The 57,671-nt window shown below is 42.7% G+C and carries 48 protein-coding genes and 5 tRNA genes (2 of these 53 only partly in view); 37 read left to right on the forward strand and 16 right to left on the reverse strand.

Annotated elements, in window-relative coordinates:
• From IEW93_RS13580 to IEW93_RS13605, 6 genes are all read left to right on the forward strand, one after another.
• Window positions 1-35: transfer RNA gene (locus tag IEW93_RS13580), tRNA-Lys, on the forward strand (it extends 141 nt beyond the left edge of the window).
• A gap of 123 nt (window positions 36-158) precedes the next feature.
• Window positions 159-234: transfer RNA gene (locus IEW93_RS13585), tRNA-Lys, on the forward strand.
• 203 nt (window positions 235-437) lie between these two features.
• Window positions 438-513, forward strand: a tRNA-Lys gene (locus IEW93_RS13590).
• A 91-nt stretch (window positions 514-604) separates the two neighbouring features.
• Window positions 605-696 (forward strand) — tRNA-Lys (locus IEW93_RS13595).
• 170 nt (window positions 697-866) lie between these two features.
• Window positions 867-958: transfer RNA gene (locus IEW93_RS13600), tRNA-Lys, on the forward strand.
• A gap of 130 nt (window positions 959-1,088) precedes the next feature.
• Window positions 1,089-2,240 carry a DcaP family trimeric outer membrane transporter gene (locus tag IEW93_RS13605; protein WP_188739851.1) on the forward strand — a complete coding sequence of 384 codons (1,152 nt, stop codon included), beginning with the start codon at window positions 1,089-1,091 and terminating at the stop codon, window positions 2,238-2,240.
• Window positions 2,241-2,298: 58 nt separating this feature from the next.
• On the opposite strand, the gene IEW93_RS13610 is transcribed toward IEW93_RS13605, so the two are convergent.
• Together IEW93_RS13610 and radD are read right to left on the reverse strand one after the other, a co-directional pair.
• Window positions 2,299-2,559 carry a GrxA family glutaredoxin gene (locus tag IEW93_RS13610; protein WP_188739852.1) on the reverse strand — a complete coding sequence of 87 codons (261 nt, stop codon included), beginning with the start codon at window positions 2,557-2,559 and terminating at the stop codon, window positions 2,299-2,301.
• A gap of 79 nt (window positions 2,560-2,638) precedes the next feature.
• Window positions 2,639-4,366, reverse strand: a complete 1,728-nt coding sequence (radD, locus tag IEW93_RS13615; RefSeq protein WP_188739853.1) for a DNA repair helicase RadD — start codon at window positions 4,364-4,366, stop codon at window positions 2,639-2,641.
• Between the two features lie 219 nt (window positions 4,367-4,585).
• Between radD and IEW93_RS13620 the strand changes: the two genes are divergently transcribed.
• Window positions 4,586-4,993: a hypothetical protein gene (locus IEW93_RS13620; protein WP_188739854.1), complete on the forward strand. Its 408-nt coding sequence runs from the start codon at window positions 4,586-4,588 to the stop codon at window positions 4,991-4,993.
• 168 nt (window positions 4,994-5,161) lie between these two features.
• Here IEW93_RS13620 and acs read toward each other — a convergent pair whose 3' ends face one another.
• On the reverse strand, window positions 5,162-7,114 hold the full coding sequence (gene acs, locus IEW93_RS13625) for an acetate--CoA ligase (protein ID WP_188739855.1): 1,953 nt from the start codon (window positions 7,112-7,114) through the stop codon (window positions 5,162-5,164).
• A 286-nt stretch (window positions 7,115-7,400) separates the two neighbouring features.
• Between acs and IEW93_RS13630 the strand changes: the two genes are divergently transcribed.
• Window positions 7,401-10,820, forward strand: coding sequence for a hybrid sensor histidine kinase/response regulator (locus IEW93_RS13630; protein ID WP_188739856.1), 3,420 nt, complete (start codon window positions 7,401-7,403; stop codon window positions 10,818-10,820).
• Between the two features lie 27 nt (window positions 10,821-10,847).
• The gene (locus tag IEW93_RS13635; RefSeq protein WP_229706693.1) at window positions 10,848-11,447 is read left to right on the forward strand and encodes a glutathione S-transferase family protein; all 600 of its coding nucleotides are present in this window, start codon (window positions 10,848-10,850) and stop codon (window positions 11,445-11,447) included.
• Between the two features lie 17 nt (window positions 11,448-11,464).
• Here the strand turns inward: IEW93_RS13635 and IEW93_RS13640 are convergent, their stop codons facing one another.
• Genes IEW93_RS13640 through IEW93_RS13650 form a run of 3 tightly spaced genes read right to left on the reverse strand, consistent with a single transcriptional unit; the run spans window position 11,465 to window position 16,186 of the window.
• Entirely contained in the window at window positions 11,465-12,598 is a 1,134-nt protein-coding gene (locus IEW93_RS13640; RefSeq protein ID WP_188739858.1) for an S-methyl thiohydantoin desulfurase family protein, read from the reverse strand.
• Between the two features lie 56 nt (window positions 12,599-12,654).
• Window positions 12,655-13,971, reverse strand: coding sequence for a cytosine permease (locus IEW93_RS13645; protein WP_188739859.1), 1,317 nt, complete (start codon window positions 13,969-13,971; stop codon window positions 12,655-12,657).
• A 55-nt stretch (window positions 13,972-14,026) separates the two neighbouring features.
• Entirely contained in the window at window positions 14,027-16,186 is a 2,160-nt protein-coding gene (locus IEW93_RS13650) for a TonB-dependent receptor (protein ID WP_188739860.1), read from the reverse strand.
• Window positions 16,187-16,404: 218 nt separating this feature from the next.
• Here IEW93_RS13650 and IEW93_RS13655 point away from each other — a divergent pair, with 218 nt between their 5' ends.
• Entirely contained in the window at window positions 16,405-16,944 is a 540-nt protein-coding gene (locus IEW93_RS13655; protein WP_188739861.1) for an Lrp/AsnC family transcriptional regulator, read from the forward strand.
• 121 nt (window positions 16,945-17,065) lie between these two features.
• Here the strand turns inward: IEW93_RS13655 and IEW93_RS13660 are convergent, their stop codons facing one another.
• Complete coding sequence (locus IEW93_RS13660; protein WP_188739862.1) at window positions 17,066-17,680, reverse strand: LysE/ArgO family amino acid transporter; 615 nt, start codon at window positions 17,678-17,680, stop codon at window positions 17,066-17,068.
• Between the two features lie 157 nt (window positions 17,681-17,837).
• Between IEW93_RS13660 and IEW93_RS13665 the strand changes: the two genes are divergently transcribed.
• Entirely contained in the window at window positions 17,838-18,740 is a 903-nt protein-coding gene (locus IEW93_RS13665) for a LysR family transcriptional regulator ArgP (RefSeq protein ID WP_188739863.1), read from the forward strand.
• 4 nt (window positions 18,741-18,744) lie between these two features.
• Here the strand turns inward: IEW93_RS13665 and bioA are convergent, their stop codons facing one another.
• On the reverse strand, window positions 18,745-20,079 hold the full coding sequence (gene bioA, locus IEW93_RS13670) for an adenosylmethionine--8-amino-7-oxononanoate transaminase (protein ID WP_188739864.1): 1,335 nt from the start codon (window positions 20,077-20,079) through the stop codon (window positions 18,745-18,747).
• A gap of 114 nt (window positions 20,080-20,193) precedes the next feature.
• On the opposite strand from bioA, the gene bioB reads away from it, so the two are divergent.
• Genes bioB through bioD form a run of 4 tightly spaced genes read left to right on the forward strand, consistent with a single transcriptional unit; the run spans window position 20,194 to window position 23,968 of the window.
• Complete coding sequence (gene bioB / locus IEW93_RS13675; protein ID WP_188739865.1) at window positions 20,194-21,246, forward strand: biotin synthase BioB; 1,053 nt, start codon at window positions 20,194-20,196, stop codon at window positions 21,244-21,246.
• 6 nt (window positions 21,247-21,252) lie between these two features.
• Window positions 21,253-22,437 (forward strand): aminotransferase class I/II-fold pyridoxal phosphate-dependent enzyme, encoded by a 1,185-nt coding sequence (locus tag IEW93_RS13680; RefSeq protein WP_188739866.1) that lies wholly within the window; start codon window positions 21,253-21,255, stop codon window positions 22,435-22,437.
• Window positions 22,438-22,470: 33 nt separating this feature from the next.
• On the forward strand, window positions 22,471-23,223 hold the full coding sequence (locus tag IEW93_RS13685) for a methyltransferase domain-containing protein (protein WP_229706692.1): 753 nt from the start codon (window positions 22,471-22,473) through the stop codon (window positions 23,221-23,223).
• A gap of 7 nt (window positions 23,224-23,230) precedes the next feature.
• The gene (gene bioD / locus IEW93_RS13690) at window positions 23,231-23,968 is read left to right on the forward strand and encodes a dethiobiotin synthase (protein WP_188739920.1); all 738 of its coding nucleotides are present in this window, start codon (window positions 23,231-23,233) and stop codon (window positions 23,966-23,968) included.
• 77 nt (window positions 23,969-24,045) lie between these two features.
• On the opposite strand, the gene IEW93_RS13695 is transcribed toward bioD, so the two are convergent.
• The 3 genes from IEW93_RS13695 to IEW93_RS13705 form a co-directional block, all read right to left on the reverse strand.
• Window positions 24,046-25,071: a GGDEF domain-containing protein gene (locus IEW93_RS13695; protein WP_188739868.1), complete on the reverse strand. Its 1,026-nt coding sequence runs from the start codon at window positions 25,069-25,071 to the stop codon at window positions 24,046-24,048.
• Between the two features lie 136 nt (window positions 25,072-25,207).
• Entirely contained in the window at window positions 25,208-26,119 is a 912-nt protein-coding gene (locus IEW93_RS13700; RefSeq protein WP_188739869.1) for a hypothetical protein, read from the reverse strand.
• Between the two features lie 702 nt (window positions 26,120-26,821).
• Window positions 26,822-27,250 carry a MaoP family protein gene (locus IEW93_RS13705; protein ID WP_188739870.1) on the reverse strand — a complete coding sequence of 143 codons (429 nt, stop codon included), beginning with the start codon at window positions 27,248-27,250 and terminating at the stop codon, window positions 26,822-26,824.
• Window positions 27,251-27,358: 108 nt separating this feature from the next.
• Between IEW93_RS13705 and hdfR the strand changes: the two genes are divergently transcribed.
• Complete coding sequence (gene hdfR / locus IEW93_RS13710; protein ID WP_188739871.1) at window positions 27,359-28,219, forward strand: HTH-type transcriptional regulator HdfR; 861 nt, start codon at window positions 27,359-27,361, stop codon at window positions 28,217-28,219.
• 346 nt (window positions 28,220-28,565) lie between these two features.
• On the opposite strand, the gene IEW93_RS13715 is transcribed toward hdfR, so the two are convergent.
• Entirely contained in the window at window positions 28,566-28,934 is a 369-nt protein-coding gene (locus tag IEW93_RS13715; RefSeq protein WP_188739872.1) for a diacylglycerol kinase, read from the reverse strand.
• A 144-nt stretch (window positions 28,935-29,078) separates the two neighbouring features.
• Between IEW93_RS13715 and IEW93_RS13720 the strand changes: the two genes are divergently transcribed.
• Window positions 29,079-29,927, forward strand: coding sequence for a DNA ligase (locus tag IEW93_RS13720; protein WP_223418002.1), 849 nt, complete (start codon window positions 29,079-29,081; stop codon window positions 29,925-29,927).
• Window positions 29,928-30,020: 93 nt separating this feature from the next.
• Window positions 30,021-30,515: a low molecular weight protein-tyrosine-phosphatase gene (locus IEW93_RS13725; RefSeq protein WP_188739873.1), complete on the forward strand. Its 495-nt coding sequence runs from the start codon at window positions 30,021-30,023 to the stop codon at window positions 30,513-30,515.
• A gap of 40 nt (window positions 30,516-30,555) precedes the next feature.
• Here the strand turns inward: IEW93_RS13725 and ylqF are convergent, their stop codons facing one another.
• Window positions 30,556-31,497, reverse strand: coding sequence for a ribosome biogenesis GTPase YlqF (gene ylqF / locus IEW93_RS13730; RefSeq protein ID WP_188739874.1), 942 nt, complete (start codon window positions 31,495-31,497; stop codon window positions 30,556-30,558).
• A gap of 152 nt (window positions 31,498-31,649) precedes the next feature.
• Window positions 31,650-32,489, reverse strand: coding sequence for an isopenicillin N synthase family dioxygenase (locus IEW93_RS13735; protein ID WP_188739875.1), 840 nt, complete (start codon window positions 32,487-32,489; stop codon window positions 31,650-31,652).
• A gap of 152 nt (window positions 32,490-32,641) precedes the next feature.
• Here IEW93_RS13735 and IEW93_RS13740 point away from each other — a divergent pair, with 152 nt between their 5' ends.
• Window positions 32,642-33,553, forward strand: coding sequence for a bifunctional methionine sulfoxide reductase B/A protein (locus IEW93_RS13740; RefSeq protein WP_188739876.1), 912 nt, complete (start codon window positions 32,642-32,644; stop codon window positions 33,551-33,553).
• Between the two features lie 110 nt (window positions 33,554-33,663).
• Here the strand turns inward: IEW93_RS13740 and rne are convergent, their stop codons facing one another.
• Complete coding sequence (gene rne / locus IEW93_RS13745; RefSeq protein ID WP_188739877.1) at window positions 33,664-37,221, reverse strand: ribonuclease E; 3,558 nt, start codon at window positions 37,219-37,221, stop codon at window positions 33,664-33,666.
• Between the two features lie 633 nt (window positions 37,222-37,854).
• On the opposite strand from rne, the gene rluC reads away from it, so the two are divergent.
• Both rluC and IEW93_RS13755 read left to right on the forward strand, forming a co-directional pair.
• Window positions 37,855-38,811, forward strand: coding sequence for a 23S rRNA pseudouridine(955/2504/2580) synthase RluC (gene rluC / locus IEW93_RS13750; protein ID WP_188739878.1), 957 nt, complete (start codon window positions 37,855-37,857; stop codon window positions 38,809-38,811).
• Window positions 38,812-38,872: 61 nt separating this feature from the next.
• The gene (locus tag IEW93_RS13755) at window positions 38,873-39,523 is read left to right on the forward strand and encodes an HAD-IA family hydrolase (RefSeq protein WP_188739879.1); all 651 of its coding nucleotides are present in this window, start codon (window positions 38,873-38,875) and stop codon (window positions 39,521-39,523) included.
• A gap of 53 nt (window positions 39,524-39,576) precedes the next feature.
• On the opposite strand, the gene IEW93_RS13760 is transcribed toward IEW93_RS13755, so the two are convergent.
• On the reverse strand, window positions 39,577-40,173 hold the full coding sequence (locus IEW93_RS13760) for a Maf family protein (protein WP_188739880.1): 597 nt from the start codon (window positions 40,171-40,173) through the stop codon (window positions 39,577-39,579).
• Between the two features lie 249 nt (window positions 40,174-40,422).
• Between IEW93_RS13760 and yceD the strand changes: the two genes are divergently transcribed.
• From yceD to nirB, 16 genes are all read left to right on the forward strand, one after another.
• Entirely contained in the window at window positions 40,423-40,947 is a 525-nt protein-coding gene (gene yceD, locus IEW93_RS13765) for a 23S rRNA accumulation protein YceD (protein WP_188739881.1), read from the forward strand.
• Window positions 40,948-40,964: 17 nt separating this feature from the next.
• Window positions 40,965-41,135, forward strand: coding sequence for a 50S ribosomal protein L32 (gene rpmF, locus IEW93_RS13770; RefSeq protein WP_011636967.1), 171 nt, complete (start codon window positions 40,965-40,967; stop codon window positions 41,133-41,135).
• Window positions 41,136-41,150: 15 nt separating this feature from the next.
• Window positions 41,151-42,179: a phosphate acyltransferase PlsX gene (plsX, locus tag IEW93_RS13775; RefSeq protein WP_188739882.1), complete on the forward strand. Its 1,029-nt coding sequence runs from the start codon at window positions 41,151-41,153 to the stop codon at window positions 42,177-42,179.
• An 8-nt stretch (window positions 42,180-42,187) separates the two neighbouring features.
• A complete protein-coding gene (locus IEW93_RS13780; protein WP_188739883.1) occupies window positions 42,188-43,147 on the forward strand; it encodes a beta-ketoacyl-ACP synthase III in 960 nt (319 codons plus the stop codon).
• Between the two features lie 29 nt (window positions 43,148-43,176).
• On the forward strand, window positions 43,177-44,103 hold the full coding sequence (gene fabD / locus IEW93_RS13785; RefSeq protein ID WP_188739884.1) for an ACP S-malonyltransferase: 927 nt from the start codon (window positions 43,177-43,179) through the stop codon (window positions 44,101-44,103).
• 10 nt (window positions 44,104-44,113) lie between these two features.
• Window positions 44,114-44,860, forward strand: coding sequence for a 3-oxoacyl-ACP reductase FabG (gene fabG, locus IEW93_RS13790; RefSeq protein WP_188739885.1), 747 nt, complete (start codon window positions 44,114-44,116; stop codon window positions 44,858-44,860).
• A 163-nt stretch (window positions 44,861-45,023) separates the two neighbouring features.
• Complete coding sequence (acpP, locus tag IEW93_RS13795; RefSeq protein ID WP_011496723.1) at window positions 45,024-45,257, forward strand: acyl carrier protein; 234 nt, start codon at window positions 45,024-45,026, stop codon at window positions 45,255-45,257.
• Between the two features lie 162 nt (window positions 45,258-45,419).
• The gene (gene fabF, locus IEW93_RS13800) at window positions 45,420-46,661 is read left to right on the forward strand and encodes a beta-ketoacyl-ACP synthase II (protein ID WP_188739886.1); all 1,242 of its coding nucleotides are present in this window, start codon (window positions 45,420-45,422) and stop codon (window positions 46,659-46,661) included.
• An 89-nt stretch (window positions 46,662-46,750) separates the two neighbouring features.
• Window positions 46,751-47,239, forward strand: coding sequence for an acyl-CoA thioesterase (locus IEW93_RS13805; RefSeq protein WP_188739887.1), 489 nt, complete (start codon window positions 46,751-46,753; stop codon window positions 47,237-47,239).
• Between the two features lie 13 nt (window positions 47,240-47,252).
• A complete protein-coding gene (locus tag IEW93_RS13810; RefSeq protein ID WP_188739888.1) occupies window positions 47,253-48,128 on the forward strand; it encodes an NAD(P)-dependent oxidoreductase in 876 nt (291 codons plus the stop codon).
• A gap of 648 nt (window positions 48,129-48,776) precedes the next feature.
• Window positions 48,777-49,112 (forward strand): tetraheme c-type cytochrome CctA, encoded by a 336-nt coding sequence (gene cctA / locus IEW93_RS13815; RefSeq protein WP_188739889.1) that lies wholly within the window; start codon window positions 48,777-48,779, stop codon window positions 49,110-49,112.
• Window positions 49,113-49,403: 291 nt separating this feature from the next.
• Window positions 49,404-52,160, forward strand: a complete 2,757-nt coding sequence (locus IEW93_RS13820; RefSeq protein WP_188739890.1) for a nitrate reductase — start codon at window positions 49,404-49,406, stop codon at window positions 52,158-52,160.
• Complete coding sequence (gene cobA, locus IEW93_RS13825) at window positions 52,160-53,032, forward strand: uroporphyrinogen-III C-methyltransferase (protein ID WP_188739891.1); 873 nt, start codon at window positions 52,160-52,162, stop codon at window positions 53,030-53,032. The genes IEW93_RS13820 and cobA overlap by 1 nt, the downstream gene beginning before the upstream one ends.
• Window positions 53,025-54,185: a glycosyl transferase gene (locus tag IEW93_RS13830; protein WP_188739892.1), complete on the forward strand. Its 1,161-nt coding sequence runs from the start codon at window positions 53,025-53,027 to the stop codon at window positions 54,183-54,185. Before cobA ends, IEW93_RS13830 begins: the two co-directional genes overlap by 8 nt.
• Window positions 54,186-54,187: 2 nt before the next feature.
• Window positions 54,188-54,868 (forward strand): ANTAR domain-containing response regulator, encoded by a 681-nt coding sequence (locus IEW93_RS13835; RefSeq protein ID WP_188739893.1) that lies wholly within the window; start codon window positions 54,188-54,190, stop codon window positions 54,866-54,868.
• Between the two features lie 219 nt (window positions 54,869-55,087).
• On the forward strand, window positions 55,088-57,671 hold the 5' portion of the coding sequence (gene nirB, locus IEW93_RS13840; RefSeq protein ID WP_188739894.1) for a nitrite reductase large subunit NirB. It continues 17 nt past the right edge of the window; 2,584 of the gene's 2,601 nt are visible here — the first part of the coding sequence; its start codon is at window positions 55,088-55,090; its stop codon lies beyond the right edge, outside the window.

A 57,671-nucleotide genomic window follows, 5' to 3' on the forward strand; every position in this document is an offset into this window, starting at 1 on the left:
ATTGGTCGAAGGTTCGAATCCTTCACGACCCACCACTTTTTAAATCGTGGCTAAAGAATTTAAATGTTTTATCCAGATGGGTCGTTAGCTCAGTCGGTCTTGAAACATAGACAGTTGGCTTTTGCTCCAGTAAGTGTTGAAACTTACAAAACCAAAATGGGTCGTTAGCTCAGTCGGTAGAGCAGTTGGCTTTTAACCAATTGGTCGAAGGTTCGAATCCTTCACGACCCACCACTTTTTAAATCGTGGCTAAAGAATTTAAGTGTTTTATCCAGATGGGTCGTTAGCTCAGCGGGTCTTGAAACATAGACAGTTGGCTTTTGCTCCAGTAAGCAATAAAACTTATAAAACCAAGATAGGTCGTTAGCTCAGTCGGTCTTAAAACATAGACAGTTGGCTTTTGTTCCAGTAAGCAATAAAGCTTACAAAACCAAGATGGGTCGTTAGCTCAGTCGGTAGAGCAGTTGGCTTTTAACCAATTGGTCGAAGGTTCGAATCCTTCACGACCCACCACTTCTTGATTTCTCTTCATATTTATTTTTCGTTAGTTTAATTTTCTGTTAGTTTTATTATTCAGCTTTGCATTGATGCTAAAAACCAAGATGGGTCGTTAGTTCAGTCACTTTGGTTTAAATCAACAACGGCAGTTGGCTTTTAACCAATTGGTCGATGGTTCGAATCCTTCACGACCCACCACTTCTTGATTTATCTTCATATTTATTTTTCGTTAGTTTAAATTCCTCTCAGATTTACAATCACTTTTTTCGTTTATACCTAAACCAAAATGGGTCGTTAGTTAAGTCGGTCTTGAAACATAGACAGTTGTCTTTTGCTCCGGTAAGCAATAAAGCTTATAAAACCAAGATGGGTCGTTAGCTCAGTCACTTTGGTTTAAATCAACAACGGCAGTTGGCTTTTAACCCATTGCTCGAAGGTTCGAATCCTTCACGACCCACCACTTCTTGATTTCTCTTCATATTCATTTCCGCTTATCTACTTTTGTCTCATAGACTTATTGCCAATGTTACTTGGATGTTAATTGTTCGATATTGCAGAGGATTAAAATAAAATCAATAAGGGAGTTGGTTATGAAACAAGCGACATTAAATTTATCTATTGTAAGTGCATTATTGGTGATGAGTGGGGGTGCTCATGCAGCAACAGATATGACATTTGGTGGGTATATTAAAGCCGATGTTATGTTTAGTGATTATGGCAATGGTGCACCGGATTCAGGTGCGCTTTCAAGGCAGTTTTATGTGCCAGGGACGATTTACGGTACAGAAGGAAATGGCAAAGAAGTTGTTGATTTCCAAGCGAGAGAGTCTCGTTTTAATTTTAAGACAGTTACTGATTTAGATGGTCATACATTGACGGGGTTTATCGAATTAGATTTTATGACACACACGGATGGCAATGAGCGAGTATCAAACAGTTATTCACCCAGAATACGGCATGCATTTGTGAGTTACGATGAATGGACTGTAGGTCAAACATGGACGACGTTTCAAAACCCTGGTGCATTACCTGAAAATTTAGATTTTGTGGGCGCCGCAGAGGGGACTCCTTTTGTTAGGCAGTCGCTCATTCGCTATAGCAGCGGTAATTGGCAATTTGCGATAGAAAACCCTGAAACCACAATTACTCCTTTTGGTGGTGGTTCGCGTATAACGAGTGGCAGTGGTGTCGTTCCGGATTTTGTTGGTCGATATAATTTTAATACCTCGGATGGTTCGTCTTTTTCGGTAGCGGCTATTGTTCGACAACTTAATGTTGAGCAGGTGGTTGGTACTACGTCTTATGACTCGTCAGAGATGGGGTATGGTGCAAGTGTTGCTGGGGTGATACCCGTAGGTAAAGATGATTTTAGATTTACAGCAACTTACGGTGAAGGGCTTGGCCGTTATATGGCATTAAATTATGCTAATGCAGGTGTGGTTGATGCTGATGGTGATATTCAAGCAATTAAGTCATTTGGTGGGTTTGTTTCATATCGTCACTGGTGGACGGAGCAATGGCGTACTAGTGTGACATTTTCTGGATTTACGGCTGATAATGACATTGCTCTTACTGGAGAGGCTGTGAATAAATCGGCCTATTCAGCTTATGTCAATTTATTGTATTCACCATCAAAACCATTAACCTTTGGTGTGGAGTTTATGCATGCTCTAAACGAGCTTGAAAATGGCTATGAAGGCGATTTAAATCGAATTATTTTTTCTGCTAAATACGTGTTGTAATCTCGTAAAAAAGAAAAAGGCAACAGTTACGTTGCCTTTTTTAAGTCTTAAGTTTGACTTACTTGAGCAAGTTGTTTTGACGAACATAAGCTTCAAAATCAGTGCATCCACCAATTGGCTGCTCATCAATAAAGATTTGTGGCACAGTTTCTACCGTTTTACCTACACTTTTAGATAAATCGGCTTTTGTAATACCTTCTGCGTGAATGTCGACGTATTTAAATTTAAAATCTTCATTTTGAGCGGCTAACTTTTCAGACAGCTCAACAGCGCGAACACAATATGGGCAACCTGGACGGCCAAAAATAACTACAAACATGGTAACTCCTGTTTAATGGTATGGGCAATTTATACCATATGAGCTTTTTAATTCATAATGCTTAGCGATTAATTATGTTTTAACTCATATCGATTTTATATTTGCCTTGATAATCAAAAAATGACTCAATTAAATCCCAACGATGTTTATTTTTTTTTAACAATAATAAATCCGGTTTTCTGAAACGCGCTTGATCAATCAGTACGTCATCAACACAACGGTATTGTGGGTGTAATAAACCAGGTGTGCGAGTGTGCCTTATGACAAATACGGCATAAAAAGCGCGTTGTTGTGCTTTGGTTGTTAATTGAAAGGTTTGCGTAAAGTCATTACCCTCAATATCGAAATAGCGAATAAATAACTTACCTTCTTTGTCACTTAGCAGCATTTCCTGACATTTAAATAAATGGTGATGTTGCGCATTGAGTACTTGTTTTAGGCGTTTGTCTGGATCAATCAAGGTTGACTGGCAAGTTTGACAAATACGCGCGGCGATATCATTTTCTGCACCGCAATCAGGGCATGATTTTGAGCGGAAACGAAAATCACATTGTTTAGTGTCATCTATCAATCCCTGACAGCGACGACCAAAGTGTTCAATGATGTCGCCATCAGCGTCAACTAATCCCCAAAAGGTATTGGCAAACTGACAAACAGGGCAGTGTACTTGCACTGGTACTGACTTACTGTTTGGCTTAGTTTGGCCAACTTCTGGATAAAATAAATCGTAACCATTGGCGGCGTAATCAATGACCAGACAATCGGATTTATTGTCAGCTAAACGTAGCCCTCTACCAATCATTTGTTGAAATAAACTTATTGAGGCTGTGGGGCGTAAAATAGCGATAAGATCAACATGAGGCGCATCAAACCCAGTGGTAAGCACGGCAACATTGACAATAAATTTAAGGTGTTTGTTTTTAAATTTTTCAATGATGTCATCTCGTTCATTATTCGGTGTGTTTGCCGTTATTAATGCGGCATCATCTTCCATTAATGCCATTATCTCTTCTGCATGGCGAACTGTGGCGGCAAATATAAGTGCACCTTGACGCTGTTGAGCTAATTGTTTCACTTGCTTAATAATGGCGGTAGTCGCTCGCCCTTGATGACTGAGTAAATTATCCACTTCTGCTTGTGGGTATTCATTGGCTTCAGGCGGCGCTAAACGGCTAAAGTCATACTGAGCACTGAGGCCATCAAAGATTGTCGGTTTAGTTAAATAACCTTTCTTAATGAGCGGACGCATCGGCAATTCAAAAATACATTTTTCAAAAACTGGGGTGTCAGTATTGCCGACTTTACCGTGATAATGGTGTCGATATATCCAGCCTAAACCTAATCTATATGGCGTGGCCGTGAGCCCGAGTAATTTAAGTTGTGGGTTTTTAGTGCGTAAGTGCGAGAGTATTTGCTGATATTGACTGTTTTGCTCAGTGCTCACCCTATGACATTCATCAATGATAACAAGTGAAAATGCTTGGTTGAATTGATTAAGCGATCGAGACGCGGATTGCACACTGGCAACAACGGTTTTGCCATTGGCTTTTTTTTGTTTAAGCCCAGCCGAATAAATATTAGCCTCTTGAGTCAATAATCCTACTTTTTCAGCGTTTTGTGCGACCAACTCCTTTACATGAGTCAGTATTAATACGTTGCCATTGGCAATTCTTGCCAGTTCTGCAATCACAATGCTTTTGCCTGCCCCTGTAGGTAGCACTAATACTGCCGATTTTTTGCTTTGTTTAAAATGTGTCACAGCAGCGTCTACGGCTTGCTGTTGGTAGTCTCGCAGGGTAATTTTCATGTTTGGGCTAGGCTTTATTAATGAACAGTAGACTTAAAATTATTTTGCAATAGAGTAACATAGAGATTAACGGGATAAATACGATTTAGTGTTATTTAACGCTGATTAGGCATGTTGCTTTGATGAGTTAATCACATTTTTTTTGTTGAATTAGTGTAGATTTATTAAAAGTACGCAATCGATATACTGATAATAAAAATAACAGTTTCAGGAGGATATATGCGATACATATTAGCGTTTATATTGTTAATAATGAGTCAGCTTGTTATGGCGCAACAAGGGCTTGTCGTTGAGATATCAATTGAAGAAAACGTGCAAAACTCGCAGGATGTGACCATGTCAATGTCAAAAATTGTAATGGGGTTAAATGAAACGGCATCTGTAGATGTTGAAGGTGATTATGGTGTAACAATTGTGTCAAAACAACTGCAAGGTAAAAGAGTTAACCTGCTTGTGAGTTTGCATGATCAATCAAATGGTGCTCCAAAATTAATTGGGGACAAAGTGCTAAAATTAACTGTGGGGCGCTCAGCTGATTATAAATTAAGAGCAAATGATCATTTATACAAAATAAATATCGATACCCGGTATGGTGAATTAGATGACGATGATGCTCAGAGAGACTAAATCAACCTCGAGTTTTATTGTAAACCCTTATTAAATAAAATTTTACGCAGTAGTGATTCGCTTCACAGTCAAGGCGTGCTATTGGAAACTACAATTTACATGAAAAAAAGGCCCCTCACAGGAGGGGCCAAGCGAGAAATTGGTCAGGATTTCTCATGGGTGGATAAATTATTCGGTTTTGTTTAAACGGGTTTCAATTAAGCTGTCAATCACGGCAGGATCTGCCAATGTTGAAGCGTCACCTAAATTAGTCACTTCATTGGCGGCAATTTTACGTAAGAAGCGGCGCATAATTTTGCCAGAGCGTGTTTTAGGTAGTCCGCTTGCCCATTGGATTAAATCTGGGGTTGCTAATGCACCTATCTCTTTTCGTACCCATTGACGCAACTCTTGGCGTAGCTCTTCAGTTGGCTCTATGTCTCTTGTCAGAGTGACATATGCATATATGCCTTGGCCTTTAATGTCGTGCGGGTAGCCAACAACAGCGGCTTCTGCGACTAACTCGTGGGCAACCAGTGCGCTTTCGACTTCTGCGGTGCCTAAGCGGTGTCCAGATACGTTAATGACGTCATCTACACGACCTGTTATCCAGTAGTAGCCATCTTCATCTCGACGAGCACCGTCACCTGTAAAGTACATGCCACGGAATGTTTTAAAGTAGGTCAGGGCAAATCTGTCATGATCGCCAAATACTGTTCGCATTTGTCCTGGCCACGAATCAAGGATCACTAGATTGCCTTCAGTGGCGCCTTCAACAATATTACCCATGTTGTCGACTAATGCGGGCTGTACGCCAAAAAATGGTCGAGTGGCAGAGCCGGGTTTAGTGTCTGTTGCGCCCGGTAATGGACTAATGAGAATACCGCCGGTTTCAGTTTGCCACCAGGTGTCTACAATCGGGCAGTTTTCATGGCCGATCACCTCATGGTACCAACGCCAAGCTTCAGGGTTAATGGGTTCTCCGACAGAGCCCATAATCCTCAGTGAATCACCTTTGTAACTGCTAAATTGCTCTTTACCCTCAGCCATTAACGCACGGATTAACGTTGGGGCAGTGTAGAGAATATTTACTTTATGGCGGTCGATCATTTCACCTAATCGTGCCGGTGTTGGATGATTTGGTACCCCTTCATGAATTAATACCGTCGCTGCATTGGCAAGCGGGCCATACACCATATATGAGTGGCCAGTAATCCAACCCACATCGGCAGTACACCAGTAAACTTCATCTGCTTTATAGTCAAACACATATTCGTGTGTCATTGAGGCGTAAACCATGTATCCGCCAGTGGTATGCAACACACCTTTAGGGTTACCGGTTGAGCCAGAGGTATAAAGTAAAAACAGTGGATCTTCTGCGTTCATTTCTGTTGGCGCACAATATTCAGAAGCCACTTCCATTAATGAATGCCACCATACATCGCGACCAGCGACCCAATCTACATCACCACCGGTACGTTGTAATACAATGACTTTTTCAACGCAGTCTACATCGGGATTTGATAATGCTTCGTCGATACTACGTTTTAATGGAATTTTACGACCGCCGCGTACACCTTCATCTGCAGTAATTAATACTTTTGATTTCCCATCAATGACACGCGAAGCAATTGAATCGGGGGAAAATCCGCCAAATACTACAGAGTGGATTGCACCAATACGAGCACAAGCTAGCATAGCAACCGCAGCCTCAGGCACCATTGGCATGTAAATAGTCACAACGTCACCTTTGCCTACACCTTGGCTGCGAAGTGCATTGGCAAATTTACATACGTCAGCGTGTAATTCTGCATAGGTGATTTTACGCTGTTCATTTGCGTCATCACCTTCCCAAATGATGGCCAGTTTATCGCCGTGCTGTTCTAAATGACGGTCTAAACAGTTTGCTGAGGCATTTAGTGTGCCATCATAAAACCAGTTGATGGATAAGTTGTGGTCATCAAAAGAGGTTTTTTTAATTTTGGTATACGGTTTAATCCAATCAATACGTTTGCCATGTTCTCTCCAAAAACCTTCTGGATTTACGATGGACTCCTGGTACATTTTCTTATATTGATCGTTATTAACCAGTGCGTTATCTGCGATGTCACTAGGAACTTTGTAAAGAGACTGCGAGCTCATAGGGGCTTCCCTTTCTAAAAATGGCGTGAGTAAAGTATCATCTGCAACTGACCGTTAACACTATTAGACCTTGGTCTAGTTTTAAAATATCCTTAATATTTAGTCTGTTGCACGTGTTACAGTGAGTCAATTAACTATGTAGGTAGCCGTTGATGCCGAGGTTTGGCCTTGCTTAGTTTGTTTTATGCTCAATGCATTAGATTATGATAGAAGTAAAATCGATTGTGAGTCACCTTATCTGTAAAACTGAGGTAAGGATAAATATTAAAATGATAGCGGACGTTTAATGAATTTAACTCTTATTGTTGCCACTATAGCGGTGTGTTATGTGTCGTTGTTATTTATTTTGGCATGGGGTGCTGAGCGTTGGTTCAGTAAAATAAGTCAAAAATTGCAGGTATGGATTTATGGATTAAGTCTTGCTGTTTATTGTTCATCATGGAGCTTTTTAGGCACGGTAGGGCAATCGGCTACTGATTTATGGTCTTTTTTACCCATTTTTGTTGGCCCTATTTTAGTGTTTACGCTTGGGTTTGGCATGCTACGAAAAATGGTGGTGGTGTCAAAAGCGCAAAATATCACCTCAGTGGCTGACTTTATCGCTGCCCGTTATGGTAAGTCTCAATTACTTGCCGCAATCGTCACCCTTATTGCATTATTTGGCATTATGCCGTACATCGCGTTGCAACTTAAAGCAATGGTATTCAGTCTTAATCTGTTTCAACCCGACGACAACCCGTTAAGCCCCGTTGCGGTACCATTGTTAATCACCATCATCCTTGCTGTTTTTGCGATTTTATTTGGTACTCGAAAATTAGATGCAACAGAGCACAACCCTGGAATGATGGTGGCTATTGCATTTGAATCGTTAGTGAAATTAGCGGCGTTTATTATTGTTGGCGTTGTGATTAGTTTTGGTTTTTTTGATGGTTTTGGCGATATTTGGCAGCAGGCCTCAGCGAAAGGATTACTAGAAAATAGCCATTTACGCCTTGAGTCATTTTTACCCGAGTTATTTGTTGGTATGGCGGCTTTTTTGTGTATGCCAAGACAGTTTCATGTCATGGTTGTGGAGTGTGGCGGCGAGCATATTTTAAAGAAATCTCGCTGGATATTTCCTATTTATTTAGTGCTATTTGGTATGTTTGTCGCCCCGTTAGCGTTAGCTGGCCGAGTTTATTTAGGTGACTCAGTTGCCGCAGATACCTATGTTATCAATCTGCCATTAGCACTCGATCAACCTTTTTTAGCTGTAATCGCACTTTTAGGCACTTTGTCAGCAGCAACTGGCATGGTCATTGTAGCCGTGGTAACTATCAGTGTGATGGTGAGTAACGAATGGCTGGTGCCGTTTTTGTTGCGTACAGGTCAAATCAGAGAAAAGAATTTTAGTCAGTTTTCGCATTTGTTACTCAATGTACGCCGTTTAGCAATAGCGGTGATTTTAGGCTTTGGTTATTTAAGTTACTTAACCCTAGCAGAAAGCGACTCATTATCGCATCTAGGTATGTTGTCATTTGGCGCATTTTCTCAATTGGCGCCAGCGTTGGTGGGAGGATTGTACTGGAAGCACGGTAATCGAACCGGGGTTTATTTGGGGCTTGCTGTAGGTTTTAGCTTGTGGTGTTTTATTTTATTACAAAGTGCAGGCGCCAGGTTTATTGGCGGCGAGTTTGACTTACTGAGATCCATTAACCCAAATGTGAGTGATACGTTAGTCGCGTTACTGGCTAATGTGGTGTGTTACGTTTTAGGGTCTATTTGGTTCAGAGCCGGCGTCGCTGAACGTATTCAGGCGAGTAATTTTGTTAAGCCCTGGGCGCTAAAACAAGATGCAAATAAACGTCAGGGGCCGATATCTCAGCAAGATTTACTTATTTTGGCAAGTCGATTTGTCAGTCCGACTCGTGCCTATGAAAGCTTTAGCCGTTTTTCTCCCGACGCGGTAAAAAGTGACGGTTGGTATAAGGCGGCTCCAGAGGAGTTAATTGCCCACACTGAGCATATGTTGTCTGGTGTTCTTGGGGCGTCTAGCGCTTCGCTGGTGATGGACTCTGTGCTGCAAGGGCGGGATTTAGCGCTTGACGAAGTGTTTAGCCTGGTCGATGAAGCATCATCCAAAATCATTTTAAGCCAAGATATGCTTCGTGGTGCTATTGAACATGCCTATGAAGGGATGAGCGTGGTAGATAAAGACCTGAATTTAGTGGCTTGGAACTATCGATACGCCGATTTATATCAATACCCAGAAGGCTTTTTGCAGCAAGGTATGCCAATAGCAGATGTGGTTAGATTTAATGCCTCACGGGGGTTTTGTGGTAAAGGTGATATAGAAGAGCAAGTTGCTGTTAGGGTGCAGCATATGCGCAACGGCACACCTCACACTTCAGAGCGTGAGCGTAAAGATGGCAAAGTGATAAAAATTCAAGGTAATCCAATGCCTGATGGCGGCTTTGTGATGACATTTACCGACATTACTCAATACCGGTTGCAAGAAAAAGCCTTACTTGAAGCCAATGAAACATTAGAGAGTCGAGTAAAAGAACGCACCTATGAACTGGCGATGCTCAACAGTGAGTTACTTGAGGCAAAAGCGCAAGAGGAACTGGCCAATGCTTCTAAAACTCGATTTCTGGCTGCCGTTGGCCATGACTTAATGCAGCCTCTTAATGCCGCGAGACTTTTTACAGCATCATTATCACAATATCCTAATTTAGATTTAGAAGCGCAAACAACCTTAACCCACGTTAATAGCTCATTAAAAACTGCTGGAGAGTTGCTAACAGATTTACTCGACATTTCTAAGCTTGATTCCGGCATGGTTGACGTTAATCGGCGCGACTTTGCCGTATCTGAAATCATTAACGGTTTGTCTGTTGAGTTTGACGCGATGGCGGCAGATAACCAAATTTCATTTTCGATGGTGCCATGCTCGGCAACGGTAAATTCAGATCCATCGTTACTGAGGCGTATTTTGCAAAACTTTTTAACCAATGCGTATCGCTATGCTCGAGGAGGCAAGGTGTTATTGGGTTGTCGTCATCGTGGTGATTATATCGAAATCCAGGTGCTTGATACCGGATGTGGTATTGATGAGCATGAAACCCAAGAAATCTTTAAAGAGTTTAAGCGCTTAAATCATCCTAGCAGCCGTAATGTGAGTGGTTTAGGTCTTGGGTTGGCGATTGCCGACAGAATAAGTAAAGTGCTTGATCATCCTATCCAAGTTCGATCGTCGCTTGGAGAAGGTTCAATGTTTTCTATCATGGTGCCGTTAGGGCAAACAATTAGCCAGGTGGCGGCTAAACCAACCCCTTCACTTATGCAACCTCTGGCAGGCGTTAAGGTGTTATGTATTGACAATGAAGAAGCCATTTTAGCAGGGCTGGATTCCCTTTTAAGCCGTTGGCAATGTGAAGTTATTTGTGCAACAGATATTGCAGATGCTCGCATTAAGTTAGGCCTTAAAGGTGTGGCGCCAGACATTATTTTGGCTGATTATCATTTAGATGATGATAAAAATGGCGTTGATGCCATGGATGATATTCGCTCACGCTATGGTGCACACGTGCCCGGGATTTTAATCACCGCTAACACCAATAAAGATCTTGTTGATGACATTGAACGACGTGGGTATCACTATATGGCAAAAATGGTAAAACCAGCGGCTTTACGCGCCCTGATCTCGAGTTTAGTTAAAAAATAGTGGCTACATTGGAGTTGAAATAACATGATAAAAGCTTACGGCGACAGTGTGTCTGGCAATTGCTACAAGGCGCAACTGGTGTTACATATGCTCAATATTGAGCACCAATGGCAAGAGATGAGTATTGCTAATGGTGACACACAGACCGCAGCCTATTTAGCTAAAAACCCGACAGGAAAAATACCGTTAATTGAACTTGATGATGGCAGAGTATTATCTGAGTCAAACGCGATTATGGGGTATTTGGCGGCTAATTCTTCGCTCATTCCTGACGATCAGTTTAGCAAAGCGAAGATGTATCAGTGGTTGTTCTTTGAGCAATACAGTCATGAGCCTTATATTGCCGTGGCCCGTTATATTCAACTGTATTTAGGCTTACCGGATGATCGTTTAGCCGAGTACCATGCTTTACATGCTAAAGGCTATAAAGCGCTCAGCGTCATGGAATTTACACTTTCACAGCAGCCTTTTTTGTGTGGCGAGCAATTTACCTTAGCCGATATTGCGCTTTATGCTTATACCCATGTGGCGCATGAAGGTGGTTTTGATTTAGTTGATTACCCACAGATAAGAGCTTGGTTAACCCGCATTACACAAATACCAGGCTTTGTTGCAATGCGGGCTTAGCACTTACATTGTATTGTTTAAGCGGTTTGTTTACCCAGTTTGGCAAAATGTTTTGTTACAGCAGGCTCATAGGGCGTTGATAAGCCAACATAAGCTGGACCAAATGCTTGCAAGCCGCGCTGGGTAACAAATTCTTTTGGCGCCGGTAAAATCACAATAGCGACATTTAAGCCAACATGGTGATTCGGAGTTGTAATTGCTACTTGGTTGTCCATATCAATACAGCAAATCAAGTCTGGGATTGTGACATCAACTTCACCATTGCGGCGTGCTACAAGATGCTCATTTTTGATTTCTAATTGGTATTGCTCTTGCTGGTACTCACCACTTCCATCAATGGTTACTGTGCCAATGGTAAAGCCTTTTTCGGTGCTAAATTGTGATTGTGAAACCTGACCTCTAAATGCAACATAGCCCTCACCGTGAATTGCTATGGCCTGTGCAATATCTTGACCTTGCTCTTTTGCAAGACGGTAAGCTTCACCAATGGCCAGTGCCTTAGAAATTGTGCCTTTAATTACCGCGTCTTTGACTTGTTCAATTGGCATGGCGTGATCGATAGCGGCAATATCATTACGGCTGATCACAGATAATGCGCGTACCACTGTCTCGGCGCGTAAATCATCAATAATATTTTCACAAATAAAACATTCGCCAAACTCATTTGCTGCCACAATTGGTGCTGCGGGGATATCATTAAAATAATAGGTAGAGTGGGTGATTTCTGGCACGGCGCGCCCTGCAACGTCGGCATCAATAATATAGCCATCGGCCATTGCGGCAACATAAAAAGAAATTGCCGTATTTGAGCCGCCGAGTTCACAGCAAATGGTGCCGTAAAATTTATCTTTGGTGTATTGCTCAAGGCGTTTAAATGCGGTCATCATGGATGACATATCACTTTTAGGTAATCTGGCATAAACGGCTTCTTCGGCTTCAGATAGCGCCGATAACGCACCCAGCATATAAGGAGTGCAGATTTTTTTCCCTACAGGGACCTCGTCTACATCCACAAGGGTAAAGGTTTTGCCTGCGGCGAGTGCAGCATCAATGTAGGCAATACCTTCATCCATTTCGCCACCGCCACCTGTGCCTAAAATAACACATCCGTGTAAAATATCTATTAGCTCTAAACGCGTTAATGACTTCATATGACTCTCTGGTATATATAATTAAATCAGTGGTTTAATTTGTTTTGTTGTTGGTTTTATAAGCTGTGTGTTGAGTTTTGTGGCTTACTGCCTGCCGTAAATTTTTTGAGGACAAAGTAAAGTGGGGCTGTGATTAACATGGCGTCGCATACTTCAATACCTGTCAGCGTTAGCCAGTCGTTATTGGCCATCATGGCAAACCCAATCCCGCCAACCCAAGCCACTAATGCGTGAAAATTAAACGTAGCAGTTTGATTTAAATGTTCAATTTGATAAATTTTTTGCTGTTGAATAAGGAAAAAGTCGACAATGTAAATTGCGGCAACAGGGCTAAATAGAATTGATAAACTAAAAATGAACCCGGTAAAGTTATCGAGTAAATTAAATGATGCCATCACTGCACCTAACACTCCGCCAGCAATGATGATTTTCCATTCTGACCAATGAGGTGTAATGGCATTAAAGCCTAAAGCTGCGCTATAAAGGTTGACCACATTGGTCACGGCACTTGATGCAATTAATAACACAAAGGCAAACATCCCTAAGCCAAGGGTTAGCATCACTACAAGAATGTCAGCGTTCACCACTGCTAAACCGGCAATTGCTGCTGCGATATAGACAAAATTGCTGATAAACATAAAAGGTAAAAAAGAGGCGATGACCGTGTCTTTTGGCTTAGCGGCAAAGCGGCTAAAGTCTGGCATTAATACCACACTCACAATAAAACTGCCGACAACGGCTGACACTGCTTCACCAAAGGTAAAATTTATCCCTGTTATACCACTTGTTGTGGGCGTGTCGTTCACCACATAGCCCAAGCTTTGATAAAGCATGTAGGCCACCAGCAAAAACAAAATGGGCACAAAAAAGCTTGAGACGCGCTCAATAAACTTAAAACCCCATAAGGTAGTTAAGGTGATCACTATGCTGGCAGCAATATCGAATGTCCAAATAGGTGGCGCATAATCAAAAAGCTGCATTGAAAACTGAGCCGCAACCTCGCTAAACAAATTGATGTTAACGCCGTACCAACCAAGTAATGACAATACAAAGGCTAAACTGACAATATTGGCACCTTGCAAGCCAAAGACAAATTTCATCGTCATACACGAGCTTAAGCGGTTTTTCATGCCCACATAGCCTGTAATCGTGCCTAACACCGACAAGATAAACCCGCCGATTAAAAAGGCATATATGCTTTGCTCTAAACCTAACGCGGAGCCGATTTCTAGGCCGGTAATGAGTCCTGGTACCGCAAAGGCTAGGCCACCATTGACCATGCCAATACGCCAACCATTATGGGTTTTATTTTGCGGCACCGGTGTGGTTGCGTAGTCTTCTAGCAAGTCATCGATTGTGTGGGGCTCAGCCATATTGATTCCTAGTAAAGGCGCAGGTATTCGCGCCATTAACACCATGTTAAATTGCTTAGAAGTTGTAAATCGCTTCTATACCAAAGCTACGCGGCTTATTGGGTTGACGTGCAAGATCGGTGACTCCGTCAGCCACAATAAACAAGTCTTCTATGCTTCGCTCATCAGTGAGGTTGTCAACATAAGCTTGAATTGTCCATTGCTCAGATTTAACCCCAACACCTAGATTAAATGTGGTTGAAGACGATGAGCGAATGTCTGCAATATCGATTGAAAATGATTGTGGCCCAACAACTTGCACGTCTGCACGTGACAATAACGCCCATTCGCCATTGAGTTGATAGTGGTGATTCATCGACAGTGCATAGTTGTAATCGGCGACATAAAATTGCGTGTAGCCGACCAATTCTGGTTGACGGTCAAACTCTTTGATTTCAGAATCGACAATCCCTGCACTGAAACGCAGATCTAAGTCATCGGTGATTGCAAGGTCGGCTTCAAGTTCAAGCCCTTTTGTTTCAACTTTGTCGATAGACAGGTTTTCTAGGGTATAGGTATCAATATTAAATTGAGTGATTTGTGCATTTGACTGATCTATCCAAAACAATGCGCCATTTAGGGTTAAGCGGTTATCAAATAAGCTCGATTTAAACCCTGTTTCATAACTGTCCGACACTTCTTTGTCAAATGAGCGGCTAATGCCTTCTGCGGGTTCATTAAAACCGCCGCTTCTAAAGCCTTTTGAGTAACCAGCATATAGCAATAAGTCGTTTGTTGCTTGATAGGCTAGCGTGGCTTTTGGTTGCCATTGGCTAAATGTTTTTTGAGCAAAAGTCTCTTCACGTGCACCCGGGTCATAGGATTCACGTTTGTCTTCGTCGTAACGTAATGCGGTGGTTAATTCAAGTTTGTCAGTAATATCGTAGTTTGTTTGCCCTGACAGTGCCCAGGCTTTACTGCTATTTTTATCGGCAATAGTAAAATAGAGGCTGTCGTCATTAAAGTCCGATCGAGATTGCGCCGTATCACCGGCAAAGTCATCAAAAAAGTTAATGGTGTTGTCACGTTGTTTATCTTGGTAAAAAGCAGAAACAGCCCATCTTAATGCTTGATCACCACGCGAGGTAAAGCGTGACTCGAGGGTGAATGATCCAATGTCATAAAGCCCTTCGGTGGCAAATGGCGCTCTAAAAAAGCCGTCTTCATCAATGAAGGTGGCATCTGCTGAGTAATCGCCATCATAAAAATGTTCGTTTTCAGAATCGCTATAGGCAGTGATGAAGTCAAATGTACCTAGGTCATACTCTTGGGTTAATTTAGCGCTTAACTCATAAACATCGCGTTGGTCATTGTTATCAATGTTTTGTGAAGTCTCTAGGTCATAGTCTTCTTTGCTGTCTTCTGTCACATTTTGATAATAGGCAAAACCTGCATCTGAGGTGGTATAACGTCCTTTAAGGTTTAGGCTTGTCTCTTCAAACAAGTCAAATTGAAGCTGTGCAAACGCTGAGTCTTCTGATAGATAGTCAGCCTCATCATTTAAAAAGACGTTATCAATTAATCCGTCGCTATGTTTGGTATAGCCGCCGACACGGAAAAACGCGCTATCTTGTTCATTTAACGAGCCCGATACCACGCCACTGAGATTATAGGTGTTGCCATTGCCATAAGAGCCTTTGACTGAGCCTTCAATATCTTCGGTCGGTTTTTTGGTGGTAACAATTACGGCCCCGCCAATAGCCCCTTTACCGTACAACGCACCTTGAGCCCCCCGCATCACTTCAATACGTTCTATGTCGACCAAATCTTGGTTGATAAATTCTAAATCTGGGGCGGTAACGCCATCAACGACAAAGGCCAGCGGTGCATCACCCACTTGAGGGGTAATTAATCCTCGGATAGTAATGCGTGCCAGTCCTGGGCGAAAGTTATCTAATTGGCTCAGGTTAGGCGTCATATCTGCGACATCACGAAAATTAGTAATGCGCTGGGTTTCAATCATGTCTGCACTAAAAGCGGTAACAGAATCGGGTACATTTTGTAAGGTTTCGACACGACCACGGGCAGTAATAGAAATCCTTTCTACGCCATTAGTATCAATGGCTTCTGCTTGGCTTTGGGTTTCTTCTGCTAATAATGGGGAGCTTATCGCCATCGAAATCGCTGCAGCAACAAAAGATTTTTTTGCAAATAGAGTCTGGGCATATGAGCTCATGGCGTTCCCTCTTGGAGTTATAGTCGTATTTAATCGTAATCAATTTGTTAAATAAATTACCTACAGTCATTTTGGGACTTTGTTTGCAAAATAATATTTTGTAATTAGGGCTAAATTCGAAAATTTTGTAGCGGTTTTGCACAAAATCACCTTGTTTTTGCAAATTAACTAACGATGATTCAATATAGAAAGCTGCATTAAACCAGTGGATAGAGCCAATGAAGAAGAAATTGAAGATTGACAGTTACAATAAAAAAATATTATCCACATTGCACTTAGAAGGGTCGGTTACCAATATTGAATTAGCTGAAAAAGTGAACTTATCGCCCAGTGCCTGCTTTCAACGAGTTAAAGCATTAAAAGAAGCGGGTTACTTTCGTAATTTACATGCCGATATCAATCTGGATCAGCTGTGTGAACATGTGCTGGCTTACATTGAATTTACCTTAGAAGATAATAGCGCACCGGCTCGGCGTCGTTTTGTTAATCGGATTAATGATATTCCAGAGATAATGGACTGCATGCAGTTAAGTGGTGATGTGGATTATATTTCGCTTAGCTGTTTTCCTAATATTAAGGCATTAAATCAAATTTGCTCAGAGTTGAGCGATCAAGCGGATTTAAAAATCAAACGCATTAATACTCGAATTGTACTTGAGCGAGCTAAATGGTTTTTAGGGTATCCATTATCAAAGTTGAAATGGTTAGATGACGATAATTTTGACAAAGAGCGGATGTCCGAAAGAGTGAATCTTTAGATTAACTGCTAACTAACCTGAGTTCGAGGTAACGTTTTGATTTTAATTAATATGAATTAATTAGTTATCCCTAGGAACAGGTTAGCTCAAGGTTGTCATTAGTAGGGCCGCACGTTGTATTCTAAAGTAAGGTGGTCAACAACGAGTAAGCCACAATTAGCATAATCGCGCCAACTAGACTGTCGATTAAACGCTGTACATTAGGCGTTCCAAGCCAAGGCGCCAGCTTAGCAGCACCAAAGGCAATGGTATAAAACCAGAGAATTGATGCCAACATGGTACCCATCGCAAATGCCCATTTTTCGTTGCCTTCAAAAGTGCCACCCACACTGCCTAAAATCATAACCGTATCTAAATAAACATGAGGGTTTAATAGGGTGACAGCAAAGGTGGTACCGATAATTTTTTTACGACTGTTGGCCGCTGCAACGTGCGATGTAATGGTATATTGATTGGTGATGACATTTTTAAACGACATCATGGCGTAGACCACTAAAAATGATACACCGCCCCAACCAATAATAAGCATTAACCAATCGCTACTGGCGATTAATTTTCCTCCGCCAAAAATACCAAGTCCAATCAATAACACATCACACAACATACATATGGTGGCGGCTAAAAAATGATGATTGCGCTTGATGCCTTGGCTCAATATGTATGAGTTTTGTGCACCAATTGGAATAATCATTCCCAATCCGAGAATAAGCCCTTGAAATAATGCAGAAGTAGCCATGAGAGTATAAGTTGCCTGTATTGTTAGAGGTCGCTAAAGTAGCAGGATTTGTTTTATAAGTTAAATTAATATATTTTCTTAAGCATAAGAATAATTAATGTAATACCAATATTTAGCCGTTTCCATAATGGCCAATATTGCTAAAGGGTAGGTTGTTGTGAGTAAACTCGATTACAAATTATTGCTCGCATTGAGCTGTGTTATAAAAGAGCAAAGTTTTGAACGCGCAGCAGAAGTATTGTGTTTATCGCAATCGGCAGTGTCACAGCGTATTAAACAGCTTGAACAGCAGTTTGCTCAGCCTGTGCTGATAAGAAGCCAGCCCATTCACGCGACGGACCTAGGTAAGCAGCTATTAAAACATTATTACCAAGTCGTGCAACTTGAGGCAGATTTACTCCCAAGTGCCATGCCTAATTCACCACAAACCCCGTTAACCTTACATATCGCAAGTAATGCCGATACTTTGGCGACCTGGCTTATCCCTGCCATTGCTCCAGTGATTAAGTCACATCTAGTTGAGGTCAATTTGCTCATTGATGGTGAAGAACACACCATAAATCGTGTTAAAGACGGTCAAGCTTTTGGGGCAATTTCTCTGCAATCAACCGCCATTAAAGGGTGTCAATTAACTCGGCTAGGCTGCGTAGATTACTTGCTTGTTGCATCACCAGAGTTTAGGAGTAATTATTTTCCAAACGGAATTAGCGCAAATAGTCTTAAAAAAGCCCCAGGTATTGCTTTTGATCATAAAGACAATATGCACACAAGATACATTCAACAGCATTTTGGTTTAACACAAGGTGAGTACCCATTACACACAGTGCGCTCATCTGAAGCCTTTGTGACTATGGCGAAACAAGGTGCAGCCTATTGTTTAGTACCAAAAACACAAATTAAATCAGAACTGGCATCAGGTGAATTAGTGCACATCTGCAAAGAGCATATCATTACTGAAACGCTCTACTGGCACCATTGGATTTTACTTAAAGGTGTCTATAAAGATATTTCAGACGCCATTATCGCCCATGCTCAATCAGAATTAGATCAGGGCGTGTAGTGGGTTACCCATGACTGATCAAAGTGTGATTGCTTTTTGAAGGGACAATAGAGCCTGCAACGGCCAACATGGCTGACGTTAACTGGCTTAACTGTGCTGAACTAATGGTGTATGGCGGCATAATATAGATATAGCGGCTAAAAGGTCTTACCCAAACCCCTAAGTCGACAAAGGCTTTTTGTAAATCAGCCGTGTTGACTGGGCTGTGCATTTCTAATACCCCAACGGCGCCCAATACGCGTACATCGTTAACTTGGGCTAAATCAATGGCACTGGCAAGCTCTTGTTTAAGTTGGGCTTCAATGGTGCTGACTTGTTGTTGCCAGTTACCTTTAAGCAATAAATCTAAACTGGCAGTGGCTGCAGCGCAAGCTAATGGATTACCCATAAAGGTTGGGCCATGCATAAATACGCCAGCGGGTGAGTCGCTAATGCCATTGGCGACTTCGTCACTGCACAGGGTGGCGGCTAAACTGATGTAACCGCCAGTCAGTGCCTTACCAACACATAAAATATCCGCTTCAATATTAGCGTGCTCATAAGCAAAACAGGTTCCGGTGCGGCCAAAACCGGTGGCAATTTCATCTAAAATCAGCAGCACTTGGTATTCATCGCATAAGGCTCGCAGCTTAGTTAAATAGGCTGGCGAGTAAAAACGCATTGCGCCAGCACCTTGCATGATAGGCTCAATGATCACCGCGGCAATATCCTGATGATGTTGGTTGAATGCATTTTCCAATGCATCTATATCGGTTTGATTGAGGGGTTCTTCAAACTTCGATGTGGGTGCGGGAATAAACACCTGTTTAGTGACATTATTGCCAAACATAGTGTGCATGCCGCCGTCTGGATCGCACACGCTCATGGCGGCAAAGGTGTCGCCGTGATAACCACTTTTTACCGTCATAATTCGCTGTTTATGTGGCTTATTGCGGCCTTGCCAATACTGCAACGCCATTTTTAGGGCCACCTCAACGGCAATAGAGCCTGAGTCGGCCAAGAATACTTTGGTTAAATTGGCGCTGGTCATTTGCACTAGGCGTTTTGAAACCTCAATAGCGGGCTGGTGGGTGATGCCACCAAACATCACATGGCTTAGGCTTAACAGTTGCTGCTGCATGGCCGCTAAAATGGTCGGATGACTGTAACCATGCACACATGACCACCAAGAACTGGTGCCATCAATTAACACTTCACCACTGTCTAACGTCAGCTCGCAACCTTGAGCAGAAACCACACCATATACAGGCAGCGCCTGGGTCATAGAGGTATAGGGGTGCCAAATATGCTGTGCATCAAAAGCATAATCGATAGTGGTGTTTGTGTCTGAAAGTGCCATAATTATGGGTGCTCTTTTTTTAATCACTTGTAAAGTATGAGGTGTTCGCTGCGTTGACAGTTTACGGGCTCAGGGTATCCTAGCCAACATAAAATCAAAATAAAGGAAAGATCCATGTCGTTAGCTGAAGTTCGTCACGATTGGCAAAAAGCAGAAATCGAAGCATTGTTTGCATTGCCGATGAATGATTTATTGTTTAAAGCCCACAGTATTCATCGTGAAACGTTTGACCCTAACGAAGTGCAGATCAGTCGTCTTTTGTCGATTAAAACCGGTGCATGCCCTGAGGATTGTAAATATTGCCCTCAAAGCGCGCGTTATGACACTGGGCTTGAAAAAGAACGTCTACTTGAAATTGAAAAAGTATTAACAGAGGCTAAAAGTGCAAAAGCTGCTGGCGCATCGCGTTTTTGTATGGGCGCCGCTTGGCGAAACCCACGCGATAAAGACATGCCGTATTTAACTCAAATGGTCAAAGATGTGCGCGCGTTAGGCATGGAAACGTGCATGACCTTAGGCATGTTGTCATCTGAGCAAGCTGAGCAACTTGCTGATGCGGGTTTAGATTATTACAACCATAACCTTGATACTTCGCCTGAATACTATGGCGATGTGATTACTACCCGTACCTATCAAAGCCGCTTAGATACCTTATCGAACGTACGCGCCTCAGGCATGAAAGTATGCTCTGGTGGTATAGTGGGTATGGGCGAGCAAGCCACTGACCGTGCCGGTTTGCTGCAACAGTTAGCCAATTTAGAGCACCATCCAGATTCAGTGCCTATCAACATGTTAGTTAAAGTGGCGGGTACACCATTTGAAAAGTTAGATGATCTCGACCCACTTGAATTTGTGCGCACTATTGCCGTTGCGCGTATTTTGATGCCTAAGTCGCGGGTGCGTTTATCCGCCGGGCGTGAAAACATGAGCGATGAACTGCAATCAATGTGTTTCTTTGCTGGTGCAAACTCTATTTTCTATGGCTGTAAGTTACTGACTACACCAAACCCAGAAGAAAACGATGACATGAGTCTGTTCCGTCGTTTGGGCTTACACCCAGAGCAAGGCCCACAAGCCAATATTGAGTCCGACAGTGCATTACTTGCTAAAGCCAGTGCTAAGCAAGATAAGTCGACAAAGCAGTTTTACGATGCCGCGGCACTGTAATTAGCCATGGCAAAATCAGATCTGTCAGTAACGGATAACCATCCACTCGCTCAGCGGATAAATACTACCCTTGAGCAATTACACACGACGGGTCTTTTGCGTCAAAGGCAGGTTAATGGGCTTGTATCGCAAGCCAAGGTTATTGATTTTAGCCACAATGATTACTTAGGGTTATCGCAAGAACCTGCGTTAGCTAAAGCCCTTTACCAAGGGGCGCAAACATACGGCGTAGGCAGTAGAGCCTCGCCATTAGTCAGTGGTTACAGTGTTGCACATCAACAGCTTGAACAGCGCTTGTGTGAATTAACAGGCCATCAGGCGTGTATGCTATTCAGTTCTGGCTTTAGTGCAAACAGCGCGCTGATGAAAACCCTATTTAATGCCAATGACACAGTGATTGCAGACAAGTTAGTCCATGCGTCTGTGATTGATGGCTTAAAAGACAGCCAATGCAAAATTAGCCGTTTTTTACATAATGATCTTAGCAGTGCAGCGCGTGTTATTGAACACCATCCCAACTGCGCAGTGGTCACAGAAAGCGTATTCAGTATGGACGGTGATATCGCCCCCATTGCTGAACTTTCAAATTTATGTCGCGAGCATCACGGTTGGTTGATTGTTGATGATGCTCATGGCTTTGGTGTGTTACCCAGAGACTTGGTTAACGCAGACAAGGTCGATATTCAAGTGGTGACCTTTGGCAAAGCATTAGGTTGCCAGGGCGCGGCCATTTTAGCCTCTCAAAACGTGATTGATTATTTGGTGGCGACAACGCGGGAATACATTTACTCAACGGCGTTATCTCCTGCTAATGCCCATTTGGCGTTAGCGGCGATTAATTGGCAGCATTCGCACCCGCAATTGTTAACCCAATTGTTAGCCAATATCGCGCTGTTTAGACAGGTCGCTACACAAAATCAATTACCGTTAACTGAATCGTTAACGGCTATCCAGCCCATTATAGTTGGAGACAATCAGCGTGTTGTTACCATTGCCAAACAGTTAATTCAGCAAGGTTTTTTGGTGGGAGCAATACGCTCGCCTACAGTGCCTAAAGGGCAGGCCCGGTTACGGATCACCCTTAATGCTCTGCATCAGCCTGACGACATTCGTGCCTTGGTGGCTGCCGTTGCATTAGCGCTTAATCATTCTGATGTTGATACAAACACATCAGCGACGTTACCCACATAGTAACGACATTTATTTGGATCGATGAGAAACCTCATGACGTTAGATAATCCACTGGCCAATAAGTTTTCAAGCGCTGCACGCCAATATAAACAACATGATGTATTGCAACGTTTAAGTGCACAGCAATTATTAAAACAAGCGAATTTAAACGGCACATTATTGGATATAGGTGCTGGGCCTGGTACAGATTTTTCAGCATTGACTGCGGTTAATCAAGTCGTGGCAGTCGACATCGCCCATGGCATGTTAACTGAGCTAACTCAACAATTTACAGAGTATTTGCCTCTGTGCAGTGATGCTCAGGCTTTAGGGTTACAAGCCGAGTCTGTCGACAGTATTTATTCTAATTTAGCCTTACAGTGGTGCCCAAATTTACCTCAAGCATGTTGTGAGTTGCACAGAGTGTTACGCCCAAATGGCGAGTGTCATGTGAGTATTGTTGCCGATGGCAGTTTAGCCGAGTTGAAAACCTTAGGTTTTCATGTCAATCAATTCAATTCCGTTTCGGCGTTAAAACAAGCATTTATGTCATCGCAAACTCAAAATAATACATGGCAAAGTATTGATATCAAACTTGAATGCATTCAAGTCTATTTTGATGATTTACGTAGCTTGCTGTACTCCATTAAAGGGGTAGGAGCGTCATTTGCTCAGCATAACCCAAACCGGACAGTGCTAAACAAGCAGCAATGGCAACAACGTGTTGAATTAGCCGAGAGGCTGCGCACAGAAAAAGGCATTCCTTTAACATATCAAATCGCGTTTATTCGCGCTAAACGGGGCTAAAAGTATGCTGTATTTTGTCACTGGCACCGACACCGATAGCGGCAAAACCTTAATATCTGCGGCATTGCTGGCCAAAGCACAAGGGCATAAATGCGGTTTTAAACCTATTGCCTCAGGTTGTGAAATGACTGACGATGGGTTGCGCAACCGTGATGCATTGATGTTAATGGCGCAATCAAACATGGGCTTAGCGTATCAAGAGATTAATCCAATTAGTTTTGAACCCGCAATTGCACCGCATATTGCAGCATTGCAGGTCAATGCTGCGTTAAGTGCACAAGGTGTATTTGATGCGATGTTTCACCCGGCAATGGTTAATGCTGACTTTGCCTTAATTGAAGGTGCTGGTGGTTGGCGTTTACCGTTATGTAATGGCGAGTATTTATCTGACACGGTTAAGTTATTGCAGACTCAGCTTCAACAAGAGACATCCACTTATGGCAATAGTGTTCAGTTAAGTCATGCTGTAACGAAAAACACTAAAATTGAAGTCGTTCTGGTTGTGGGTATGAAACTTGGCTGCTTAAATCATGCGTTGTTAACGCAAGAGGCGCTGCTAGCCGATGGTTTGAGTATTGCTGGTTGGGTGGCCAATCAGGTTGATGCCGACATGGCGTTTATTGATGAAAACTTGCAAAGTTTACAACACATGATGCAAGCGCCATTTTTAGGCTATGTGCCACATCTTGCAAATCCGACGGCCGACAATGCGGTGGCTTATGTGCAATTACCAATGTCGGAATAATGAGTTAATAAAAAACTCAACCGGATGAAGGTTTATTCATCTCAAGGTTGAGTTTTATGGTTTTTTGGCCAATTAACTTAACTGGCTATTGGCATCACTCGGTTACGGCCAAGGCGTTTTGCCTCATATAATAATTTGTCAGTTGCTTCAATTAACTGGGCCACATTTTGTTTTGGTTTCCATTCTGCCACACCAAATGAGGCTGTTATTGAGTCAATCACTTTATCGCTACGACGGTCTTTTACGCTGAGTTTTTCTATGGCTCTGCGGATCGCTTCAGCCAGTTGCCTTGCCACTCTTAATTGGCTGCTAGGCACGATTATGGCAAACTCTTCTCCGCCAAAACGATAGAGTTTTATACCATCACGACACGCTTCTTGGATACGTTTAGCTACTGTTTTTAATACCAAATCACCCAATTGATGACCAAAAGTGTCGTTAAAGGATTTAAAGTGGTCAATATCAATTAAAATCAAACATGTACCAGTAGGCGATAAATCAATCTGTGCTTCAATATCATGGTTAAATGCGCGCCTGTTTAATACATTTGTTAAGGCATCAAATAACATGTCTTTTTCAGATGCTGCTAATCGCGTTTTTAGTGTATCAATTTCAGATTGTGCTTTTTGTAATTGTTCGGTAAAGCTCACTGTACTAGATCGTATATTTGATGACTCTTTAACAATACTTCTCACAACCCCAATCACTTGCTCAAGTGAAAACCCTTTGGTTTCCAGGTCGCTTAATTTTTTAAAATCTTTGTCAATTTGAGACTGGAAGGTCTCAGTATCTAAATTAGTATCCCGTAGTGATTGTGATAGCTCGCAAACCATGGCATCAAGATTTTTACGCATTTCGCGTACATCGAGCTCAACAGGATCGCTTACATGTTTTCTATAAAGTAACTCACTGGTAACAGGGGAACAGGTTTGATTTTGCTTTATTGCGGTGTCGAGATCTTGGTTCAACAATGGATTTTGTTCACCAACATAGGCATACCAAAGCGCATAATTGGTGGGTGTTGTTGGGATTTTGTACTTAAGCATTAGTGGCACTGCTTTTTTCAAATTAGCAGCAGCAGTTTGTAATAAGGTGTTAGGCATTAAGTACCTCATGCATAGCGCGATGAAAAGACTGGTAAGGTTATTGAGTATGATAGAGATTATAGCAATACATTATCATTTTACTGATCACAAAAGAGCATATCAATGGGATTATGAAGAGGATATTGTTAGCAAACTAAAAACGATATGACACAGCAAACAGAGGGCCAGTAAAGCTGTAATTGATGTTATGATCGAATGTTTTTAGTACATTGTTGTTCATTTTCCGTTGTTTTTCTATTGTGATATCAACATCATAGTAATTATAAGCCAGTTTTAGTGACCAGTTCTCAGAGCATTGAGTTTCAATTCCTAATCGAACATCGATTAGCGAACCATCAACATCATCATAAGCGACTGAAAAATACTGCGCATACGCTGAAAAAGTCCATCCATGATACAATTCATAAGAACCATAAATACCGATATTAGGCAATGGAGCCGTAAGCGTGTCATCAACAACCTCGGGTGTTGCGACCACATTACTGCACAAGCTAGTTAAAGAAGAGTCTGGGATACAAGTGCCTATTGTGCCTTTAAAAACGGCTTCAATAAACATGGTATGAAAACCGATAGAAATACCAACAGCATAATCAGTGCCTTGCCAAACATCATAACCATATCCCAGTCGTAAAATATCAATATTGAGTTCGGTATCGAGTTTGGTTCCCACCTCGATTAAGTAATCTTTGCCATCAATGTCTTCGAGGATAAAATCCTCGTTTACATGGTTGTTATCTGCTTGGCGATCTAAAGATTTCCAGTCGATGTAAAAATGATGACGTTGATTGAATGTGTAGGTTAGCTCAAAGTACGGAAGGTACTGTTCTTCAGCTAGTAGTAACGTGTCTTCAAAATCTATGGGAAACGTGCCGCCTGTTTTAGGGTTAGTGACGGCCATATTTGAATCTGAGTTAGCGTAAAACACCCCAAAATCCAGGGAGAACGTGTCCATAATGGACATAGGATCACTATTGTCGATATTCGAAGCGTTTGCGCTTTGTGTGCACAACAGCATTATGACAATATAAAAAATGGACTTAATCATTGAAACTCCGCACTTATTATTTTTTCTAAAGCGACTTTGTATGCGACTTCATATGATGCAGTTGCGGTATTTGCGATTGAATTTTTTTGTTACGACAGATAACCAAAGTGGGGTTATTAAAATGTGTCGTGGCTGATATTCAAATAAACAAAGATGAGCACAAACTGTTCAGCACACATACTAACAGGTCACTACAAGATGTGAAGTATTTGTATCTAAATGTTGCATAAAATCATGTTTTCTTCGTTGGTGTGAACTGGTACCAAGCCACAGTAGAATAAAGCAAGGGCAAGTTGACCTTTGTTGGGTGAATGTTGTTCGAGATAAAATGGATTAAGCGGGGCGTGTGAGTGGATGGTAATTGAAGCAGATTGGCTCAACAAAGCATACTGCGTTTTTAACCTAACATTTCGGGCTGTACTTGTTGTTCGTTTTTAAGACGTTATTGGCTTTTTATGAAGAATAACGACACGAAAAATCCTCAGCCATCTCTGAACGAGCAACAATAGACTGCAATATATCTTGAAAGATAAACGCGTCCCCAAAGGGAACGGTTTTAAATTGCGAAAACAAGGCGTGATGAAAAAGTATGTGTATTTAGTGGTGAGAGCAGAGTTGAGCACCTAAGAGTAGAGTCGTGTTAATGGCTCTACTCATGAGTGGTCATTGAATTAATGACATTTTTTGATGACTGAATAAGGGTTATTCCGATTCATCTGTGTCAGATGCGTCATCTTCAACGTCATCAAATTCAATTTCAATTTTAGCACTTGCTGGGGCATGAATTGTGCCTACTACAGCATAAAAGGGTTTTCCTTTTGCTAAACGACAGTATTTAACCCACAATAATTCCATTGTGGTCGAGGCGGGTAAAATACCTTGAGCCACTTTTACAAATTGGTCTTCGTCGACATTGCAGGGTAATTGTTTTCCGTCAGCTAAATCTTTCATTGCTTGACCATGTTGTTCAAGCAAGTCAGCTTCCTTACTGGTAAAATCACCGCAACGCTTAAATCCTTTGGGAAAATTCGCGTCATCATAGAAGCGTTTAGTAGAGCGGAAACTGTCACTTGACCCATTGGTGTGAGCTTCAATACCTTGTTTAGCATTGACAAATGATTGCTGAGACATAGCTAATACCTTCTAGATTATGAGATATAAAGATTTTCAACTGGAGTATTGGCTAGTATTATCATTTTTAAAATCAAAATATTTTGTCCTTAACGGTAAAGAATTTTTATGGATACAGATTTATTAAAAACCTTCTTAGAGGTTTCTCGTACACGTCATTTTGGTAAGGCGGCTGAAAATCTTTACCTAACCCGCAGCGCAGTGAGTTTTAGGATTAAGCAGCTAGAAGGTATTCTCGGGGTCGAGTTATTTGAGCGTTTACGCAATAATATTCAGCCAACACCGGCAGGTGAGCGAATGCTTGGTCATGCAGAGGCTGTATTAAATGCGTGGGAAAGGGCAAAACAAGATATTATTTTAAATCAACAGCATAGTATTCAATTGACGGTATCTGCAGGCCCGAATATTTGGGAAGCTTATTTGCAGCCCTACTTGCAACCATTGCATATGGAGCTAGATGGAGTGTCATTACGAACCGATGTGTTGTCGGCATCGGTTATGACTCGACAATTAATAGAACGTAGCCTTGATATCGCGATAAGTTTTGACCCACCCAAACTCGATAAACTTGAACTGGTTAAATTAGCGCAAGTTAACTTGGTGTTGGTTGCCGATCAGCACAACCTTAACCTCGCGCAAACCTCATCAATACCATATATCAAGGTTGACTGGGGGACGGCATTTAATATTACCCATGCACAAGAATTTACCATGTTGCCGTTACCGGTATTGCATACCAGTTCGGCAAGAATGGCATTGGATTTTATATTAAATAATGGGGGGTGTGCTTTTTTACCTGAAGTGCTCGTGAAGCCATATTTAACCAATAACACCTTGTTTATGGTAAAAGGAGCAAACAACATTACACGTAATGTGTATGCCGCGTATTGGCCAGAAAATGAACGACTAGTTTATATTGAAAAAACGATTGCCATTTTAGCTCAAACCTTAAGTCATGAGACTGTTTAGGGTCTGTTTATCTTTGTTTATATTTTATGTTGAGAGATAAAAATGGTTTTGGTAGGCAGATAATTGCGGCCATAGTTGCCTTAGGTCGAGATTACTTAACGCACCATAGAGTCATGTTAGCCTCAGAGCGATGGGTTGCGGCTGTTTTTTAGCCGCACGGCCATCAATTTACTGATCCTACGGGCTAAACGGCATTCTGTTACGCTTGTCTGACAGATAAATACGCCCTAATGTGGTGAATGATGTTGTGAGTAAGTGCTTTTGCTTCATTAATGTCTGACAACCCGCCATAGGCACTTACACCAAACGTTTAATCATATACCGCTATCCCCTAAACCTATAGGCGTTAAATCAGCGGTATTAATATCATTGCCCAGGTGATTGCACACAGCGCTAAACTGATAAACACAGCCGCTGAGGCAATGTCTTTGGCTTGCCCACTTAATGGATGAATTTCATCGCCAACCCGGTCAACAACGGCTTCAATGGCTGAATTGATCAATTCGACAATTAAGACAATCATCAATGTCATCATCATTAATATACGCTCTGCCATACTCACATCAATGATAAGTGCGATTGGCAGCATCAATAGGGCTAATATTGCTTCTTGCCTAAAGGCTGTTTCGTTTTTCCATGCCGCTAATAAGCCTTTAATTGAAAACCCAGTAGCTCTAAAAACGCGCTTAAGACCATGATTATTTGTTGGTTTCATTATATTTATCTTTTGGTTATCTCTGGCTCAATTGTAACATCGTTGCGCTATGGAAACAGTTAATTTAGCGAAATATGGATATCTATCTGAGTTGTACTAGGCTTTACTTTTTTACAATAGTTTCGCCATTGGCAAGGATTGCTTATGTTACGCAAAGTGTGTTTTATGCTGTTAGCACTATTACAGATGACTAGCCTTTACAGTTATAGTGACGTGTTGCCCAAACCCGATATTCAACTTGCCAGCCATTATGATGCCAATCTTGAGGTGAGCGATTATCTGGTCAGTGAAAAGCTTGATGGCGTGCGCGGTTACTGGACAGGAAAACAAATGTTAACCAGAAGTGGCCGAGATATTGCCTTACCAATATCATTCATAAAAGGGTTTCCTGATTATCCTGTTGAGGGAGAGCTGTGGCTCGGCAGAGGGCAGTTTGAACAAATATCCGCATTAGTCAGACGTGAGCAGACACTCGAGCAAGAATGGCAATCTGTCAGGTTTATGATATTTGATTTGCCAGAGCATCCGGGTACATTTGAGCAAAGATACATTGCGATGCAAAAGTTAGTAAAACACGTTGACTCTAAGCATTTACAAGCCATTAGTCAGTTATCAATTTCAGATAATACGGCACTTTTTAATCAGCTCGATAGGGTTGTTGATGAGGGCGGTGAAGGCTTAATGTTGCATTATCGGCAGGCCTTTTATCAAGTTGGTCGCAGTCAATTTATCGTAAAACTCAAACCTAAATATGACGCCGAAGCGGTTGTGATTGGGTATACCGAAGGTAAAGGTAAGTACCTTGGGCTGTTGGGTGCATTAACCGTTAAAACCCCAGATGGTGTTGTATTTAATATTGGCAGCGGATTAACTGACAAGCAGCGAAAAGTGCCTCCCGCCATTGGGGCGACGATTACGTACCAATATTCAGGGTTTACTCAAAAAGGAACGCCAAGGTTTGCGACATTTTTACGAGAGCGTCCAGCTCAATAAACGTTAGCGAGATGACAGCACATTATGTGTTAGTCGGTTTACTTTATCTTTTGATAGTATGATTATACCAAATACAAATATCTGGTTGAATTTATGAACAATAAACACCGTTTAGCAGATGTGTCGTCTGTTTTATTTGTCTGTATGGGGAATATTTGTCGCTCTCCGACCGCAGAGGCCGTTTTTAAACAGCAAGTAAAATTACATGGTTTATCATTAAAGATTGATTCGGCAGGGACCATAGCATACCACCAGGGCAACGAGCCAGATAGTCGCAGTATGGCTGCTGGGCGCAAACGTGGTTTAGATTTTAGTGGAATGAGAGCAAGGCAAATTACCGAGCGTGATTTTACCGAGTTTGATTTGATACTGGCTGCCGATAATGCCAATTTACACGATTTGTACGCGCGCTGCCCTAAGCAATATCAGCATAAGCTTAATTTAATGCTAGTGTTTGCCGGTGATGAAAATAGTGAAGTGCCCGATCCTTACTATGGTGGCAATGATGGCTTTGAATTAGTGATTGATTTACTTGAAAACAGTTTAGCTAAATTAGCTAAGCAAATTGCAGAGGCTAAAAAGGGGTAAATGATTACCCCTTTTTTAATGTTCTAGCGGTCGTTAAAGGTTAATCGTTATGTCGTTTACCTGAACGCTTTAACTTTTCTTGTTCAATCTTCTGTTGTTTTAATGCTTCTTTTTCTGCTAATAGTCGCGCCACTTCCAGTTTTTCTGCTTCGGCCATTTCAGGTGTTTCTAGGCTTAATAGTCCGATGCGTCCAGAGCGGTAATCGTGTAAAAGCAGTTCTGACACTTTATGATAATCAATACGACCACCAGGGCGAAGTGCACCACGAGAGCCTGCGATGGCTTCAAGTAAACCAATATCTGTCTCTGGCAATGAACTGAGTTTGTACCGCTCTAGCATGGCTTCAGGATAAGCCTTTAAAAAATATTCAGCGGCAAACATGGCGACATCTTCATATTCCATTGCCGTGTCTTTAATAGCACCAGTAACCGCTAGGCGATAACTGCTCGCTTCGTTGTCGACTTTTGGCCATAAAATGCCCGGGGTGTCTGAAAGCACAATACCGTTACGTAAATTAATCCGTTGCTGTGTTTTAGTAACAGCAGGCTCGTTGCCGGTTTTGGCAATGGTGCGCCCTGCAAGGGTGTTGATGATGGTTGATTTACCCACGTTTGGGATCCCCATAATCATGGTACGGATGTCTTTTTCTATCACATCACGATGTGGCACCAGTTTACGGCAAATATCAGGAATATTTTTGACCATGCCCGGCTGTAAAGTCGTAATTGCTGAAGCCTTAACCCCTTGTTCACGTTCAAGGTATTCAATCCATCGCTCTGTCACGGCTGGATCGGCTAAATCAGATTTATTGAGCAGTTTAATACAGGGTTTATCGCCACGAAGTTGTGACACCATTGGGTTTTCACTGCTGTAGGGAATGCGAGCATCGAGCACTTCAATAACAAGATCGACCTGAGGCATTGCCTCTTCGATCTCTTTGCGTGCTTTGTGCATGTGTCCTGGATACCACTGAATTGCCATGATGTTGCCTTATAACCGAATGCCTGCTCAAGTAAATAAAATCAATATTTACCGAGAAATGTAAAAGCCATATTGTACCTTGTTAGCTCAGTAAAAACATAAAAAAAGCGCCCGGAGGCGCTTAGTCTTGGTACTTTTGAAATGCGATACGTTTAAATAACACCTAACTCACGTAGCCTTTCCATCAAGTAGCTGTCTGCGGTATAACGCTCAGACAAGACTACCTCTGGATTTGGGTGTAAAAATAATGGCAAAGAAATACGCGACTTAGTTTTGTCGGTACCCTCTGGATTAATTACCCGATGGGAAGTTGAAGGGAAATAGCCCCCTGAAGCTTCTTGGAGCATGTCACCAATATTAATAATGATGCTGCCAAAATCACTTGGTACATCAATCCATTCACCCGTTTTGGCCTTTACTTGTAATCCAGGTTCATTGGCTGCAGGCAATAAGGTGATTAAATTAATGTCTTCGTGAGCGGCTGCGCGGATTGCGCCTAGCTCTTCGTCGCCCTTCATTGGAGGGTAATGTAAAATACGTAATAATGTTTTTTGACTTGCTGCAATCATATCAGGGAGCGGAATTGAATACTTTGCAGCAACTTCTGGCGGAGTGTGTTTTTCTATCCACCCCAATAGCTCTGATGCTAAGGCGTTGGCATGATCATAGTAAGCGAGGATGTTGGCTCTAAGTGAGTCAGGAATGCGCCCCCAAGGATACACATGATAATATTCTTTGATATCTTTGACTGTGTTGCCTTTAGCGGTTTCTGATATTGAAGCCGGGAAAAATCCATCGTGTGTTTCTGGTTTAAACAAAAAGTCATGTTTTTCATCTGACAAGAAGAACTCGTACCATTCTTTGTAAATGTCTTCGACCAGTTGTTTTTGGATTGGATGGTTTGATAATACCCCAAATCCAGTTTCTCGAAGTGACTCGACAAATCGTGCAGCACTATCTGGTGCTAAATAATCAATTGTATTAAGTTTCATTATATATTTCTTATTAGTGTGTTGACCCACGCTAATGTTAACCTTAGTCACACTTTGTCGCAATTCTTTGCTCGTTTTCACATGTAATTGGTTGAACCGATATTCGTTCATCTGCGTAATGTTTGTGGGGCGGCAATTAATGAGAGCTTTCAATGAATAAATTAACTGAATTTGAAAAATACGTTATTGAGCAAAAAGGCACCGAACGTCCTTTTAGTGGTGAGTATGTCGATCATAATGCTCAAGGTATTTATTGTTGTAAAAAATGTGAAGCTCCCTTATATAAAAGTGAGCACAAGTTTAATGCGCATTGTGGTTGGCCCGCCTTTGACGATGAGATAGCGGGGGCGGTTGATCGCACAATGGATGCAGATGGCCGCCGAGTTGAAATCACCTGCCATCAATGTGGTGGCCACCTTGGGCATGTATTTGAAGGTGAGAGGCTAACGGACAAAAATATCCGTCACTGTGTTAACTCTGTATCTATGGTGTTTAAACCCGTGAATGAGTTAAATCAAGTTGCTACCTCTACCACCGAAAAAGCCACTTTCGGGGCTGGGTGTTTCTGGTGTGTAGAAGCTATTTTTGCTCAACTAAACGGTGTATTGAGTGTTCAGTCTGGGTATTGTGGTGGTGATGCCAGAGATGCTAATTACGATGCGGTATGTTCTGGTAAAACGGCTCATGCTGAGGTGGTGCATATCACATTTGACCCAAATATCATCAGTTACGAGACATTATTAACGGTACTGTTTGAAAGTCACGATCCGACCACATTAAACCAGCAAGGTAACGACAAAGGTCCACAATATCGTTCTGTGATTTTTGCTCATAATAGCCAGCAAGTCGATGCAGCAAATGCGTTTATTGAACACTTAACAGCACAGCAAATCTGGCCAAATCCCATCGTGACACAAATAAGTGCTTTTGATACGTTTTATGCCGCTGAAAGCTATCATGATGATTACTTTGCTAAACACGGTGAGCAACCTTATTGTCAGTTAGTGGTAAAACCTAAGTTTAACAAAGTGATGGCAAAGTTTGCCGAAATACGTAAGCGTTAATCTGTTGGTATAAGGAAAATATTAGCGATATCAGCCTCGTTAATGAGCAATAAAAAAGCCATGCTAAATTAGCATGGCTTTTATGTTTGCGTCATTAGACGTCTTTTTGACTACTTACCTGGACGCGCCATACCTGATGATGCGCTGTTAGCTATCACTGATTTTGGTGCGCTGTTTTCAGTTTGTGTGTCATAAGCTTTGCCTTGTGGCACTGCTTTTTGTTCACGAACACCAACAGTAGGTTTGGTCATATCAGATGACACCATCGAACCAAAACGACTGGCTTTTGCTGGCGCTTTAGGTGCAGTTTCAACAACTGCTATGGTGTCTGCTTGAACTTCAACCTGAGTTTCAGCGGCCGTTTCTACTTTCGCTTGACGTACAACTGGTGCAGGCTTTGCCATTGGCGCAGAAGCATTTAACGTTGACTTGTCATTAGTGACAGGTGCAACTGGCTCAACTGCTTTAGGCGCTTGAGGGGCAGCTTCTACAACTGGCTCAACTGCTTTAGGCGCTTGAGGGGCAGCTTCTGCAACTGGCTCAACTGCTTTAGTAGGCGCTTGAGGAGCAGCTTCTGCAACTGGCTCAACTGCTTTAGGCGCTTGAGGGGTAGCTTCTACAACTGGCTCAGCTGCTTTAGGCGCTTGAGGGGCTGCTTCTACAACTGGCTCAGCTGCTTTAGGCGCTTGAGGGGCAGCTTCTGCAACTGGCTCAGCTGCTTTAGGTGCTTGAGGGGCAGCTTCTGCAACTGGCTCAGCTGCTTTAGGCGCTTGAGGGGCAGCTTCTGCAACTGGCTCAACTGCTTTAGGCGCTTGAGGGGCCGCTTCTACAACCGGCTCAGCCGCTTTAGGCGCTTCAACTGCTGGCGTGTTAGTTTCGGCCGAGTCAGCTTTTACTGTAGCGGTATCTTCAGTTGAAGAGGTTGCTCCCGTTTGTTTAGATTGCTCAGCATTTAATTGCTTTTCTAACTCATCAACAGAGGTAAATACTGCTTGTTGGTTAGTGTCTGTATCATCACGACGACGACGCTGACCTGCGGCTCTTAGGTGGCGAGGGCTACGACGGCTACGACGTTGACCTTCACGTCCTTCAACTTTAGTATCTTCAGCCGTTTCTGAATCAACGTCATCAGATGCATCACTATTTGAAGCATGTTGTGCTGCTACAGAGGCCTCATTGATGTTCACGTCATTGGTAGCGACAGTGGTTTTTTCAACATTATCGCTATTGGTTTGCGCTTTGACATCTGTTGCATCTGTTTTATTGCCGTTGTTAGCGGTTTGAGATACAGGTTCTACTGGTGCGTTATCAGCATTTTCTGAAACGGTAGTTGTCTCGTTTTTAGCTTGTGCCTCAGTTGATTGCTCACTTCTGTCTTTACGTGGCTGGCGACGGCTGCGCGGTGCTTTGGCTTCAGATTTTGCTTCAGTTGCTTTTGGCTCCGTTGTTTTGACCTCAGGCACGTCCACAACTGCAGGTTTATCTGTTGCAGTGTTATTAGCTGTGTCTGCATCAGTCGCTTTTGCTGCAACGGCTTCGCTTTGTTCGTTTTCGATACGCACTTTACGACGCATATTACGGCGCTGACGACGTTCGCGAGCAGCTTCTTGCTTAGGCGACTTCTCCGTGTTTGTTTTGACTTCTGCCGCTTTGGGTTCATTAACCTGTTGCAGTGCTTTGTCTGTTCTTTCAGTACGCGGCTTGTTCTTAGCGTTGTCGTCTTGAGCGTTATTTTTGCTATTACGATCATTACGCTTATTACGAGTACGAGGCTCGTTGGTGTTTTTTGCATTGTCGCCGTCATTACGCTGACGACGGTTGTCGTTGCGGCTTGTATTGCGATTGCTATTTTCGTTGCGGTTGTCATTGCGACGAGGGCGACGATTATTGTTTTGTGCTGAATCTGTTGTTTGTGTAGCTGTTTTAGTGTCTTTGTTTTGGCTATCGCTAGTTGAAAACAGTGCGCTAATGGCTGACACAATACGAGCAAAAAAGCCTGGTTGCGATGGTGCAGATGCAACAGGTGTTTTAGTTGCTTGCGCTTGAGCTGGTGCAGCTTCAACAGTGGCTGATTTTTGTGGGGCGGCAAACCCTTTTAAAGCAGGCTCTGGTGATGCAGCTCGCTCAAGTTTACGTGGCTCGTATAGTTTTGATGCTGGCTTCTCAACGCGTTTATAGCTTGATTCGCTCACTTCATCATCGCTCTTACGACGAACGACGCGATATTCTGGTGTCTTCATGTGAGCATCTGGGATGACATACACTTCAACTTCATGACGTTCTTCTGTGATACGAATTGCTTTGCGCTTTTCGTTCAATAAGAATGCTGCCACATCAACCGGCACAATGGCTTCGATTTGCGTGGTATTTTCTTTAATGGCTTCTTCTTCCATTAAACGTAAAATAGACAGTGCAAGTGATTCAGTACTGCGAATAGTACCTTGTCCATGACAACGAGGGCATAGATGTGCTGCTGACTCTTCAAGCGAAGGGCGCAAACGTTGACGTGACATTTCCATTAAGCCAAAACGAGAAATGCGGCCTAACTGAACACGTGCGCGGTCATGGTGAACGGCATCACGTAAACGGTTTTCAACTTCACGCTGATGGCGCACAGGTGTCATATCGATAAAGTCGATAACCACTAAACCACCTAGGTCACGAAGACGTAATTGACGTGCAATTTCGTCTGCGGCTTCAAGGTTAGTGTTTAGTGCAGTTTCTTCAATATCGCCGCCTTTAGTCGCGCGAGCAGAGTTGATATCGATAGACGTTAATGCTTCTGTAGGATCGATAACAATTGAACCGCCTGATGGTAAACGCACTTCACGTTGGAATGCAGATTCAATTTGAGACTCTATTTGGAAGTGAGTAAACAATGGCACTTCAGATTCATATAGCTTAACGCGCTCAACAAAATCAGGGCGAACTAGGCCAATGTGTAGTTTAGCTTCTTCAAAAATGCGTGGATGGTCGATAAGGATTTCACCGACATCGCGACGTAAATAGTCACGAATAGCACGTACGATCACGTTACTTTCTTGATGAATTAAGAATGGTGCTGCTTTGCTTTGAGCGGCTTCTTGAATGGCATCCCAGTGGTGTTGTAGAACTTTTAAGTCCCATTTTAATTCGGTAGACTCTTTACCTACACCCGCCGTACGTACAATTAAGCCCATGCCATTTGGCACTTCAAGCTCACTCATGGCTTCTTTTAGTTCAGTACGCTCATCGCCTTCAATACGACGCGAAATACCGCCAGCGCGTGGATTATTTGGCATTAATACAAGGTAAGAGCCGGCTAAACTGATGAAGGTAGTAAGTGCTGCACCTTTATTGCCACGCTCTTCTTTATCAATTTGAACGATGACTTCTTGGCCTTCTTGCACCACTTCTTTGATGTTTGGACGACCTTGGAAAGAGTATCCTTTAGGAAAGTACTCGCGTGCGATTTCTTTTAGCGGTAAAAAACCATGGCGATCAGCGCCATAGTCAACAAATGCCGCTTCAAGTGAAGGTTCTACGCGGGTGATTTTACCCTTGTAGATATTTGATTTTTTTTGTTCGTGACCTGGACTTTCAATATCGAGATCATACAGTTGTTGCCCATCTACAAGGGCAACACGCAACTCTTCTGATTGAGTTGCATTGATTAACATACGTTTCATGATGACGTGATTCTTCTAAATGAGGTCATCAAACAACACGATTTTCTGCATTACGGGCCTGAATTAATCGGTATAACCTCACGGTTAGTTTCAGGCAATTAGGTGCTCATTTCTGTAAAACGCAGTCGCTGCGTGTCGCATCCTATTTATGGCTTATTTTCTAATATTTACAAAAACAAGGAATTCGTTGACTTACAACCAACCCCATAAATTATGGTATTTAATCCGTTAATGCCCAAGTCGAATCGGTTTGTTTGATAACAAGCTAAAATTTTGTTCGAATTTGGGGCGATTTACTGCAGTTAAATTGAAATTTTTACTGAATACTTACGGTTTGATTGTCGAAACGTTTTTTGTCGTTTTTTATTTATATACAACCTGCAAATCAATGGTTTGCTACCGATAAAGCTCATTTTCTTAATTACAGTTTTTCGCATTTGGTGAAAGTTGTGAACACTTTATCCACTGTTTACTCTCAGCCAGAGCGCAAATATAGCAACAAACACTATGTTCATCAATCAAAAGCCCATATTCTTTCGTGTATTTATTTCAAGTCGCCCATGTCACCAATGGTCATAGCCAATCATTTGCAAGATAAGGTACACTATTGCGGTTACTACTATATGGCGCATCATGAATACTGAAACTACCCCCCAAGTTGAATACGTGAGTATCGACGAAGATAATGTTGAACAACGGATCGATAATTTTCTGCTGACTAAGCTAAAAGGCGTGCCCAAAAGCATGATCTATCGGATTGTGCGAAAGGGAGAGGTGCGTGTAAATAAAAAGCGCATTAAACCAGAATACAAATTGCAGATGGGTGATGTTGTGCGTGTGCCCCCCGTGCGAGTGGCTGAAAAAGATAATCGTACCGCGCCGTCTGCTAATTTATCTCGAGTGTCACAATTAGAAGAGCGGATTATTCATGAGGATAATCATTTAATCGTGTTGAATAAACCTGCTGGTATTGCTGTGCACGGTGGCAGTGGTGTGGATTATGGCGTGATCGAAGGATTACGGTCTTTGCGTCCGCAACAAAAATTTTTAGAGCTGGTACATCGCTTAGATAAAGACACATCAGGTGTGTTGTTGGTTGCTAAAAAGCGCAGTGCATTAAAACATTTACATGAACAGCTTCGCAGCAAAACCATGCAAAAAGATTATTTAGCCCTTGTGCGTGGTGAATGGCAAGCAAGTGATAAAGTGGTAAAAGCGCCGTTATTAAAGATTACCTTAAAGTCTGGCGAGCGAATTGTTCGGGTAAACAAAGAAGGTAAAGAGTCTGAAACCCGATACAAAATTATGCAGCGTTACCAGGGATGTACGTTGGTAAAAGCCAGCCCTGTAACAGGACGCACTCACCAAATTCGTGTGCATTGCCAATATGCTGGCCATGCGATTGCCTGCGATGATAAGTATAGCGAACAGCAATTTGATGACAGCATGCGTGCATTAGGACTAGACAGGTTATTTTTACATGCGGCAGAGCTTAAGTTTACGCATCCTGAAAACAATGAAGTGATGCAGGTTAAAGCACCGTTAGACGAAGTGTTAGTTAATACATTAGATAGGCTTAAAAGAGCGTAGATTAACGTAATCGCAAACATGTTAACCTGAAGTTGCCGTGGATTGACTAAAATAGGGCGTGATGTTGAACAGTAAAGAGAAAGCATTTGATTTAATCATTTTTGATTGGGATGGTACTTTGATGGACACGGTCGGTAAAATTGTGTCTTGTATGCAAAGTGTTGCCCAAGAGCTTATGTTGCCAGTACCTACAGAGCAACAAGTTCGAGATGTTATTGGTTTATCTTTGCCAAACATTATGCCTATTTTATTTTCACAGCATCACGATCATCAACAAATTATCGATTGTTATCGACGTCATCATTTAGCGAGCGATTATCCTACTCCGTTATTTGACGGTGTTGAAGAGTTAATAAAGCAACTGCATGAGGCCGGATATTTATTGGCCATTGCTACCGGCAAAGCAAGAGAAGGGCTTGATAGAGTGCTTGAGCTGACTGGGCTGGGCCAATACTTTCATGCATCTCGGTGTGCCAGTGATGCGCAAAGTAAACCGCATCCAGAAATGCTACATGCATTATTGGGCTATTTTGATGTTGCGGCTAATAAAGCCATTATGGTTGGTGATTCAATTCATGATTTAACCATGGCCAACAACGCAAAAATGGCCAGTATTGGCGTGAGCTATGGCGCTCATGATGAAGTCACGTTATCACCGCTTAAGCCTCTTGCTATTGTTGACCGAGTTTCTGCTATTCGTGATTATTTGTAATCAAGTGTTTTGCCTTCACAGAAGAGCGTGAAGGCTTTTAGTGACATTAATGCTTAGCTTAATACGTCCATACCGTGCATCTGCAGTAATTCAATCAATTTAATCAGTGGTAACCCAATTAATGTATTGGGGTCGTTACCTTCTAGGCGGCTAAATAGCGCAATACCCAGGCCTTCGCTTTTAAAACTTCCAGCACAATTTAATGGCTGTTCAGTGTCGATATAATACTGGATTTGTGCTTGCGATAATGGTTTAAAATGAACGATGAAAGGCTCCACACAAGACAGCATCTGTTCGGTTGTACTGTTGTAAACCGCAAGGCCTGTATAAAAAGTGATTGACTGACCAGACGCCGCTGTGAGCTGTGCAACGGCGTTATCAACAGTGTGAGGTTTACCGATAATCTGCCCGTTAATAACGGCAACTTGATCAGAGCCGATGATCAATTGAGGTGTATCAGTGTTAACGGCTAGTTGAGCACCTGCCTTTGCTTTTTGTTCAGCTAAACGTTGCACTAGTGCCGTGGAGGTTTCATTGATTTGCGCTGTTTCATCAATATCTGGACTAACGCAGTCAAAAGGGCACATTAATTTTTGCATTAATTGCTGTCGAAAAGGCGAGGTGGACGCGAGTATAAGATTGTATTTCATTGCGTTTATTTAATTTCACTGTGTGATATGAGCCATTATCTGTCAGTTTACTGTAATCAGTGGACCAAATGGAGCATTTTTCACCGAGTAATGCTTGTGTGATGGGGGCGGGTTCGGTAAAATTTGCCAACTTTCAAATTCAATGCAGGATTAAAGAATACCTAATGAGTCAGTGTTAGGTGCAATTACCGTTATTTTACGGAAATTTTCTTTGACTCCAGCGTTTTCAAACTATAATATGCGCGCCTTATGCAAACAGTAAAGATACCGGTTTCAATTGATCCTATACGCGCTGCCTCAAGCGGCCTTCGTTATGAAGGTTATGTGCCAGGCAAGCAACTAAAGCGATTAAGCGAGTTATGTGCCGGCGACTGTTCCGACGTAGTTGTGTCGTTGGAATGTGGCGTCGATTTACAGGGGATAGTCTACCTTCGCGGGAAGGCTGTGACGGAGCTCACTCTGTTATGTCAACGTTGCATGACACAATTTACTACTGAGGTTACGGTCGACTTTTGTTTTAGTCCTTGTCGGACTGAGGCAGAAATCGATGAGCTCCCGGATGCGTATGACCCAATTGAGTGTAATGAGATTGGCGAAGTACGTCTGCATCAATTGATTGAAGATGAATTGATAGTCGCTATGCCGATCATCCCTATGCATCAGGAAACTGATTGCAACCTAGGGTCGAAAGATATAGTTGTAGGCGAGATCGAACCCGCTCAAGAGGAGCGTCCAAATCCGTTTGCAGTGTTAGAAAAACTGAAGAGCAAGTAATCTAGGAGACAGGTCAAATGGCTGTACAACAGAATAAAAAATCACGTTCAAAGCGTGGCATGCGTCGTTCACATGATTCATTGAGCACTGCTCAATTATCAGTAGACGCAACTAGCGGTGAATTACATCTACGTCACAACGTGACTGCTGATGGTTTTTACCGCGGTAAAAAGGTAATCAACAAGTAATTTGTTGATTATCTGATGACAAATCTGACGCTTGCGTTAGATGCGATGGGGGGCGATCACGGCCCCCACGTGACAGTGCCTGCAGCGATGCAGGCATTGAAATTTCATAGTATGCTAAAAATAATTTTAGTTGGTAATCAAACCGACATTCAAAAATATTTACCTCAAACTCCTTCTGCAGATTTAGACCGCATTGAAATAATTCATACCACTGAAGTCGTCACCATGTGTGATAGGCCTGTTCATGCGTTGCGTTCACGTAAAAATAGCTCAATGAGAATTGCATTGGAGTTAGTGCGTGATGGAAAAGCAGCCGCTTGCGTTAGCGCAGGAAACACAGGTGCATTAATGGCAATGGCTAAAGTGCTGCTTAAAACGTTGCCCGGCATCGATAGGCCTGCGTTAGTATCTTGTTTACCTGCTGTCACCGGTAAGCCAGTTTATTTACTCGATTTAGGCGCAAATGTGTCTTGCGATTCTGAAGCATTATTTCAATTTGCTATCATGGGCTCAGTATTATGTGAAGCTGTCCATAAAAAAGCTCGTCCAAAAGTTGCATTATTAAATGTGGGCATCGAAGAGGTTAAAGGCAATGATCAGGTGCAACAGGCTGGTCAATTGTTACAGCACACAGACCAAGTCAATTACATTGGTTTTGTTGAAGGTGACGAAATCTATACGGGTAACGTAGACGTGATTGTCTGTGATGGTTTTGTGGGTAATATTACCCTTAAAACGTCAGAAGGCATTGCCAAGTTATTAGTGCATCAATTAAAGCGTGGGTTAAAAGACGGCTTTTTTGTACGTTTACTCTCCAAACTCATCGCTCCACACATACAAGCTGTTCTCAGTAAGATGAACCCCGACCACTATAATGGTGCAAGTCTGATAGGATTGCGCGGAATAGTAGTAAAGAGTCATGGTAACGCGGATGAAGCTGCATTTTTACAAGCATTAAATTTAGCAGCAACAGAAGCAAAACGTCGTCTTCCTGAAATGATTAAAGATCGTTTGGAGTCGATTCTTTTAGACATCAATAGCTGATCTCATATATGCATACAAAAATTCTCGGAACAGGTAGTTATCTGCCTGTGCAAGTTCGTAGCAATCAAGATCTCGAAAAAATGGTTGAAACCAGTGACCAATGGATTGTGGAAAGAACCGGTATTTCAGAGCGGCGAATTGCTGCAACAGACGAATCGGTAGCAACCATGGGTTATCAAGCTGCATTACAAGCGCTTGACATGGCCGGTATTGACGCCAGTGAGCTTGATATGATTGTGTGCGGAACGACAAGTGCAACTAATGCATTTCCTGCAGCCGCCTGCGAAATTCAAGCACTATTAGGCGTTAAAAATATTCCTGCCTTTGACATTGCTGCGGCATGTTCCGGCTTTGTTTATGCCTTGTCGGTTGCCGACCAGTTTGTGAAAACGGGCGCGGCTAAAAAAGTACTCGTCATTGGTGCCGATGTGTTGTCACGCATGTGCGATCCCGCCGATCGAACAACGGTCATATTATTTGGTGATGGCGCGGGTGCAGCTGTGATTGGTGCAAGTGACACCCCTGGTATCATTGCCACTCATATTTATGCCGATGGTAGCCAAGGTGACTTGTTAAAGTGCGCTTTTCCTCCTCGCTCAGGTGAAGGCTCAGAAGCCGTTAGCTTTATGACTATGAAAGGTAATGACGTATTTAAAGTCGCGGTAACTCAATTATCTAATGTGGTCACTGAAACGCTACGCCTCAATAATGTCGACAAGTCAGAAATTGACTGGCTAGTCCCGCATCAAGCCAATTTTCGCATTATTAATGCCACTGCCAAAAAGCTCAATATGAGTTTAGATAAAGTGGTGCTTACCCTTGCCAAGCACGGGAATACCTCGGCCGCTTCTGTGCCTATCGCGCTTGATGAAGCCGTACGTGATGGTCGTATTCAACGTGGTCAATTATTATTGCTCGAAGCCTTTGGTGGCGGTTTTGCGTGGGGCAGTGCATTAATTCGTTTTTAACTTTTACATTATTTTACAGGTAACCAGTTATGGAAAATGTTGCTTTTGTATTTCCGGGGCAGGGGTCTCAGGCCGTAGGAATGTTAGCTGAATTAGCTCAATCTCATGCCATTATTGGGCAAACTTTTGCCGAAGCAAGTGGCGCGTTAGGCTATGATTTATGGGATTTGGTCGCAAATGGCCCAGCTGAAACGTTAAATGAAACAGATAAAACTCAGCCGGCGTTGCTTGCTGCAAGCGTGGCTATTTGGCGCGCTTATCAAGCGTCTAACAAACCAACGCCTTCATTACTAGCCGGTCACAGCTTAGGTGAATATTCTGCGTTAGTGTGTGCTGGTGTGATTGAGTTTACTGACGCGGTAAAGCTAGTCGAACTACGCGGTAAATTAATGCAACAAGCGGTTCCAGCGGGTTCTGGAGCCATGTTTGCCATTATTGGTCTTGATGATGATGCTATTGCCACAGCGTGTGCAGAGTCTGCTCAAGGTGATGTTGTCAGCCCTGTTAACTTTAATAGCCCTGGACAAGTGGTTATTGCCGGTGAAAAAAATGCAGTTGAACGTGCAGCTGCCGCTTGTAAAGCCGCTGGCGCTAAAATGGCTGTAGCACTTCCTGTTAGCGTGCCATCACACTGCGCCTTAATGAAACCCGCTGCCGATGAATTAGCCAAAGCGTTAACTCAAGTGACATTCTCAGCGCCTACCATTAAAGTAATTAACAACGTTGATGTGGCAATGCCAACAGATGCCGATGCAATTAAAGATGCATTAGTGCGCCAATTATATTGCCCAGTGCGTTGGAGCGAGACCGTTGAGTTTATGGCGACACAAGGTGTTACAAATTTAGTAGAGTGTGGCCCTGGTAAAGTATTAACCGGATTAACAAAAAGAATTAATAAATCGATATCCGCTCAAGCGGTAAATGATGTTGCTTCATTTGCAGCATTAACCGAATAAAGGAGTTTTTATGAGCTTTAATATCAGTCTAGACGGCAAAGTGGCATTGGTTACCGGTGCAAGCCGTGGTATTGGCCGTGCAATTGCTGAGTCCTTAGTGCAAGCCGGTGCTGTGGTCATTGGTACAGCTACGAGTGAAAAGGGCGCAGAAGCGATTCAACAATACCTAGGTGACAAAGGCTTTGGGATGGTGTTAAATGTCACTGATACTCAGTCTGTTGCAGATTTATATACCCAGATCAAAGAAAAAGCTGGCGATGTTGATATTCTAGTGAACAATGCAGGTATCACTCGTGACAATTTATTGATGCGAATGAAAGACGATGAATGGCAAGACATTATTGATACTAATCTAACGTCATTATTTAAATTGTCTAAACCTGTAATGCGATCTATGATGAAAAAACGTTTCGGACGTATTATCAGTATCGGTTCAGTAGTAGGTACAATGGGTAATGCTGGCCAAGTTAATTACTCGGCAGCAAAAGCTGGTTTGATAGGATTTACAAAATCTCTTGCAAGAGAGGTTGCATCTCGTCAAATAACAGTGAATGCTATTGCACCTGGATTTATTCAGACAGACATGACAGATGAGCTGACACCTGAGCAGCAACAAGCTATTATGTCGCAAGTTCCGATGGAACGTTTAGGGCAAGCACAAGAAATTGCCAATGCAGTATTGTTTTTGGCCTCGGATTCAGCCGCTTACATCACAGGTGAGACATTGCATGTGAATGGCGGTATGTACATGGTTTAAGGGCGATAGGTAGGAAACTACCTTCATTTGAGTCAGTGTTAGTGACAATTCAATGTTAATTTTTGTGGTTAGACCACAAAATCTAAGCTTGCATTGTTATCTAATTCGAATAAACTACTCGCAATCTTACGCAAGTGCGTAATTTGAATAGGAAAGAAAACTAATGAGCAACATCGAAGAACGTGTAAAGAAAATCATCATCGAGCAACTTGGCGTTAAAGAAGAAGACGTTAAATCAGCTGCTTCTTTTGTAGACGATTTAGGCGCAGATTCTCTAGACACTGTTGAATTGGTTATGGCTCTAGAAGAAGAGTTTGATACCGAGATCCCTGACGAAGAAGCTGAAAAGATCACTACTGTTCAAGCAGCGATCGATTACGTTTCTAAGAATCAGTAATCAAGAATTCACAGAAACAGGCGGCATTTATGCCGCCTGTTTTTGTTTAAAGCATTGGTAAACGCTCGTTCCATTTAATTGCATGACAACATTCCCCCTGATTTTTCTTACGTTTTATCGCAATAATGGCAACGTAGCTGATTTTATTAAAAGGTAAATATCATGTCTAAACGTCGTGTCGTCATCACAGGCCTTGGCCTCGTAACTCCTGTAGGTAATGATGTAGAGTCTTCTTGGAATGCCTTATTGGCAGGTAAGAGTGGTATTGCCCCAATTACTAAATTTGATGCCAGTGAGTTTGGTACTCGTTTTAGTGGTTCGGTAAAAGATTTTGATATTGAACAATATTTATCAAAAAAAGATGCACGTAAAATGGATTTATTTATCCAGTACGGCATGGCCGCGGGTATTCAAGCATTAACAGACTCTGGCTTAGATATGAGCCAAGAAAACCCAGCTCGAGTAGGTACCGCAATTGGTGCTGGCATGGGCGGTATGTGGTTAATTGAACAAGGCCATTCTGCTTTACTTAATGGCGGCCCACGTAAAGTGTCTCCCTTTTTTGTACCAAGTACCATTATCAACATGATAGCGGGTCATCTATCGATTATGTATGGCATGACAGGTCCAAACTTTGCCGTGACTACAGCCTGTACAACAGGTGTGCATAACATTGGATTTGCTGCTCGTACAATTGCTTATGGCGATGCCGATGTAATGGTGGCTGGTGGTGCTGAAGATGTTACTTGTCCGTTAGGTGTGGCAGGTTTTAGTGCTGCTAAAGCATTATCAACTCGTAATGATGATCCCACCGCGGCAAGCCGTCCCTGGGACAAAGACCGTGACGGCTTTGTTATTGGCGATGGCGCGGGTGTGATTGTGATGGAAGAATATGAACATGCTAAAGCACGCGGCGCTAAAATTTACGGCGAATTAGTGGGTTTTGGTATGAGTGGTGATGCATTCCACATGACATCTCCTCCGAGTGATGGCGCAGGTGCTGCAGCTGCAATGGTTAATGCCATTAACGATGCTAAGATTAAAAAAGAGCAAGTGGGCTACATTAACGCACATGGCACTTCAACCAATGCGGGTGATAAAGCAGAAGCGGCAGCTGTAAAAGCAGTATTTGGGCCACATGCTTATGACTTGTTAGTGAGCTCAACTAAATCAATGACCGGACACTTACTGGGTGCTGCTGGTGCAATTGAAGCCATCATTACCTTGCTTGCACTGCGCGATCAGCATGTTCCGCCAACCATCAACTTAGATAACCCTGATGAAGGTTGCGATTTAGATTTTGTTGCGCACACTTCTCGTCGTCATCAATTTGATTACGCTTTATGTAATTCATTTGGCTTTGGTGGCACAAACGGTTCTCTGTTATTCAAAAAAATAGATTAGAAATGTTCACGATAAAAAGCGCCAAGTGCGCTTTTTTTGTACCTGTACTAAGTGTATCGTTAGTAAATATTGCATGACTTGGAGGCTCTATGGCCGGTAAAGATAGACAACTTACATTGCGTTTTTTGGCCGAACCTGCAGATGTAAATTTTGGTGGAAAAGTGCACGGTGGCGCTGTGATGAAGTGGATCGATTTGGCCGCATATGCATCAGCAGCTGGATGGAGCGGTAAATATTGTATTACTGTTTACGCTGGCGGTATTCGTTTTGTTAAACCTATCCATGTTGGCAATATTGTAGAGGTGACAGGTAAAGTGATTTATACCGGCAGCACTTCGATGCATATTGCGATAGATGTTAAAGCGGGTGATCCTAAAGAGTCTGAACGTCATTTGACCACACATTGTATCGTGATTATGGTGGCCGTTGATTATGAAGGTAAGCCCACATCAGTCCCTGAATGGATCCCTGAAACTGCTGATGATGTTCGTTTACGTGATAGTGCATTACGATTAATGGATATGCGTAAACGCATTGGTGCTGAAATGGAAGCACATGTTAAACCATCTGTTGAATAAATAAGGAAAAATCATGGCCAAGGTTGCATTTATTGGTTTAGGCGTTATGGGTTACCCTATGGCTGGTCACTTAGTCAAACAAGGGCATGAGGTTACGGTTTATAATCGTACAACGTCAAAAGCTACTCAGTGGGTTGAGCAATTTGGTGGCCAATTAGCGTTAACGCCAAAAGATGCCGCGAAGGGACAAGATTTTGTGTTTACCTGTGTGGGCAATGACGATGATTTACGCCAAGTGGTACTTGGTGAACAAGGCGTCGCTCACGGTATGCACCCTAGTGCGGTGTTAGTTGATCATACTACAGCTTCAGCTGATGTTGCCCGTGAGATTGCTGCGCATTTAGCGTTGCGGAACATCGCCTTTCTTGATGCGCCGGTATCTGGTGGCCAAGCAGGCGCCGAAAATGGTGTGTTAACCGTGATGATGGGTGGCGAGCAAACCCATTATGATGCTGTAAAACCGGTTATTGACGCTTATAGTCGCTGTGCAGAGTTGTTAGGTCCTGTAGGCGCTGGCCAGTTAACAAAAATGGTTAATCAAATCTGTATTGCAGGTGTTGTGCAAGGTTTGGCAGAAGGCCTTCATTTTGCTAAAAGTGCTGGTTTAGACGGTCTTAAAGTGATTGAGGTTATTAGTAAGGGAGCGGCCCAAAGCTGGCAGATGGAAAATCGTTATCAAACCATGTGGCAAGGTAAATACGATTTTGGTTTTGCTATTGATTGGATGCGAAAAGATTTAGGGATTGCATTAGATGAAGCTCGCCGTAATGGCAGCCATTTACCCGTTGCCGCTTTGGTTGATCAATTTTATTCAGAAGTTCAAGCGATGAAAGGTAACCGTTGGGACACCTCAAGCTTGCTTGCACGGCTAGAAAAATCACGCAGTTAATATAGCAATTATCGATGTTTGACAGTAACAAGCCTCCACATTTAATTGGGGGCTTTTTATTGAAAATCGCTTCAACATTGGCGTTTGCTGTATTAGGGTCTGTTGATCTTTCAAGATTGTTTTTGCAGCGAATTGTTGGCCATTTCTACAAGGCAGAGACTTTGAGGTGTAGTTATTCTACATAAAAAGTCGATAACGAAGTAAAAATGGCCAACAAACGCTGCCTGAAAGGTTCGGCTAAAAACGTTTTACTCTTTGTTGAATGGATTTTGCTTAGATGACTAGGCATCAATCCATTCGTCTCGATTAAAACGTTTTTAACTCGAACAAAATTCAAACAGCAAAGATCAACAGACCCTAGTTATTTACTTTCAATTTATTCACGAAAAACCATCGAGTTACATGATGTAGCGCACATAATCAATCCAGTAACACTGCTATCATTGTTTCATCTAAATTAATTTTGCTTAAAGTGACTTGCTTAACTACTTTTAAATTGTCCATTAATTTAGATCTCTATGGATATCAAATTTAATGATTAGCGATATAAATAGTTGAGTGATGAATTAAGTTAAGTGTCGTGCTTCGGTGTAGGACCTGCGTCAGATAAAAAGAATGTGGGCATACACTAAATTGGAGGAATGAATAATGAGCAACAAACTGCTAAGTGCATTGTTTGCGGCAGGTTTTTCGGTAATGATGATGTCTTCTGCATCATTTGCAGCTGACGAAACCCTTGCTGAGTTTCACGTTGAAATGGGTGGCTGTGAAAGCTGTCATGCTAATGAAGAGCCATCAGCTGATGGCGCATATGAATTTGAACAATGCCAAAGTTGTCATGGTTCACTTGCTGAAATGGATGATAACCACAAACCGCATGATGGTGTATTAATGTGTGCTGACTGTCACTCACCTCATGAAGCTAAAGTGGGCGATAAGCCAACATGCGATACATGCCATGATGATGGTCGTACTGCTAAATAATTCGTTTATTTAATTAAAAAATACCGACATATTATGTCGGTATTTTTGTTTTAGACTGAGTATCGTTTTAAACTTAAACTTATGGACATACCTCTTTAGAGGTATATAAATTCTTTTATTTTCAATTGGTTGCGCACTTTAACTGTGCTGTGTTGCACTTATGTTGCGCAATTTTAGTGTTACTTCGCGGTAAAAACTCTCCCTTTTTAAGTTAAATCAGTAGGTTAATTTTTTTGGCACGGCTTTCGCAGTATTAATCACATGAAATGATTAATCTGAAAGGGTCAATGTATGTCAACAATCCAATCTAGTTGTGCTTATTGTGGTGTAGGGTGCGGCGTTAGTGTGTCCTCAACTCAAGCAGATTGGGAAAATGCTGACGTGTCTACACTCACTTTAACGGGAGATAGTCAACATCCTGCTAACCACGGTCATCTATGTGCTAAAGGTGAGCGTTTACTCGACAGCTTATCTCAGCCTAATGTATTACGTTATCCAGTGTTACGTTCAGGTATACCAATAGCCTGGGATGAGGCCAGTTCGTTAATAGCTGATAAGTTTGCCCAAACGATTGCCAAGTATGGTCCCAACTCTGTTGCGCTGTACCTTTCTGGTCAATTACTTACCGAAGATTATTACGTCGCAAACAAATTTGTTAAAGGTTATCTTAAAACCGCTAATGTCGACACGAACTCACGCTTATGTATGTCATCTGCTGTCAGTGCCATGCAACGAACATTTGGTGAAGATGTTGTGCCTGGTTGCTACGATGATATTGAACATGCAGAAGTGATTATTTTAATCGGTGCCAATACCGCATGGACTCATCCGGTTTTATTTCAGCGTATTTTGGCCGCTAAAAAAGCCAACCAAACGACATTAGTGGTGATAGACCCCGTTGCTACCGCCACTGCAAAACAAGCTGACATTCATCTCGCTGTTGCACCCGGTGCGGATTTGGCGTTGTTTCATGGTTTATTAGGGTATTTAGCCGATAATAAACAGCTTGATCATGAGTATATCGCTACAAATACACAAGGCTTTGAAGAGGTGGTCGGGGATGCACAGCTGTTGAGTGCTGATGTTGCAAAACTGGCTAAACAAGTGGGTGTAACAGAGGCTGAACTTACCCAGTTTTATCAATTATTTACGCAAAATCGAAATGTACTTACAGCGTCGTGCCAGGGTATTAATCAGTCGGTTATTGGCACAGATACCACTAACGCCATTATTAATTGTCATTTAGCCTTGGGGCATGTGGGCAGGGCTGGCAGCGGTTTTTTCTCCTTAACTGGGCAGCCAAATGCCATGGGCGGTCGTGAGGTGGGCGGCCTAGCAACTCAGTTAGCTTGCCATATGGGGTTTTCTGCTCCAGAGCGTGAACTACTCGCCGATTTTTGGCAAGTTGACCATGTTGCAGACAAAAAAGGCCTCGCCGCGGTCGATATGTTTGATGCTGTCGCACAAGGCACAATAAAAGCCATTTGGATTATGGGCACTAACCCGGTTGTGTCACTCCCTAACAGCAACAAAATTGCGCAAGCGTTGGCAGATTGCCCTTTTGTTGTGGTGTCCGAAATCAGTCCAGATTCTGATACTGCAAAACTGGCAGATGTGTTGTTACCCGCTCAAGGTTGGTCTGAGAAATGTGGCACTGTTACTAACAGTGAGCGCACCATCACGCGTCAGCGTGGTTTTATTGCTGCAAAGGGGCAAAGCAAACCAGATTGGTGGGCCATTAGTCAAGTTGCTCAAAAAATGGGTTTTAATGGTTTTGAGTTTACTAACAGTGCGAGTGTATTTCGCGAGTTTGCTGGGTTATCTGCCAAGGTGAAACAGGTTTTTCCAAGTAAAATATTCGATTTAAGTGGATTAACAAACTTAAGTGACAGTGAGTATAACGACTTATTACCCACGCAATGGCCAATCGCATCGGCTGATCAAATTGGTCAACAAGGTGTGCGGGTATTTACCCATGGTGTGTTTGCAACACCAACGGGTAAGGCGCAATTTGTCACACCTGCTGACACCAATATGAGCAATAGCACAACGTCGACCGGTACAGTGATATTGAATAGCGGCCGTAGTCGCGATCAATGGCACACCATGACCCGTACCGGCCATATTGCTAGTTTGCGAGCAAGTATTCCTGAGCCCATCATTCAACTGCATCCTGAAACACTTGCACAATATTCAGTGAAAGAAGGCGAGCTCGTTACTCTTGAGTCGGATGTACAACATAATACCAGCCAATTTGCGCTTGCACGTGTGGTGATTGACCAAGATATACCTAAGAGCATGGCTTTAATGTCTATGCATTGGTCTGAGCAATTTTCATTAGGTAAGGGTGTGAACCAGTACCTTGATAACCGAGTCGATCCCGTTTCTTTGCAGCCTGGGTTTAAGTCTCAAGCGGTTGTTATTAAGCCTGTAGAACTGGCATTACAAGGTATTGTGTTTGGCTCTCATGATCCTTCAGCTCAAGGTATGTGCTGGCAGGTTGCGCAAACATTAACAACAGGAGTATGCCATCACATCGGTTTTAGCCGAGCTGAAGATGGTTTTGCTTATCAGTCTACACCTCACTCATTATTATGGTCAGCTAACGTAAATGGCCAGCGAGTGCATGTGCAATGCAATATGGAAAAAGACATCGTTTGTGCCATTAAAGTGTTGTCTACCACCCGTGTTCATTTGGCACTAGAGCCCATGAATGCGTTTATCGGAAAGCCCATCGATAAGACATTCATTAAGAAATTACATCAGCAAATAAATGCTGGAAACAGCCCATTGATTTGTGCTTGCACAGGGGTGACTGAGGCACAAATTGCTAACCAGATAAATGCCGAATTTGATCAACAAGTATTTCATCATGGCAAACAGCATTTGCAATTTGATAAGGCATTAGATGCCACTCAATCCAGTTTAGGCTGTGGCCGTCAATGTGGTAGTTGCCAAAGTGAAGTTAAACAATGTGCCCAAGCACATTGGCAGCAAGCACTAACCTATGTCGATTTAGAATACTCAACTGAAGAGGATGTTGCCTAATGCAAACTATAGATAGCGTTATCCAAGGCGTTAACTTGACTGGTGCAGTTAACTCAACATCATTGCAATCGGGTGAGGTTGCTATCGTTGGTGCCGGTTGTGGTCAGTTAGAGTTAATGACAATAAAAGCTGCGCGCATTGTTGCTCAAGCTGAAGCACTGGTATTTGATAGCCTGGTCAGCAGTGAAATCCTAACCTTGGTAACACCCACTTGCCAGCGTCATTTTGTTGGTAAACGGTGTGGCCAACCGAGTATCAAGCAAGAAGACATCAACGCATTGCTATTGTCGTTGGCTCGGCAAGGCTTAAAAGTGGTGCGTTTAAAAGGTGGTGATCCGCATATTTTTGGTCGCGGCTCTGAAGAAGCACTTTATCTTGCCCAACATGGCATTCGTTCTCAGTTTGTTGCAGGTGTTACTGCGGCATTAGGTTGTGCCTCAAGTACAGGCATTCCGCTTACGTTTCGCGGTATGGCACGCAGCGTTACCTTAATCACCGGTACTAAAATGTCGGATGATGATAATGCGGTGGCTCCTGCTCAGTGGCAAGCCTTATTAGCTGCTCAGTCGACGTTGGTTTTCTATATGGGCAAAGAACAAGCCGCCCGTATTTCAGTGGGTTTGCTTGACGCACAATGTGACGCAACTTTACCCGTGGCCTTTGTCACCAATGGCGGCAGACCGAATCAAATAGTGACTTACGCAACGGTCAAAACCATGGCTGAAGCCGCATTAACCATTAAAGATTCTGGACCGACCTTGATTATTATTGGTGACGTGGTTGGCGTTGGTCAGCAATTAACTTCGTTACTAAATGATATTGATTTTGCTTCGTCACAGCCACATCAAGAATATGAGGCTTTATATGCCTAAAATTGGCGAGCTAACCTTAACATCAGCCGAAGCATTTGATTTTCGGTTATTAATAAAGGCACTTGGCAAAGGTGAAAAGGGCTCGCGCGCGTTAACTTTTGCAGAGGCTGCTTTATTGATAGAAGGGTTTGCCTCCGGGCATGCCACTCGCGTACAAATGGCCAGTGCCATGATGCTCATGCGAGTGCGCGGTGAAACCGTTGACGAAGTCGCAGGCATGGTTGCCGGATTACGCCGAAGTGTTGTTACTGGCTGGGAGTCACTCACGGTCGATATTGATTGGCCCGTTTATGCCGGTAAACGTGAGCAATTGCCTTGGTTATTGTTGGTGGCAAAACTGCTCGCAAGCCAAGGGATTAGAGTGATGCTACATGGCGATAGCCAGGCATTGCCTCATCGTCGTCATGTTGAATCTTGCATCGATGCATTAAATATTCGTTGTTGCACTTGCCCAAACAGTGCGCAGGATGCATTAAATTCTGATCATATCGTTTATGTTCGTGCTGGGGATTTAGTGCCTGTTTTAGATGATTGCCGCCAATTACATCAAGAACTCGGTTTACGCAGTTTAATTCAATCAGCAGCACGTTGTATTAATCCAACTAATGCACCGATCAGTTTACGCAGTTATTTTCACCCTGGGTTAGATGATTTACATCAGCAAGTATGCGAAACCCTATTTGCACATAAAGATTACTCAGCAGGTCAGATTGCTATTTTTAAAGGGTTGCAAGGTGAAACAGAGATTAACCCTAGAGTGGCGACAGATATCAGAGTTATTAGTGGGCAAGCTAATAAACTTGTGTTGTCGAGTATCACTATCCCAACATTATTAGAAGGTTTTTCTGGTGCAAAAATCGGCCAAGCTGAATTGTCTAGTGAGATCCTTGCGCTGTTATGGCGCGAACAACAATCGTTAAATACAAATATGCTCAGTGAGTTGATGTCATGCACCATGATAGAACAAGCACTGAGTAGCATCACTGCAACGTTAGCGGTTGTCTTGCTGTTACTTAATCAACAATCGAAACATAGACTGGGTTTACAGCAACCTTTTACCGTAGAGCAGGCCATCAGTGTCAGTCAACAATGCTGGCAAAATCGTTTTAGTTCTGTAAATAGTCCATTGGCTAATTGGCACAACAAGGAGTAGCAATGCGTAGCTTAATTTTGTGTGATCCCAGTTTTTCAGTTGTGCCGGTAGTCGATTGCGAAATGGTGCAATATCAGGCTTGTTTGGCCGCATTTGGACACGTCACTGTATTGGCTTCAATTAGTCAGGTTGAGCAACGGCTTCACCAGCAGCAGTTTGATACGTTACTGATACTGACTGACAAATTACATAGCCAAATTCAGGGGTTAATTCAACGCACTTTAGCCAGCAACCCCATGGTGATTATCGTCAATGCTAAATCCTGGGAACAAACAGTGTTGTCTGAATTACTCGATTGTGGACGCATTACTTTTATTCCTGACATGTTAACTGTTAACCGCTTAACGAGCGTGATCAGTTTGGCTCAAATTCGTTTTAATGCCGCCAGTAAAACGCTTGCAGAATTTAAAAAGCTGGATGATGAAATTCGCAGCATTAAATTACTCAGCCAGGCTAAATTGATCTTGATGCAGCAAGGGTTTGATGAAGCTAAAGCCCACCAAATTATTCAACAACAAGCCATGCAAAAAGGCCTATCGTTGGCACAAATGTCTTCTCAAATTATTGCGGTTGTCAATCAATCTAAGCGTGATTGCGCTGAACCGATCAATCATGGTGCGCCCCATGTTGGTGCGGTTGTGTCTAAGGTGAACATCAACTCGACTAACCATAAAGGTTGTTAAGTATTAAATTGTTTAAAATCAGATGTTTATTTTGCTATGTCTGTTGGCATAAAGTCTGCAATATCACAGTATGTTACTGCGCATAGATAATGGTTGATTAACCAAAGTGTGTAACCAGTAAAATTAAAAATTCGGGATTGTAACTGGCAATGGCGCCAACTCTTTAATTGGAGTTGGCGCCATTTTGTTTTTACGGTCTCAGGCATGAAGGAGTAGGAAATGACAATCTCAAAACCCAAATTAGTGGTCGTCGGTAATGGCATGGTAGGTCATCACTTTGTTGAGCAACTGTGTAGTTTAGGGCTCAATAAAACATTTGAAGTGCATGTATTTGGTGAAGAGCCTCGTCCCGCTTATGACCGAGTGCAATTGTCTAAATATTTTGAAACAGGCAGCGCTGAGCCACTCATGCTAACAAGCGCAAAGGACTATCAAGATTGGGGGATCACGCTTCACCTAAATACGCCAATCGCGTCTGTTGATATTGCCGCTAAAACCGTTACGAGTGCTCAAGGTGACAGTTATTCATATAACCGCTTGGTATTAGCTACTGGCTCCTATCCATTTGTGCCACCTATTCAGGGTAACGATAGGGCGCAATGTTTGGTGTATCGCACCATTGAAGATCTCGAGGCCATTCAAGCTGCGGCGCAAAATAGCCAAGTTGGTGTGGTTGTCGGCGGTGGATTATTGGGTTTAGAAGCTGCAAATGCCATGATGCAATTAGGGGTAAAAACGCATGTTGTTGAATTTGCCCCACAATTGATGCCCGTTCAGCTAAATGACAGAGCCGGTGAGTTACTTTGCAGTAAAATTGAACAGCTTGGCGTCAGTGTACACACATCTAAAGCCACGACAGCGATCATTGATGGCGAAACCGCTATTCATCGAATGACCTTTAATGATGACTCGTATCTTGAAACCGACATGATTGTATTTTCGGCCGGTATTCGCCCACAAGATGCACTGGCAAGAGTATCTAATATTAGCATTGGTGAGCGTGGCGGTATTGAAATTGATGATTACTGCTTAACATCAGCTCCAGATGTTTATGCCATTGGTGAATGTGCTTTATGGCAACAAAAAATATTTGGTTTAGTGGCGCCAGGTTATCAAATGGCTCGTGTGGCGGCATCTCACATAGCCTCATCGACCTCAAACGTGCCAAGCCAATCATTTACCGGAGCAGACATGAGCACCAAGCTCAAGCTGTTAGGCGTTGATGTGGCGGCTATTGGTGCTAGCCGTGGGTTTGAACATGCTCAGTTTGTAGAATTATCAGACAATCAAGCTGGTATATACAAAAAGCTTTGGCTTGATGACAGCGGCAAGTTTTTAAAAGGAGCCGTGTTAATTGGCGACAATAGCGATTATAGCCGTTTGCTTGATATGTATTTATCGCAAGATGAGATTGAAGGCTCTGCCGTTGATTTGTTACTGGCTGGGGCTGAAAACGAAGCAGATCTCAAAGATACCTCCATTGTGTGTTCTTGCCATCAAGTGACCAAAGGGGACATTGTTAATGCGGTGAACGCTGGCAGTCATAAAATGGCTGAGATTAAGTCTTGTACTCGTGCCGCTTCTGGTTGTGGTGGTTGTGCGCCTTTAGTGCAAAAGATTATTGACCAAACCTTGCAAGCTGCAGGGCTTGATTTTAATGCCGGAATTTGTGCCCATTTTGACCATGACAGACAAGCGCTTTATCACATTTGCCAGGTCGAAGGCATTAGCGATTTTAATACCTTGATCACCCAGCATGGTAAGCCTTGTGCAAATGGTCTCACTTATGGCTGTGACATTTGTAAACCTGCAGCGGCATCGATTTTTGCCAGTTTACAAAACCAATATGTTTTAAACCAAGATAATGCTCATGTGCAATTGCAAGACACCAACGATGCATATCTAGGTAATATTCAAAAAGACGGTACTTACTCAATTGTGCCGCGAGTGGCTGGCGGTGAAATCACACCGGCCAAATTGATTGCGATGGGACAAATCGCTCAAGAATACGACTTGTATACCAAAATAACCGGTGGGCAACGTATTGATATGTTTGGTGCAACCTTATCGCAATTACCTGAAATTTGGCAAAAACTCATTGATGCAGGCTTTGAAACAGGCCATGCATATGGCAAATCTCTGCGTACCGTAAAGTCTTGTGTAGGCAGTACCTGGTGCCGATATGGTGTACAAGATTCGGTTGGTTTTGCCATCGATTTAGAAAACCGCTACAAGGGATTACGCAGTCCTCACAAATTGAAATTTGCCGTTTCGGGTTGTACTCGTGAATGCGCTGAAGCACAAAGTAAAGATATAGGCGTAATCGCAACCGACAAAGGTTGGAACCTCTATGTTGCCGGTAACGGCGGTATGCGTCCACGCCATGGTGACCTATTTGCCACCGATCTATCAACAGATGAGTTATACCAATACATTGACCGCATTTTAATGTTTTATGTCAAAACGGCAGATAAGTTACAGCGGACATCAACCTGGATGGAGTCGTTAGACGGTGGCTTAGCCTACTTAAAATCGGTTGTGATTGATGATGCACTTGGCATTAATGCCGCACTAGAGCAGCAAATGAACCATATTGTTGCCACCTATCAATGTGAATGGAAAACCAGTCTTGAGAAACCAGAGTTTCTTGCGCGCTTTAATGAGTTTGTGAACCCAAATGAGGCGCCAGGACTTGATACCAATGCCTATCAGCGAGTGCGTGAACAGCGTTTTCCCAATATTAAAGATGCAGGAGCTGGCACCATCGCCATTAAAGACATCACCGAGCAACAAACAACAGCAG

It is taken from the genome of Shewanella inventionis, from assembly GCF_014641855.1.
Taxonomy (GTDB): Bacteria; Pseudomonadota; Gammaproteobacteria; order Enterobacterales; family Shewanellaceae; genus Shewanella; species Shewanella inventionis.

Excerpts from the sequence above, each read along its gene's own strand:
- IEW93_RS13605 (WP_188739851.1), top strand. The coding sequence starts at position 1,089 with ATGAAACAAGCGACATTAAATTTATCTATTGTAAGTGCATTATTGGTG.
- IEW93_RS13610 (WP_188739852.1), bottom strand. The coding sequence starts at position 2,559 with ATGTTTGTAGTTATTTTTGGCCGTCCAGGTTGCCCATATTGTGTTCGC.
- radD (WP_188739853.1), bottom strand. The coding sequence starts at position 4,366 with ATGAAAATTACCCTGCGAGACTACCAACAGCAAGCCGTAGACGCTGCT.
- IEW93_RS13620 (WP_188739854.1), top strand. The coding sequence starts at position 4,586 with ATGCGATACATATTAGCGTTTATATTGTTAATAATGAGTCAGCTTGTT.
- acs (WP_188739855.1), bottom strand. The coding sequence starts at position 7,114 with ATGAGCTCGCAGTCTCTTTACAAAGTTCCTAGTGACATCGCAGATAAC.
- IEW93_RS13630 (WP_188739856.1), top strand. The coding sequence starts at position 7,401 with ATGAATTTAACTCTTATTGTTGCCACTATAGCGGTGTGTTATGTGTCG.
- IEW93_RS13640 (WP_188739858.1), bottom strand. The coding sequence starts at position 12,598 with ATGAAGTCATTAACGCGTTTAGAGCTAATAGATATTTTACACGGATGT.
- IEW93_RS13645 (WP_188739859.1), bottom strand. The coding sequence starts at position 13,971 with ATGGCTGAGCCCCACACAATCGATGACTTGCTAGAAGACTACGCAACC.
- IEW93_RS13650 (WP_188739860.1), bottom strand. The coding sequence starts at position 16,186 with ATGAGCTCATATGCCCAGACTCTATTTGCAAAAAAATCTTTTGTTGCT.
- IEW93_RS13655 (WP_188739861.1), top strand. The coding sequence starts at position 16,405 with ATGAAGAAGAAATTGAAGATTGACAGTTACAATAAAAAAATATTATCC.
- IEW93_RS13660 (WP_188739862.1), bottom strand. The coding sequence starts at position 17,680 with ATGGCTACTTCTGCATTATTTCAAGGGCTTATTCTCGGATTGGGAATG.
- bioA (WP_188739864.1), bottom strand. The coding sequence starts at position 20,079 with ATGGCACTTTCAGACACAAACACCACTATCGATTATGCTTTTGATGCA.
- bioB (WP_188739865.1), top strand. The coding sequence starts at position 20,194 with ATGTCGTTAGCTGAAGTTCGTCACGATTGGCAAAAAGCAGAAATCGAA.
- IEW93_RS13680 (WP_188739866.1), top strand. The coding sequence starts at position 21,253 with ATGGCAAAATCAGATCTGTCAGTAACGGATAACCATCCACTCGCTCAG.
- IEW93_RS13685 (WP_229706692.1), top strand. The coding sequence starts at position 22,471 with ATGACGTTAGATAATCCACTGGCCAATAAGTTTTCAAGCGCTGCACGC.
- IEW93_RS13695 (WP_188739868.1), bottom strand. The coding sequence starts at position 25,071 with ATGCCTAACACCTTATTACAAACTGCTGCTGCTAATTTGAAAAAAGCA.
- IEW93_RS13700 (WP_188739869.1), bottom strand. The coding sequence starts at position 26,119 with ATGATTAAGTCCATTTTTTATATTGTCATAATGCTGTTGTGCACACAA.
- IEW93_RS13705 (WP_188739870.1), bottom strand. The coding sequence starts at position 27,250 with ATGTCTCAGCAATCATTTGTCAATGCTAAACAAGGTATTGAAGCTCAC.
- hdfR (WP_188739871.1), top strand. The coding sequence starts at position 27,359 with ATGGATACAGATTTATTAAAAACCTTCTTAGAGGTTTCTCGTACACGT.
- IEW93_RS13715 (WP_188739872.1), bottom strand. The coding sequence starts at position 28,934 with ATGAAACCAACAAATAATCATGGTCTTAAGCGCGTTTTTAGAGCTACT.
- IEW93_RS13720 (WP_223418002.1), top strand. The coding sequence starts at position 29,079 with ATGTTACGCAAAGTGTGTTTTATGCTGTTAGCACTATTACAGATGACT.
- IEW93_RS13725 (WP_188739873.1), top strand. The coding sequence starts at position 30,021 with ATGAACAATAAACACCGTTTAGCAGATGTGTCGTCTGTTTTATTTGTC.
- ylqF (WP_188739874.1), bottom strand. The coding sequence starts at position 31,497 with ATGGCAATTCAGTGGTATCCAGGACACATGCACAAAGCACGCAAAGAG.
- IEW93_RS13735 (WP_188739875.1), bottom strand. The coding sequence starts at position 32,489 with ATGAAACTTAATACAATTGATTATTTAGCACCAGATAGTGCTGCACGA.
- IEW93_RS13740 (WP_188739876.1), top strand. The coding sequence starts at position 32,642 with ATGAATAAATTAACTGAATTTGAAAAATACGTTATTGAGCAAAAAGGC.
- rne (WP_188739877.1), bottom strand. The coding sequence starts at position 37,221 with ATGAAACGTATGTTAATCAATGCAACTCAATCAGAAGAGTTGCGTGTT.
- rluC (WP_188739878.1), top strand. The coding sequence starts at position 37,855 with ATGAATACTGAAACTACCCCCCAAGTTGAATACGTGAGTATCGACGAA.
- IEW93_RS13755 (WP_188739879.1), top strand. The coding sequence starts at position 38,873 with ATGTTGAACAGTAAAGAGAAAGCATTTGATTTAATCATTTTTGATTGG.
- IEW93_RS13760 (WP_188739880.1), bottom strand. The coding sequence starts at position 40,173 with ATGAAATACAATCTTATACTCGCGTCCACCTCGCCTTTTCGACAGCAA.
- yceD (WP_188739881.1), top strand. The coding sequence starts at position 40,423 with ATGCAAACAGTAAAGATACCGGTTTCAATTGATCCTATACGCGCTGCC.
- rpmF (WP_011636967.1), top strand. The coding sequence starts at position 40,965 with ATGGCTGTACAACAGAATAAAAAATCACGTTCAAAGCGTGGCATGCGT.
- plsX (WP_188739882.1), top strand. The coding sequence starts at position 41,151 with ATGACAAATCTGACGCTTGCGTTAGATGCGATGGGGGGCGATCACGGC.
- IEW93_RS13780 (WP_188739883.1), top strand. The coding sequence starts at position 42,188 with ATGCATACAAAAATTCTCGGAACAGGTAGTTATCTGCCTGTGCAAGTT.
- fabD (WP_188739884.1), top strand. The coding sequence starts at position 43,177 with ATGGAAAATGTTGCTTTTGTATTTCCGGGGCAGGGGTCTCAGGCCGTA.
- fabG (WP_188739885.1), top strand. The coding sequence starts at position 44,114 with ATGAGCTTTAATATCAGTCTAGACGGCAAAGTGGCATTGGTTACCGGT.
- acpP (WP_011496723.1), top strand. The coding sequence starts at position 45,024 with ATGAGCAACATCGAAGAACGTGTAAAGAAAATCATCATCGAGCAACTT.
- fabF (WP_188739886.1), top strand. The coding sequence starts at position 45,420 with ATGTCTAAACGTCGTGTCGTCATCACAGGCCTTGGCCTCGTAACTCCT.
- IEW93_RS13805 (WP_188739887.1), top strand. The coding sequence starts at position 46,751 with ATGGCCGGTAAAGATAGACAACTTACATTGCGTTTTTTGGCCGAACCT.
- IEW93_RS13810 (WP_188739888.1), top strand. The coding sequence starts at position 47,253 with ATGGCCAAGGTTGCATTTATTGGTTTAGGCGTTATGGGTTACCCTATG.
- cctA (WP_188739889.1), top strand. The coding sequence starts at position 48,777 with ATGAGCAACAAACTGCTAAGTGCATTGTTTGCGGCAGGTTTTTCGGTA.
- IEW93_RS13820 (WP_188739890.1), top strand. The coding sequence starts at position 49,404 with ATGTCAACAATCCAATCTAGTTGTGCTTATTGTGGTGTAGGGTGCGGC.
- cobA (WP_188739891.1), top strand. The coding sequence starts at position 52,160 with ATGCAAACTATAGATAGCGTTATCCAAGGCGTTAACTTGACTGGTGCA.
- IEW93_RS13830 (WP_188739892.1), top strand. The coding sequence starts at position 53,025 with ATGCCTAAAATTGGCGAGCTAACCTTAACATCAGCCGAAGCATTTGAT.
- IEW93_RS13835 (WP_188739893.1), top strand. The coding sequence starts at position 54,188 with ATGCGTAGCTTAATTTTGTGTGATCCCAGTTTTTCAGTTGTGCCGGTA.